The organism is Streptomyces sp. SLBN-31 (assembly GCF_006715395.1).
GTDB lineage: Bacteria > Actinomycetota > Actinomycetes > Streptomycetales > Streptomycetaceae > Streptomyces.
In genome coordinates, this window is sequence record NZ_VFNC01000001.1 from 3,006,944 (window position 1) to 3,063,182 (window position 56,239).

Sequence of the window (56,239 nt, forward strand, 5' to 3'; positions counted from 1 at the left end):
GGACCGCCTGGCCCGCGAACTGGCCGCCTCCGACCCCGCCCACCTCGGCCTGGTCGCCGACGCCCTGCTCGGCAACGCCCACCGCGGAGACGACGTCGCCCTGCTCCTGCTGCGCTACGACGGCATGGCCCTGCGCCCGCTGCGCGAGGGCTGGACGGTGTGGCGGGTCCCCGAGGCCGTCGGGCACGCCCGCCGCTTCACCCGGCGCACCCTGCGCTCCTGGGGCGTGCCCGCGGTCAACCGGGACCCCGCCCTGCTGATCGTCTCCGAACTGGTCACCAACGCCCTCGTGCACACCGACGGCCGCGTCCGCCTCGACCTCACCCTCCTCGACAACCGGCTGCGCGTCGCGGTGTCCGACGCCTCGCCCCGCACCCCGGCCAAGCCGACGAGCATCAGCTGGGAGGCGACCGGCGGCCGCGGCATCCTCCTGGTCGAGGCCATGTCGGACACCTGGGGGACCGTGCCGGTCAGCGGGGGCAAGCAGGTGTGGGCCGAGCTGGCGCTCAGCGCTCGCTGACGTTGGCCGTGATCAGCCGCAGCAACTGCTTGGCCAGGACGTCCTGTTCGGGCGTCAGCCCCATGGCGTCGCCGATGGCGAGCGGGACGGCCAGGGCCCGCTCGCGCAGCGCCGCGCCCGCCTCCGTGAGCCGGATCGCGACGGACCGCTCGTCCTCCGCCCGCCGTTCCCGGCGCAGCAGCCCGCTCGCCTCCAGACGCTTGAGCAGCGGAGACAGAGTGCTGGACTCCAGCTGGAGCGAGGCCCCGAGATCGCGCACGGAGATCGAGTCCTGCTCCCACAGGACGAGCATGACCAGGTACTGCGGGTAGGTCAGGCCGAGTTCGTCGAGCAGGGGGCGGTAGCGCGCGGTGACGGCGCGCGAGGCGGCGTAGAGCGCGAAGCAGAGCTGGTCGTCCAGGAGGAGCGATCCCTCGCTCGGCTCCACTGCGGCTGGACTCACGTTGCGGCTCCCGAGTGCGGTGCTGTCCACGGCGATCACCGAGTCTACCGTTCCAGTCCGTTCGATTGAATCGAGTACGAAGATGTCGGTGGCGATTAAGTTGTGTACGACTTAATCGAGCGCTACTCTTCTTCTCGTGCCGCACCGCCCGGTGCCCCCACCGGGGCGCGCCCGCGGCACCCGACCGGAGGAGGCCGTCATGACCGACAGCACCGCACCCCGCCCCGTCCTCGAACCCGCCGCCCAGGCCTTCGTCGAGGCAACCGCCAACCCGCCGTACCTGTTCGACCTGCCGCCCGCCGAGGGTCGCAAGGCGGTCGACGAGGTGCAGTCCGGCGAGATCGACAAGCCGGCCGTCGACGAGGAGTGGATCACCGTCTCCGGTGGCCCGACGGGCAGTGTCCGCGCCCGCATCGTCAAGCCCGCCGGCGCCACGGGAACGCTGCCGGTGATCCTCTACATCCACGGCGCCGGCTGGGTGTTCGGCAACGCCCACACCCACGACCGCCTGGTCCGCGAACTCGCCGTCGGCGCCAACGCCGCCGTGGTCTTCCCCGAGTACGACCTCTCGCCCGAGGCCCGCTACCCCGTCGCCATCGAGCAGAACTACACCGTCGCCCAGTGGATCGTGCGGGAGGGCGCCGACAAGAACCTGGACGCCGCACGGCTGGCCGTGGCGGGCGACTCCGTCGGCGGCAACATGAGCGCCGCGCTGACCCTGATGGCCAAGCAGCGCGGGGACGTCCCGCTGGTGCAGCAGGTGCTGTTCTACCCGGTCACCGACGCGAGCTTCGACACCGCCTCCTACCACCAGTTCGCCACCGGCTACTTCCTGCGCCGGGACGCCATGCAGTGGTTCTGGGACCAGTACACCACCGACGCGGCGGAACGGGCACAGATCACCGCCTCCCCGCTGCGCGCCTCCACCGAGCAACTGGCCGGACTGCCCCCGGCGCTGGTCATCACCGGCGAGGCCGACGTACTGCGCGACGAGGGCGAGGCCTACGCGAACAAGCTGCGCCAGGCCGGCGTCCCCGTCACCGCCGTGCGCTACCAGGGCATCATCCACGACTTCGTGATGCTCAACGCCCTGCGCGAGACACACGCCGCCGAAGCCGCCATCAACCAGGCCGTCGCCACCCTGCGCACGGCCCTGGGCACCGCCTGACCGGCACTGCCCCGGGTACCCGGAGCGGACGGCGGCGACCCGCGCCGCCGTCCGGCACCCAGGAGGGCACGTCATGCCCCAGCACGTCAGCGACATCATGACCGGCCACCCGACGACGGTCGGCCCGCAGACCTCGGTGACCGCCGTGGCCCGCATCATGCGCGACCAGGACCTCGGCGCCGTCCTCGTGACGGACGGCGACCGGCTGCGCGGCCTGGTCACCGACCGCGACCTGGTGGTGCGGTCCCTCGCCGAGGGCGGCGACCCCGAGGAGCGCACCGTCTCCGGCGCCTGCAGCGACGACCTGGTCACCGTCGCCCCGGACGACGACCTCGACCGCGCGATCAGTCTGATGCGCGAGCACGCCGTACGCCGGATCCCGGTCGTCGACCACGGCCGTCCCGTCGGCATCCTCTCCCTCGGCGACCTGGCCATGGAACGCGACCCGGAGTCCGCCCTGGGAGACATCAGCGTGGCCCGGCCCAACGACTGACCACCCGAACGAGGGGTTTTGCGCCTCCCCGGCACTCCCCGCCCGCCGCCACGTGGGATGGACAGCACGGCAACGCTGGGCAGGGAGGCGGTCGGGAGTGCGACGTTCGACGTCACGTACGGGTGAGCGGCTGGCCGAGGCCGCCGACGCCAGGCTGCCCCTCCTCGACGGCGGCGGCCCGCTGCTGCGCAAGGCCTTCCCCGACCACTGGTCGTTCCTCCTGGGCGAACTGGCCCTCTACAGCCTCCTCGTCCTGGTCCTGACCGGCGTCTGGCTGACGTTCTTCTTCCACCCGGAGATGCGCGAGACCGTCTACGACGGCTCCTACGTGCCGCTGCGGGGCATGCGCATGTCGGACGCCTTCGACTCCACCCTGCGCATCAGCTTCGACGTGCGCGGCGGCCTGCTGATGCGGCAGACGCATCACTGGGCGGCCCTCGTCTTCATCGCCGCGATCGGCCTCCACCTGCTGCGGATCTTCTTCACCGGCGCGTTCCGCAGACCCCGGGAGGTCAACTGGATCATCGGCGTCACGCTGTTCGTCCTGGCCCTGGCGGAGGGTTTCGCGGGCTACTCACTGCCCGACGACCTGCTGTCCGGCACCGGCCTGCGCATCGCCCAGGGCATCATGCTGTCGATCCCCGTGGTGGGCACGTACGTCGCGATGTTCGTCTTCGGCGGCCAGTACCCGGGCCACGACATCGTCCCCCGCCTCTACGGCCTGCACGTCCTGCTGCTGCCCGGGGCGCTGGTCGGCCTGGTGACCGTGCATCTGATCCTGGTGTTCCACCTCAAGCACACCCAGTGGCGCGGACCGGGACGCACGGCGGTCAACGTCGTCGGCAAACCCCTCTACCCGCAGTTCGCCGCCTCCTCGGGCGGCCTGTCCCTGACCGTCTTCGGGGTGCTCGCCCTGCTCGGCGGCGTCGCCCAGATCAACCCCGTGTGGACGTACGGCCCCTACCGCCCCGACCAGGCCTCCACCGGCTCCCAGCCCGACTGGTACGTCGGCTTCCTGGAGGGCGCGCTGCGGCTCGTACCGCCGTGGGAGACGAACCTCGCCGGCCACACCGTGATGTGGAACGTCCTGCTCCCGGCCGTCGTGCTGCCCGGCCTGCTCTTCCTCGTGCTGTACGCCTACCCCTTCGCCGAGCAGCGCCTGACCGGCGAGTGGCACCTGGAGCGGCACCTGTGCGACCGGCCCAGGGACCGCCCCGTCCGCACCGCCCTGGGCGCCGCCGGTGTCACCTTCTTCGGCGTCCTGCTGCTGGCCGGCGGCAACGACATCGTCGCGCAGACCTTCCGGGTCTCGGTGAACACGCTGACCTGGATCCTGCGCACCGCCCTCGTCCTCGCCCCGGTCGCGGCCTTCCTGCTCACCCGCCGGCTGTGCCACGCCCTGACCGGCGCCGAGCGGGAACGGCTCGTCGAGGGCGAGGAGACCGGCGAGGTGCGGCAGACCGTCGAGGGCGGCTACGAGACCGGTCACCGGCCCGTCACCGACTTCCGTCCCGGCGCCCCCAGGACCCCGCTCAGTCCCGCGGACCGGCCCCCCGACCCACGTACTGGAACACGAACCCCGCAACACCCCGGGCCAGCACCGCGCAGCCGATGAGGAACAGCCACAGCCCGTAGACCACTCCCAGCGCGGCCACCGCGAACCCGAGCGCCGTGACGACGGGCCACGGGCTGTCGGGCGGGAAGAACTCCACCGGCCCGGCGGCGTCGGCCACTTCGGCGTCGTTACGGTCCTGCGGGCGCCGCCCCTTGCGCCGGTACTGGATGGCCGTGAAGAAGGAGACCAGGGCGGCCATCAGGAACGCGACGGCGAGCACCGCCGACCCGGCCGGCTCCCGCGCCCACCAGCCGTACAGCACGGCGGTCCCGGCGAAGAACAGTGCCACGCCGGCGAAGAACAACGACTCGGCCTTCATCGCGCCTCCTCGCTCGCCGCCCGCACGACCGCCGGATGGCGCACGTCGAACGCCGGTGACTCGGACCGCACTTTGGGCAGGGCGACGAAGTTGTGCCGCGGCGGCGGGCACGCGGTCGCCCACTCCAGGCCGCGCCCGTAACCCCACGGATCGTCCTCGGCGACCCGGCGGCCGTGCCGGGCGGTGCGCCAGACGTTGTAGAGGAAGGGCAGCGTGGAGACGCCGAGCAGGAAGGCCCCGATCGAGGAGAGGGTGTTGAGGAGCGTGAACCCGTCCGCGGGCAGGTAGTCGGCGTACCGGCGCGGCATCCCCGCCTCGCCCAGCCAGTGCTGCACCAGGAAGGTCAGCTGGAAGGCGGGGAACAGCAGCCAGAAGTGCACCTTGCCGAGCCGCTCGTCGAGCATCCTCCCGGTGAACTTCGGCCACCAGAAGTAGAACCCGGCGAACATCGCGAACACCACCGTGCCGAACAGGACGTAGTGCAGGTGCGCCACGATGAAGTACGAGTCGGTGAGATGGAAGTCGAGCGGCGGGGACGCGATCAGCACCCCGCTCAGACCGCCCAGCAGGAACGACATCAGAAAGCCGAACGCCCACAGCATCGGTGTCTCGAACGACAGCGACCCGCCGCGCATGGTGCCGATCCACGCGAAGAACTTGATGCCGGTCGGCACCGCGATCAGGAACGACATGACGGAGAAGAACGGCAGCAGCACCGCGCCGGTGGCGAACATGTGGTGCGCCCACACCACCGCCGACAGCATCGTGATGGCGATGGTCGCCCCGATCATCGGCAGATAGCCGAACAGGGGCTTGCGGGCGAAGACCGGGATGATCTCCGAGATGATCCCGAAGAACGGCAGCGCCACGATGTAGACCTCCGGATGCCCGAAGAACCAGAACAGGTGCTGCCACAGCAACGCGCCGCCGTTCGCCGGATCGAAGACGTGCGCGCCGAACTTCCGGTCCGCCTCCAGCGCGAGCAGCGCGGCGGTCAGCACCGGGAACGCGGGCAGCACCAGCACCGACGTGAACAGCACGTTCCAGGTGAAGATCGGCATCCGGAACATCGTCATGCCCGGCGCCCGCAGGCACAGCACGGTGGTGATGAAGTTGACCGCGCCCAGCGTCGTCGACACACCCGTCACCACGAGACCCATCACCCACAGGTCCCCGCCCGCGCCGGGGGAGTGGTACGAGCTGTTGAGCGGCGCGTACGCGAACCAGCCGAACGCCGCGGCCCCGCCCGGCACCACGAAACCCGAGACCACCATCAGCCCGCCGAACAGGTACATCCAGTACGACAGGGCGTTCAGCCGCGGGAACGCCACGTCCGGGGCACCGATCTGCAGCGGCATCACCGCGTTCGCGAATCCCGCGAACATCGGTGTCGCGAACAGCAGCATCATGATCGTGCCGTGGATCGTGAAGAGCTGGTTGTAGGTGTGCTCGTTCATGAACTGCAGTCCCGGCCGGGCCAGTTCGGCCCTCATGGCCAGTGCCAGCAGCCCGGCGAACAGGAAGAAGCAGAACGCCGTCACCATGTACAGGCGTCCGATCACCTTGTGATCGGTCGTCGAGGCCCAGCGCAGCAGCGCCGCGCCCAGCGCGTTCTCAAAGGCGCTGTCCACGGGGACGGTCGGTTGCGACAGTTGCGACGGCTCGGTCATCGTCCTCCTCCACGAACCGCGGCGACGCTACCGCCGCGGTCGCGGCACCCCGTCGCGCCACGCCCTGGTGTCTGCCGTCAGGGGACGCGGGGCCGGTCGTGAACGGCGTTTGGCGAAGCCCCGGCGGGGGACCCGGACGAGGAGCATCGAGGCAGAAGGAAGATGAGCCGCCGTGACGTCGCCCACCAGTGAGAAGAGCTCCATCCCCAGGCCGGACACCGGCTCGCTCAAGGCGCAGCACATGCGCGGCAAGGGTGTCGTGCGGACCTGCCTGCCGGCCGTCCTGGACGAGAGGGCCACCCGATCGGCCCTGCCGGACGCCGAATGGAACATCGTGCGGGGCGAGGACTGACACTCCCCCGACAGCCCGCCCGCACCAGGGGATCCGCTGCGTCGCCGGATAGGCGGCGCAGCGTCTTTGCCACCCGCGGGCCCTGATCGAACGCCCTCTTTATGGCGATCGACGCTAGGGTGAACCAGATGAAGGCTCTCGTGCTGTCCGGCGGCGCCGGTACTCGATTGAGGCCGATCACGCACACGTCGGCCAAGCAGCTCGTGCCCGTGGCCAACAAGGCCGTGCTCTTCTACGGCCTGGAGTCCATCGCCGCTGCCGGCATCACCGAGGTCGGTGTCATCGTGGGAGACACCGCCGAGGAGATCCAGGAAGCGGTCGGCGACGGATCGAAGTTCGGCCTTGAGATCACCTACATCCCCCAGGAGCGGCCCCTCGGGCTGGCCCACGCGGTACTGATCGCGCGGGACTGGCTCGGCGACGACGACTTCGTCATGTACCTCGGCGACAACTTCATCGTCGGAGGCATCAGCGGCCTCGTCGACGAGTTCCGCAGAAACCGCCCCGACGCCCAGATCCTGCTCACCCAGGTGGCCGACCCCCGTTCCTTCGGCGTCGCCGAACTCGACGCCTCCGGGCAGGTCGTCGGCCTGGAGGAGAAGCCCGAACACCCCAAGAGCGACCTCGCCCTCGTCGGTGTCTACCTGTTCACGCCACTCATCCACGAGGCGGTCCGCGCCATCCGCCCCTCCTGGCGGGGCGAACTGGAGATCACCCACGCCATCCAGCACCTCATCGACGCCCGTGCCGACGTCCGCTGCACGGTCATCAAGGGCTACTGGAAGGACACCGGGAACGTCGTCGACATGCTCGAGGTCAACCGGACCGTCCTGGAGGGCCTCGACCGTCGTATCGACGGGGAGGTCGACGAGGAGTCCGAGACGATCGGGCGCGTCGTGATCGAGGAGGGCGCACGGGTGGAGCGCTCACGGATCGTGGGGCCCGTCGTGATCGGCGCCGGCACCGTCGTCGAGGACTCCTACGTCGGTCCCTTCACCTCCGTCGCGGAGAACTGCCGTATCACCGACAGCGAGCTGGAGTTCTCCATCGTCCTGCGCGATTCCTCCATCCTCGGCGTGGGGCGCATCGAGAACTCCCTCATCGGCCGGCACGTCGAGGTGACGCCGGCCCCCAGTGTCCCCAGCGCCCACCGACTCGTCCTCGGCGACCACAGCAAGGTGCAGATCCATACATGAATCTCCTCGTCACCGGCGCCGCCGGATTCATCGGCTCCGCCTACGTCCGCATGCTGCTGGCCCCCGGAGCGCCCGACGCGCCCCGGATCACCGTGCTGGACAAGCTCACCTACGCCGGCAACCTCGACAACCTCGAACTCGACCACCCACGGCTGGAGTTCGTGCAGGGCGACATCCGCGACGCCGAACTCGTCGACAAGCTCGTCGCCGAGGCGGACCAGGTGGTGCATTTCGCGGCCGAGTCCCACGTGGACCGCTCGATCACCGGCGCGACCGACTTCGTCCTCACCAACGTGGTCGGCACCCAGACCCTGCTGGACGCCGCGCTGCGCCACCGGGTGGGCCCCTTCGTGCACATCTCCACCGACGAGGTCTACGGCTCCATCGAGCAGGGCTCGTGGCCCGAGGACCACCCGCTGCGGCCCAACTCGCCCTACTCCGCCTCCAAGGCCTCCTCCGACCTGCTGGCCCTGGCCTACCACCGCACCCACGGCCTGGACGTCCGCGTCACCCGCTGCTCCAACAACTACGGCCCGCGCCAGTACCCCGAGAAGGTCATCCCGCTGTTCGTGACCAACCTCCTGGACGGCAGGAAGGTCCCGCTCTACGGCGAGGGCCTCAACGTCCGCGACTGGCTGCACGTCGAGGACCACTGCCTCGGTGTGGACCTGGTGCGCACCAAGGGCCGCCCCGGCGAGGTCTACAACATCGGCGGCGGCACGGAGCTGAGCAACAAGGAACTCACCGGGCTGCTGCTGGAGGCCTGCGGGGCCGACTGGGACATGGTGGAGCACGTCGAGGACCGCAAGGGCCACGACCTGCGCTACTCCGTCGACTGGAGCAAGGCCCGCGACGAGCTCGGCTACCGCCCCCGCCATGACTTCACCACCGGTCTCGCCGACACGATCGCCTGGTACCGGGACAACCGCGCCTGGTGGGAGCCCCTGAAGCGGCGGTCGGCATGAGGTGGCTGATCACGGGCGCCGGCGGCATGCTCGGCCGGGACACCGTCGAGGAACTGCTCCGGCGCGGCGAGGACGTCACGGGCCTCGACCGCGCCGCCCTGGACATCACCCGGCCGGAGGCGGTCCGCGCGGCGCTGGCCGAGCACCGCCCCGAGCTGGTCGTCAACTGCGCCGCGTACACGGCCGTCGACAACGCGGAGACCGACGAGGAACGGGCCCTCGCCGTCAACGGCGACGGGCCCCGCAACCTCGCCCGCGCCTGCTCGGCCCTGGGCGCCCGGCTGATCCACGTCTCCACCGACTACGTCTTCGCGGGCGACGCCCGCACGCCCTACCCGGAGGACCACCCCACGGGCCCGCGCACCGCCTACGGCCGCACCAAGCTGGCCGGGGAGCGGGCCGTGACCGAGGAACTCCCCACAGCGAGCGCGATCCTGCGAACCGCTTGGCTCTACGGGGTCCACGGGCGTAGTTTCGTCCGCACGATGATCGACCTGGAGTCCCGCCGCGACACCCTCGACGTCGTCGACGACCAGCGCGGGCAGCCGACCTGGAGCGCGGAGGTCGCCGCGCGCGTCGCCGACCTCGGCCCCCGCGTGGGCCGGGGCGCGAACGGTGTCCTGCACGCCACCAGCTCCGGCGAGACCACCTGGTTCGAGCTGGCCCGCGAGGTCTTCCGCGGCCTCGGCGCCGACCCCGAGCGAGTGCGGCCGGTCGGCAGCGAGGCCTACCCCAGCCCGGCGCCCCGGCCCGCCTACAGCGTTCTCGGCCACGACCGCTGGCGGCAGCTGGGCCTGCCGCCGCTGCGCGACTGGCGCACCGCCCTGCACGAGGCACTTCCACTGATCCGCAAGGAGTCCCCTTCGTGAAACGCCACGAGTTCCTGCGGGGCCTGCACAAGGCCACCGCCAACCGCAACTACCTGGAGATCGGAGTCAACGACGGCCGCAGCCTGAAGCTGTCGCGCGTGCCCAGCATCGCCGTCGACCCGGCCTTCAAGGTGGTCACGGAGATCAAGTGCGACGTCCACCTGGTGAAGGCCACCAGCGACGACTTCTTCGCCCGCGACAACCCCCTCGCGCACCTCAAGGGCGGCCGCCACCCGCTGCGCAACCTGCGCCGGGGCCGCAGTCCGCTGGGCCACTGGCGGCGCACGACGCTCGACCTGTCGTTCATCGACGGCATGCACCTGTTCGAGTACGCGCTGCGGGACTTCATCAACATCGAGAAGCACTCCGACTGGTCCAGCGTGATCGTCTTCGACGACATGCTGCCGCGCAGCATCGACGAGGCGGCCCGTGACCGGCACACCACCGCCTGGACGGGCGACGTCTACAAGATCATCGAGATCCTGGAGCGCTACCGTCCCGACCTGGTGACGGTGCTCGTGGACACCCAGCCCACCGGCCAGCTCATCGTCTTCGGCGCCGATCCCAAGAACACGGTGCTGAAGGACAAGTACGACGACATCATGGCCGAGTTCGAGGTGCCCGACCCGCAGAAGGTGCCCGAGTCGGTCCTGGAGCGGGTGAAGGCGGTCAAGCCGGAGACCCTGCTGGAGGCCGACTTCTGGCGCCCGCTGGTGCGCGCCCGCAACCGCGGCCTCAGCCGCTCCCGGGGCTGGGAGCCGCTGAGGACCGCGCTGCAGCCGCTCGCCGTCAGTCGCTGACCGAGCCGCCGCGCAGCTTCTCGTAGTAGGCGGTGCAGGCTTCGTACGACGGCAGCAGCCCGGTCTCCCGGGCTTCGGCCAGCGACGGAGCCTGCTCGTCCTTCGGGGAGAGCACCGGACGGATGCCCTCGGGCCAGGTGATGCCCAGGTCCGGGTCGAGGGCGTGCACGGCGTGCTCCCGCTCGGGCGCGTAGCCCTCCGACGCCAGGTACACCACGGTCGCGTCGTCGGTCAGGGCCATGAAGGCGTGGCCGAGCCCTTCCGCGATGAACACGGCGTGCCGGGTGTCGTCGTCGAGGCGTACCGCCTCCCACTGGGCGAACGTCGGCGAGCCGACGCGCAGGTCGACCACCACGTCCAGGACGGCCCCGCGCACACAGGTGATGTACTTGGCCTGCCCGGGCGGCGTGTCCGCGAAGTGCACGCCGCGGACCACGCCCCAGCGGGACACCGAGAGGTTGGCCTGCCGCAGCGACAGGTCGTAGCCGATGGCCTCGCGGAACTCGGCGCCGCGGTACCACTCGTGGAAGCTGCCCCGCTCGTCGTGGAAGATCTTCGGTTCGAGCGCCCAGGCGCCTTCAATACCCAGTGATCGCACGCTGTTACGCCTTTCGAGCCTTGGAAGCCGACGCCGTACGCCGCCCGAGGACCGCGGCGAGCGCACGCCGCGCCCTGCGGGCCAGCCGGCCCACGGCCGAGGGCCGTGGAGTGCGGACCACCTTGACCGAGCCGTTGGCCGTCCGCAGGGTGAGGGGCAGCGGCAGGGACCGCGCGTCCGCGTCGTCGGGCGCCGGGCACAGCGCGGCCCGCCAGGTCCCGCCGCCCAGTTCGCCGACGGGCAGGGACGCCTCCAGCACGGCCCCGTCACCGGCCGGGGCCAGCATGCCGGGTGTGTCCACCGACCGGCCCTGCGAGGTCAGCCGCAACAGCGCCGGGCTCTCGACGGGGACGTGCAGCGGCAGCGGCACGCGCACCCGGTCGCCGGAGACGGTGACCGTCTCCGGGGCGAGGCGGTCCAGGCCCAGGCGCTTGTTCGCGCGGTCGACGTCCAGGGAGAGGTTGTCGTGCGGGTCCGTCCAGTACGGCAGCACCACATGCCCCCCGACGACGGCGGCGGAGGCGGCGGCACGGGCCTTGCGCGGGCCCGGACCGATCCGGGCCTCCTTGCTCCAGCCGCCCATCCTGACCCGGGCGTAGGTGTCCCACAGCCCGGCGCGCAGCGGACCGCCGTCCACCGCGCCGGCCGGGTCGACGGTCGCCGTCGCCCGCAGCACCAGCCGCACGTTGCCGCTGTCCCCGACGGGCACGATCTCCCGGGTGACCTCGACCGGCTGGAAGTACTGGGCGGCGGTGGACCGTTCGCGCACCAGCAGGTCCAGGGCGGCCTTGCCGAACCGGGCGACGATGTCGGAGCCCACCCAGGCCACCGCCTCGGCGACGTTCGGGGGCGGTCCGTCCAGCGGGGCGCGGACCCCGCCGCCGGGGAACGTCAGCGGCGCGCCGCCCGCCGTGAACTCCGCGGCGATCTCCACGCGCAGCGCGCCGTCGCGCCACTCGATCTCGCCGGGCACGGCGCGCAGCGAGAGGCCGGCCTCCCACTCGGCGAAGGCCACGACGTCGTCGTACCGGTTCGCCGCGATCAGTGCGGCCACCACCTGCTGGGTCGGCTGCAGGCCCGCGGCCACACCGGGGCCGAAGCGCTCGGTGGCGACGTGGTGGATCTCCTCGAACAGCTTGCGCCGGTAGTCCTCCGCCAGCTTCAAGAAGCGCCTGCCGCGCAGCCGCTCCACCATCTCCACGCGCAGCCAGCGGCGGTGGAGGGAGTCACGGACCGGCCCCGGCTCGGTGTACCGCTCGACGACGTCGAGCGCCTCGCGCAGGTTCTTGAAGTAGCCGACGGGCTCGAACTGCTGGATGCCGGCGTTGGCCGCGTCGTCACGGCGGATGTGGTAGTAGCAGACGTAGTCGCCGATCACGGAGACGTTGGCGGCGCGCAGGTACGCCTCCACCACGAAGACGTGGTCCTCCAGACGCCGTCTGCCCTCCGGGAAGCGCAGGCCGGTCTCGTCGAGGAACGCCTTGCGGAACATCTTGTGCGGGGTGAGGCTGTCGATGAGCGGGGCGTCCTCGACGGACGCCCGCGGCCGGTTGCGGCGGAACAGCTCCACCGGCACCGAGCGGCCGCGGCCGGCCATCTTGCCGACGACGACGTCCGCCTCGTTGGCCTTGCCGTAGCCGTACATCCGCTCCAGGGCCTCGGTGCCGAGGCTGTCGTCGTTGTCGACGAACATGACGTACTCGCCGTGGGCGGCCGCGATGCCGACGTTGCGCGGCTTGCCGGACCAGCCGGAGTTCTCCTGGTGGATCACGCGGACCCGGGGCTCCTTTGCGGCGAGCTCGTCGAGCCGGGCCGGGGTGCCATCGGTGGAGCCGTCGTCGACGAAGATGGCCTCGTACTCGTCGGGCGGCAGGGACTGCTCGAGCAGCGAGGTGATGCAGTCCTCGATGTAAGGCCCCGGGTTGTAGACCGGGACGATGACGCTGACCTTGACCGGCATCGGGCTTCCGAGCCCCCTCGGTTCGCTTGCCGTATGTGTTCGGGCGGTGGCCAGATGCTAACCCGGCCAGGGACTTGGTCCCACTCCGCCCCGCCCGTGCGAGCGTCGCCGCGATTCGGCCAGTCGTGCCTCCTGGCGAGAAGTTCCAGGATCTCGGCGGTGGTGCCGGTCCGATGTCCTCGTCGTGACCGGCGAGTTCGCCGACGATCTTGTGCTCTCCGGGGGTGCGCCGCCGGGCCGGGGCGTCTCGGTCCGGCCCGGGACCGCGTCCGCGCCGTCGGCGGCGAAGGAGATCCGCACCAGGACCACGGGCAGGCCGTGCGCGCGGAAGACGTCGGCGAGTTGAGCCGATCGGGTGACCACGCCGACGATGTCCGCCCGGAGGCCGATCACGACGAGGGTGGTGCGCGGGTCAGGATGCGTGTGGAGACCTGCGACGGGGTGAGCTCGTCGTGCTCCGCGACCTCTACGATCCGCCGCAGCAGCCGACCGAAGAAGACCCGCAGGTTGTGGATCCGGTGGTCGTAGGCTGGCCGTGTGCGCCTGCTCCTGATGTCCGACACCCACCTGCCCAAGCGGGCCAGGGAACTGCCCGCGCCGCTCCTGGCCGAACTTCCGCGCGCCGACGTCGTCTTCCACGCCGGGGACTGGGTCGACACCGCCACCCTCGACCTCCTGGAGAGCCGGTGCCGCAGGCTCGTCGGCGTCCACGGCAACAACGACGGACCCGACCTGCGGGCCCGACTGCCCGAGGTGGCTCGCGCCGAGATCGGCGGGCTGCGCTTCGGCGTCGTGCACGAGACGGGAGCCGCCCAGGGCCGTGAGGCGCGCTGTGCCGCCCGGTTCCCGGACCTCGACGTGCTGGTCTTCGGGCACAGCCACATCCCTTGGGACACCACCGCCCCCGGCGGCCTGCGCCTGCTCAACCCCGGCTCGCCCACCGACCGCCGACGCCAGCCGCACTGCACGTACATGACCGCCGGTGTCGAGGACGGGCGGCTGAGGGACGTACTGCTGCACCGGCTGCCACCGCGCTAGCGCCCGGTTCCGTCGCCGTACCCGCACATCGCTCGGGCCGGCCTCGCTCGTGAACGACGCCGCAGGCATCCGGTCGGCGCTACTCGTGGGTCCGGGCCGCTGCAGATGCGGCAAGCGGCCCGGTGCTTCGAGTGTGCGCTTTCACGGACCTCCTTCCCACAGAGGCACTGTGTCGAGGCAGTCCTGCCTCGTTGTTGCCGCGTACCCCATTCGGGTGCTTTTCACAATTTTTTCTTCGAAGTCGCGAGACCGGGCCGAAACGGTGTCTCAGTGGCCCCTCCGGCGCCGCAGACCGGCGTACACCACCGCCACCACCAGGGCCGCGGCGACGCCCACCGCCGCCCGCTTGGCCACCGGCACCCCCGCCGTACGGAACAGGTCGAGCGGCTCGGTCTCCTCCGGCTCCTCCAGCGCCGGAGGCTGGGCCGGTTCCCCCAGCCGCTGGGACAGGCACTCGGCGAACTGGCCGATGATCCGGTCGCCCACCTCCGACATCACCCCGCGCCCGAACTGCGCCGGACGCCCGGTCACCGTCAGGTCGGTGCGCACCGACACGGCCGTGCCGCTGTCGCGCTCGGCCAGGGTGCTGGTGACCGTGGCCCGGGCGGTGCCCTGGCCGCGCGTCTCCCGGCCGCTGGCGATCAGCACCATGCGGTGCGCGGTGTCGTCCTGCTCCTCGAAGACGGCGGTGCCCTTGTAGGTCACGGTGATCGGACCCACCTTCACCTTCACCGAGCCCGTGACGGTCTTGCCGTCGTACTCCTCGACACTCGCCCCGGGCATGCACGGCGCGATCCGCTCGACGTCCAGCAGCGCCCGCCAGGCGTCGTCGACCGGGACCGGCACGGTGAACTCGTGGTGCAGTTCCATGACTTCCTCCAGTGGGCGTTACGTCGACGGGTGGATCGTGCCCCCGGTCACCGTCAGCGGGGCACCGCTGCCGCCCCAGCGCAGCGCGACGATCTCGGCGGCGACGGACACGGCGACCTCCTCGGGCGTGCGGGCGCCCAGGTCGAGGCCGACGGGGGAGCGCAGCCGGGACAGCTCGGACTCGGTGAGCCCGGACTCGACCAGGCGCTTCATACGGTCGTCGTGCGTGCGGCGACTGCCCATCGCCCCGATGTAGGCGGCCGGCCGGCGCAGCGCCTCCTCCAGCAGCGGCACGTCGAACTTGGGGTCGTGGGTGAGCACGCAGATCACCGTGCGCTCGTCGGTGTCGGTGCCGCGCAGATAGCGGTGCGGCCAGTCGACGACCACCTCGACCGCGTCCGGGAAGCGTTTCGGCGTGGCGAAGACGGGGCGGGCGTCGCACACCGTGACCCGGTAGCCGAGGAAGCCGCCGATGCGGGCGACCGCGGCCGCGTAGTCGATGGCGCCGAAGACGAGCATGCGCGGGGGAGGGGCGAAGGAGTGCAGGAAGACGGTGACCGCGTCCTCGCGGCGTTCGCCGTGCGGGCCGTAGTGGCGCAACCCCGTGGTGCCGAGGGCGAGTTCGCCGCGCGCGTCGGCGGTGACGGCCACGTCCAGGCCGGTGGAGCCGAGGGTGCCGGACACCTCGTCGGGCCAGACGGCGAGGCTGGCCCCGACGGGGGCGGGTCCATCCGTCACGGTCGCCACGGTCACCGGCCGGCCCGCCGCGACCGACTCGGCGACGGCCGCGAAGGCCGGGTCGGTCTCCCGGGTGACGGGGCGCACCAGCAGGGTGATCTCGCCGCCGCAGGTGAGCCCGACGGCGAACGCGTCCTCATCGCTGTAGCCGAAGGTCTCCAGCCGTGCCTGTCCGCTCTCCACGACCTCCTTGGCGAGCTCGAAGACCGCGCCCTCCACGCAGCCCCCGGACACGCTGCCCACGGCCTCGTCGCCGGGCCCCACCGCCATCGACGCCCCGGGGTCGCGCGGCGCGCTGCGGCTGACCGCGACGACCGTCGCGAGCCCGAACGGATGACCGGCCGAGTACCAGTCGCCGAGCGCCGGGAGGATGTCACGCACGATCCGCTCCTTCCACGAGGTCCGCCGCCGCGTCCCCGCGCACCACCGCGGCCAGCCGCTCCAGCGCCGCCAGGCTGTGCCCCTCGACGAACGCGTCCACGCTCGGCAGCGACGCCGCCATCCCTGCCGCCAGCGGCGCGTAACCGGGCCGCGCCTTGCGCGGGTTGGCCCAGACCACCCGGTGCGCCAGCCGGTGCAGGCGGCGCATCTGGACGCCGAGCAGCTCCGGATCGCCGCGCTCCCACCCGTCCGACAGGATCACCACGACCGCCCCGCGCGCCATGCCCCGCTGCCCCCACCGGTCGAGGAACTCGCGCAGCAGCTCCCCGAGCCGGGTACCGCCGCGCCAGTCGGGCACGGCCGCCGCGAGCGCCGCCATCGCCAGGTCCGGGTCCCGGTGGGAGAGTTCGCGGGTCACCCGGGTCAGCCGGGTGCCGATCGTGAAGACCTCCGTCGGGGCGCCGCGGGCCGCAGCGTGCGCGAAGCGCAGCAGCGCGTCCGCGTACGGCGTCATGGAACCGCTGACGTCCACGAGCAGGACGACCCTCCGGGGCCGCTCGGCGCGCGCGTGCCGCCGCAGCCGGGCCGGCTCCCCGCCGCGCCGCAGCAGCTCGCGCACCGTCCGGTGCGGATCGACCTGCCCGCGCCTGGCCGGTCGCCGGCGCGCGCTGCGCCGCGTCTCGCCGCGCAGCGTGAACGCGGCCAGCAGACGTCGCAGTTGCTCGCGCTCGGCGGTGCTGAGACCGCCGACGTCGCGATGGCGCAGAACCTCCGTGGAGCTGGCCAGGGTGGCCGCGGGCGGCCCTTGGTGCCGTTCCTGCCGGGCGCCCGGACGCGGTGCGGCGCCCTCCCGGGTGAGGAGCCGCAGCCGTGGCCGGGGGGCGGCGGCGACCGCACGCCCGGCGGGCTCGGCGGAGCCGAAGTAGGCGGCGAACACCCGCTCGTACCGCTCCAGGTCGTCACGCCCCCCGCACAACGTCAGCCGCCCCGCCCAGTACACGTCGGCCCGCATCCCCGGCCGCAACTGGTCCACCGCCCGCAGATAGGCATGCACACGCTCGGCACTGGCGTCCACCCCGGCGGCCCGCAGCGCCCGGGCGAACCCGAGAAGCCCGGCATCCCCGGCGGGCGGCCGTGACGGGCTGCCGCCCTCGGGCGGGGTGTCGCCGGAGCGGGACCGCGTTCGCCCGGCGCCGTCCGCGCGCCGGAGTGTGTTGGTGGTTGCGCCGTCCGTCTTGGGCGTGCCGTTCCCGTGTGGGAGTGTGTTGGTGGTTGCGCCGTCCGTCTCGGGCGCGCCGTTCCCGTGTGGGAGTGTGTTGGTGGTTGCGCCGTCCGTCTCGGGCGTGCCGTTCCCGTGTGGGAGTGTGTTGGTGGTTGCGCCGTCCGTCTTGGGCGTGCCGTTCCCGTGTGGGAGTGTGTTGGTGGTTGCGCCGTCCGTCTCGGGCGCGCCGTTCCCGTGTGGGAGTGTGTTGGTGGTTGCGCCGTCCGTCTCGGGCGCGCCGTCCCCGCGAAGGAGCGTGGCGGCGGTTCCGCCGTCCGTTCCGGGCGCGCCGTCCCCGCGCCGAGACACATCGGCTGTCCCGCTTTCCGTCCCGGGCGCGGGGGAGCCGACGGTTCGGCCGTCGCGCCCGTCCGCCTCCCGGCGCTCGCTTCCCGCTCCCTGCCCGTTGTCGGCCATCGTGTTCACGCCCCCCGCGCGGCGAGGACCGCCGCCAGGTCCAGGCCTCTCGCGCGGTCCGCGTCCTCGCGGTACTTCAGTACCGAACCCAGGGTCGCGACCGCCAGTTCCGCGTCGACCTCGTCGGCGCCGAGGGCGTCCAGGGCCTGGGCCCAGTCGAGGGTCTCGGCCACGCCCGGGGGTTTGAGGAGGTCCTCGGCCCGCAGTGCCTGCACCAGTGCCGTCACCTGTTCCGCCAGCCGGGCCGAGACACCGGGCAACCGCCGCCGGACGATGGTCAGTTCGCGGGCGAAGGTCGGGTGGTCGAACCAGTGGTACAGGCACCGCCGCTTGAGGGCGTCGTGCACCTCGCGGGTGCGGTTGGAGGTCAGCACGACCACCGGGGGCACCTCGGCGCGCAGCGTGCCCAGCTCCGGGATCGTGACCGAGAACTCCGAGAGCAGCTCCAGCAGGAAGGCCTCGAACTCGTCGTCGGCCCGGTCGATCTCGTCGACCAGCAGTACCGACGGCTGGGTCTCCAGGGCCTTCAGCAGCGGCCGGGCGACCAGGAAGCGCCGGTCGTACAGCTCGCCCTCCAGCCGCTCGGCGTCGTGCACGCCCGCGGCCTCGGCGGCGCGCAGGTGCAGCAGCTGACGCGGGAAGTCCCAGTCGTACAGGGCCTGCGAGGCGTCGATGCCCTCATGGCACTGCAGCCGGATCAGCGGGGCGCCGAGCGCCTCGGCGAGGGCGGAGGCGAGCGCGGTCTTGCCGACGCCCGCATCGCCCTCGCAGAAGATCGGCCGGTGCAGCCGGAGCGCCAGGAAACAGGCGATGGCCAGTCCGTCGTCGACGAGGTAGCCCGTCTCCTCCAGCCTGGCCCGCACCTGTTCCGGGCCGCTCATGCCGTGCGTGTGCGTGATTTGACCTCACCCCATTCCGGCCGCCGCGAGCACCGCGCGCCGGGTGAGCACCCGGGCCAGGTGCTCCCGGTACTCGGGCGTGGCCGACGCGTCCTGTGACGCGCGGGTGCCCTCCGCCGCCGACTCGGCGGCCCGCGCGACGGCCTCCGCGTCCCCGGCGCCGGTCAGCGCCCGCTCGGTCGCGGTGGCCCGCAGCGGGACGGAGCCCATGTTGGTCAGGCCGATCCGCGCCTCGGCGATGTGCCCGTCGTCGCGCCGCACCAGCGCGGCCACGCCGACCATCGCCCAGGACTGCGAGACCCGGTGGAACTTCTCGTAGTGGAAGCCCCAGCCGTCCGACTTCGGCAGCCGCACCTCCACCAGGAGTTCGTCCGGTTCGAGCGAGGACTGGAGGTAGTCGACGAAGAAGTCGCCCGCCGGGATCGTCCGCCGCCCGCGCGGCCCCTGCGCCACCAACTCGCCTTCCAGCGCCAGCACCACCGCGGGCAGGTCGCCGGCCGGGTCGGCGTGGGCGAGCGAGCCGGCGAGGGTGCCCCGGTGCCGTACCGCGGGATCCGCGACGGTCGCGGTGGCGGCCGCCAGCAGACCGGCGTGACGGCGCACCAGCGGGTCGTGGACGACGTCGTGGTGCGTGGTCATCGCGCCGATCACCAGCCTGTCGCCGTCCTCCCGCACACCGCGCAGCCCGGGGATGCGGCCGACGTCCACGACCAGCTCGGGGAAGGCCAGCCTGAGCCTGAGCAGCGGCAGCAGGCTCTGCCCGCCGGCCAGCACCTTGGCCTCCTCGCCGGCGTCGGCGAGCGCGCGCACCGCCTCGTCGACGCTGGTCGGCCGGACGTAGTCGAATGCCGGAGGGATCATGCTCAGGCCTCCTTCTGGGACCGGACCGCCCGCCACACCCGCTCGGGGGTGCAGGGCATCCGGATGTCGTTGACGCCGAAGGGCCGCAGCGCGTCCACGATCGCGTTGACCACGGCCGGGGTCGAGGCGATGGTGCCCGCCTCGCCGACGCCCTTGACCCCGAGGGGGTTCGTGGTGGACGGCGTCTCGGTCCGCTCGGTGGTGAACTCGGGCAGGTCCGGCGCCGACGGCACGAGGTAGTCGGCCATCGTGCCGGAGACCAGGTTGCCCTCGTCGTCGTAGACGGCCTCCTCGTACAGGGCCTGCGCGATGCCCTGCGCGAGCCCGCCGTGCACCTGTCCCTCGACGATGGTCGGGTTGACGACCTTGCCCACGTCGTCGACGCAGACGTACGACCTGATCCGGGTCTGCCCGGTCTCGGTGTCGACCTCGACGGCGCACAGGTGGGTGCCGTGCGGATAGGAGAAGTTCTCCGGGTCGAGCAGGTGTTCGGCGTTGATGCTGGGTTCCAGGCCGTCCGGGAGATCGTGCGAGGTGAACGTCTCGAAGGCGATCTCCTGGATGGTCTTGCGGGCGTCCGGGGAGCCCTTGACGGAGAACACCCCGCCGGAGAACTCCAGGTCCTGCTCGCTCGCCTCCAGCAGGTGCGCGGCGATCTTGCGGGCCTTGTCGACCACCTTCACCGCCGCGTGGTGCACGGCCGAGCCGCCCACCACGAGCGAACGCGAACCGTAGGTGTCCATGCCCTGCGGGGCCGCCTTGGTGTCGCCGTGCACCACTTCGACGTCCTCGAAGGGCACGCCCAGCACGTCGGCGGCGATCTGGCTCCAGCTGGTCACATGGCCCTGGCCGTGCGGGCTGGTGCCGGTGATCACCTCGACCTTGCCGGTGGGCAGCATGCGGATGCTGGCCGCCTCCCAGCCGCCGGCCGCGTACCTGAGGTCGCGCAGCACCCGGCTGGGCGCGAGCCCGCACATCTCGGTGTACGTCGACACGCCGATGCCGAGCCGTACGGTGTCGCCCCGGTTGTTGCGGTCGGCCTGCTCGGCGCGGAGCTTGTCGTAGTCGAACAGCGCCAGCGCCTTCTCGGTCGCCGCCTCGTAGTTGCCGGTGTCGTAGGTCAGTCCGGCGATCGAGGTGTACGGGAACTCCTCGTGCCCGATCCAGTTCCGGCGCCGCAACTCCACCGGGTCCAGGCCGAGTTCGTGAGCGAGCTCGTCCATGATCCGTTCGATGGCGAACGTCGCCTCCGGGCGCCCGGCGCCACGGTAGGCGTCGGTCGGCGTCCGGGTCGTGAAGACGCCGGTGCAGGTGAAGTCGTAGGAGTCCATCTTGTAGATCGCCGGGTACATGAAGGCGCCGAGGATCGGGATGCCCGGGGTGACGAGCATCAGGTAGGCGCCCATGTCGGTCAGCAGGTCGACCTTGAGGCCGAGCAGCCTGCCGTCCCGGTTCGCGGCGACCTCGATGTCCTGGATCATGCCGCGGCCGTGGTGGGTGGCCAGGTAGCCCTCGGAGCGGGACTCGGTCCACTTCACGGGGCGGCCGATCCTGCGGGCGACCGCGAGCGCGAGGGCCTCCTCGCCGTACACCTGGAGCTTGGAGCCGAAGCCGCCGCCGACGTCGGGGGCGATCACGCGGATCTTGTGCTCGGGGATGCCGGTGACCACGGCCATCATCACCCGCAGGATGTGCGGGATCTGGGTCGCCGAGTACAGCGTGTACTCCCCGGAGGCGGCGAGCGGGGTGACGACGACGGCGCGCGGCTCCATCGCGTTGGGGATGAGCCGCTGGTGGACGTAGCGGCGCTTGACGGTCACCTCGGCGCGCCGGCGTACGGAGTCGAAGTCCTCGCCGGTCTTCAGCGGCCAGACGTAGCAGCGGTTGGTGCCCTTGTCGGAGTGGACCAGCGGGGAGTCGTCCGCGAGTGCGGCCTCCAGGTCCAGGACCGGCGGCAGCGGGTCGTAGTCGACCTCGATGGCCTCCAGGGCGTCCGCGGCCGCGTACCGGTCGCGGGCCACGACGAGGGCCACCGGGTCGCCGGCGTGGCGCACCTCGTCGACGGCGATGGGCGGGTGGTCCGGCAGCACGATGTCCTCGGTCACCGGCCACGCGCACGGCAGCGAGCCCAGCCCCTCCGCGAGGTCGGCTCCGCTGAACGCGGCCACGACACCGGGGCGTTCGAGCGCGGGTGAGACGTCGACGCGGGTGATGCGGGCGTGGGCCATCGGGCTGCGCAGGATCGCCATGTGCAGCAGGCCGTTGACACTGATGTTGTCGGTCCAGTTGGTCTGGCCGGTGATCAGCCGGGCGTCCTCCTTGCGGGGCCGGGCGCGGCCGACCTCGCCCTGCACGGCCTGGTCGGTCATGCCGGGACCTCCTCTTCGGACACGGCCTGCACGGCCCGCACGATGTTCTGGTAGCCGGTGCACCGGCAGAGGTTGCCCTCCAGGGCGTGCCGGATCTCGTCCGCGGTGGGGTGCGGATGCTCGCGCAGCAGGTCGCGGGCGGCCATCAGCATCCCCGGGGTGCAGTAGCCGCACTGCAGGGCGTGCTTCTCGTGGAAGGCCCGCTGCAGGGCGGTCAGCTCGCCGTCGCGGGCCAGGCCCTCGACCGTCGTCACCTCGCTGCCGTCGGCCTGGACGGCGAGCACCGAGCAGCTCTTGACGCTGACGCCGTCCAGCTCGATCGTGCAGGCACCGCAGTTGGAGGTGTCGCAGCCGATCGGGGTGCCGGTCAGGCCGAGACGGTCGCGCAGGTAGTGGACGAGGAGGAGGCGGGGCTCCACGTCGTCCTCGTACGTCGTGCCGTCCACCTTCACCGAGATGTGGGTCATATGCCCTCCAGGGACTGAGCGGGCCGAGTGAGGGGATCAAGGGGAAAACAACGCCCGATCGTGATGTACGTCACTCTATGACCGCCCGCGTGACCCGGCGAGTGCTCCGGCGGGGTTCGTTGAGCGTTAATCCATTGCCGGTGCCGTCCCGGCTCTGCTGCACTCGTGGGGACCCGTCGTCCCACCGCGAGGAGCACTCATGCGCACTGCGTCCATGTCCACCCAGGAAGGAACCCCTCCCATGACGAAGGACATGACGCTCGGTGCATCTGCTCAACCTCGGAATCCTCGCGCACGTCGACGCCGGTAAGACCAGCCTCACCGAGAGGCTGCTGCACTCGGTCGGGGTGATCGACGAGATCGGCAGCGTCGATCACGGCAGCACCCGGACCGACACCCTCGCGCTGGAGCGGCAGCGCGGCATCACCATCAAGTCCGCCGTCGTCTCGTTCCCGGTCGACGGCGTCACGGTCAACCTCATCGACACCCCCGGCCACCCCGACTTCATCGCCGAGGTGGAGCGCGTGCTCGGCGTGCTCGACGGCGCCGTGCTGGTCGTCTCGGCCGTCGAGGGCGTCCAGGCGCAGACCCGCGTCCTGATGCGGACCCTGCAGCGGCTGCGCATCCCGACCCTGCTGTTCGTCAACAAGATCGACCGCCGCGGGGCCCGCTACGACGGCGTCCTGCGCGCGATCCGCGAGCGGCTGACGCCGGCGATCGTGCCGATGGGGGTGGCCCACGGGCTCGGTACGCCCGGGGCGCGCTTCGAGGCGGGGCTCGGGGCGGAGGCGGCGGAGGTGCTCGCCGACCACGACGAGAAGCTGCTGGAGGAGTACGTCGCGCACGGTGGTATGTCACATTCCACCGTTCGCGCGGCGCTCGCCGCCCAGTCCCGCTCCGCCCTCGTGCACCCCGTCTATTTCGGCTCCGCCGTCACCGGCGCGGGCGTCGACGCCCTGATCACCGGCGTCCGGGACCTGCTGCCGCCGGCCGGCGGCGACCCCGACGGGCCGGTCTCGGGCACCGTCTTCAAGGTCGAGCGGGGTCCGGCGGGGGAGAAGGTGGCGTACGCCCGCATGTTCTCCGGCACCCTGCGCACCCGCGACCGGGTGCCCTTCGGGGAGGACCGCGGGAACGGTGCGGACCGCAAGGGCGGCACGGGCCGCAAGGAGGGCCGGGTCACCGCGATCAGCGTCTTCGACCACGGCACCGACGTCCGCGACGACGCCGTCCCGGCCGGCCGCATCGCCCGGCTGTGGGGGCTGGCCGACGTCAGGATCGGCGACGCGCTCGGCGAACCCCGCAAGGCCCCCGACCACTTCTTCGCGCCTCCCACCCTGGAGACGGTCGTCGTGCCGGGGCCCGGTGTGGACCCGCGCCGGCTCCACACCGCCCTCACCCAGCTCGCCGAACAGGACCCGCTGATCGGCCTGCGCCACGACGAGGTGCGCCAGGAGCTGTCCGTGTCCCTCTACGGCGAGGTGCAGAAGGAGGTCGTCCAGGCCACCCTGGCCGACGAGTTCGGGCTCGAGGTCGACTTCCGCGCGACCACGGTCATCTGCGTCGAGCGGCCGGCCGGCACGGGCGCGGCGGTCGAGTTCAACAAGAAGGGCGCCAACCCCTTCCTCGCCACCGTCGGATTGCGCGTCGAGCCGGCCCCGACCGGCTCCGGCGTCGACTTCCGGCTGGAGGTGGAGCTCGGCTCCATGCCGTACGCCTTCTTCAAGGCCGTCGAGGACAGCGTCCGCGAGACCCTCGGGCAGGGTCTGCACGGCTGGCAGGTCGGCGACTGCACGGTCACCATGACGCACTGTGGCTACTCGCCCCGGCAGAGCCACGCCCACCAGGGCTTCGACAAGAGCATGTCGAGCACCGGCGCCGACTTCCGCGGGCTGACGCCGCTCGTCCTGATGGAGGCGCTGCGACGGGCCGGCACCCGTGTCCACGAGCCGATGCACCGCTTCCGTGTCGAGGCCCCGGCCGACACCCTGGGTGCCCTGCTGCCGGTGCTGGCCGCCCTGCGGGCCGTGCCCCGCACCACCGAGACGTGCGGGGCGACCTGTGTGCTGGAGGGCGACGTCCCGGCGGGGCAGGTGCACGCGCTCGGGCGCCGACTGCCCGGACTCACCCGCGGGGAGGGCGAGTTGGAGAGCGCCTTCGACCACTACGCACCGATCGCCTACGGAACCGTTCCGGAACGCCCGCGCACCGACCACAACCCCCTCAACCGCAGGGAGTACCTGTTGAACACTACGCGCCGAGTGGGCAGTTGAGGTGGCTGGGGAAGGGCGTGCGGAGAAAAACTGAAACTTACTCAGGAGTCAGAAGTATTGACGGTGTCCGGAAATGGCCAGACTGTAGTGGACATGCCGAATATCCGGACGCGTCTGCTCGTTGTCCTGGTTGTCCTCTTCGGATCTCTGGCGGTGACCGGCGCGCCGTCCGCCACCGCCGCCACCCTCCCCGACTCCCTGTGGTTCGACGAGTCCCCCCTCACCGTGCAGAACGGCCGCTTCGTCGACGGAAACGGTCGCGAGGTCGTGCTGCGCGGCTACAACGTCTCCGGCGAGACCAAGATGGAGGAGAACAGCGGCCTGCCCTTCGCCTCGGTCGCCGACGCCAGGAAGTCGGCCACCGCGCTGCGCGCCCTCGGCGGCGGCAACTCCGTCCGGTTCCTGCTGTCCTGGGCCTACGCCGAGCCCACCCGGGGTGCGGTCGACACCGCCTACCTCGCCGCCGCCACCGACCAGATGCGGGCCTTCCTCGACGCCGGAATCCGCGTCTACCCCGACTTCCACCAGGACCTCTACTCCCGTCACCTGTTCAACTCGGGCAGCTGGTACACGGGCGACGGCGCTCCCAAATGGGCGGTGCAGCTCGGGAGTTATCCGCAGGAATCGTGCGGCATCTGCCTGTTCTGGGGGCAGAACATCACGCAGAACCAGGCCGTGACGAAGGCGCAGTACGACTTCTGGCACAACGCCCACGGCCTGCAGGACTCCTTCCTGGACACCGCCCAGAAGACCATGGCCTACGTCCAACAGCACCTCAGCGCAGCGGAGTTCGCGGGTGTCGTCGGCTTCGACCCCTACAACGAGCCGTACGCCGGCAGCTACGACTCGGGCCAGACCAGCCGCACCTGGGAACAGAACCTGCTGTGGCCCTTCTACCAGAGGTTCCGCGCCCGGATGGACGCCGCCGGCTGGCAGGACAAGCCCGCCTTCGTCGAGCCGAACCTCTTCTGGAACGCCAACATCTCCTCCCAGAAGCAGGAGGGCGGCCTGCTCGACGCGGGCACCCTCGGCCCGCGGTACGTCTTCAACACCCACTTCTACGACCAGAAGGCCATCTCCGGCGTCCTGATGTGGGGCAACGCCTCCGACGGACAGTACGCGAGCGACTTCGGCACGGTCCGGGACCGCGCCTCGGCCGCGGGGACCGCCGCCGTGGTCAGCGAGTTCGGCCATCCGTTGGCGGGATCGACCGCCGGAAAGGCCCCGACCGTCGACAAGGCGATGTACCAGGCCCTCGACTCCCGCCTGCCGGGCTCCCGTTGGTGGAGCAGCCCGTCCGCGTCCGGTCCGGTGCTCTCCGGCAACCAGTGGCAGTGGGACATCTACAACGGCCGCCACCACGAGCTCATGAACGGCAACCCCGACAAGGTGCAGACCTCCGGCGACGCCTGGAACGACGAGGACCTCTCGGTCGTAAAACTCGACGACACGGGCACGGTGACGCTCCGTCAGGACGCCCGGCTCCTCGACCGCGTCTACCCCGGCGCCACCGCCGGCACGACACTCGCCTTCACCTACGAGGACCGCTCCCGCGACGGCTCGACGACCCTCACCTGGAACCCGGTGCCCGGCACACTGCCGAACACGGCCCAGCTGGTCGGCTCCGGCCAGTACGGACTGCTCGTGTGGAGGTCGGGCAGCGGATCGGCGCCCACCGAACTGCACCTGCCCGCCTCCTTCCCGACCGCCGGCACCACCGTCGTCTCCGACCTCGGCACGGTTCACGGGCCACCGGCGTACACGGCCTCGACCCCGGTCGCGGCGGCCCCCGAACCGGGCGGCACGGGCAGCAGGCGCCTGCTGCTCACCGACTCGGACTCCGGCGTCCTGCACTACGCGCTGGTCACCAACGGGGCGACGGCACCGTCGGCGACCCTGCTGGCCGCGGCCAGGTCCGAGCTGGCGTCCTGGGCGGCGGCGCGCTTCTGACCGGCGAGCCCGGGCGGGCGGCGGGCGGAGACCCTCAGCCGGGGACCCTCCCCGCCGCGTCCGCCCCGAGGCCGTCCCGGCGTCGCCACCGGCGGTACGCATCCCCCCCGGGGATGAGCGCGGGGTCGAAGGCCTGGACGACGGCCAGGACCGCCACCACGCCGAGCGCCCAGGCGGTGACCACGGCCGGATGGACACGGCCGGCGAGCCGGCCGCGGAGCGGTGTGGAAGGGGACCAGACGACCCCAGGGCGGCGCCCCGGCGGCCCGCCGGGAACCAGACGTTGACCAGGGGGACGCCGATGGCGAAGGTCGTACCGCCGATACCGAGGAGCGGGCGCCAGGGGGCCGACATCGGCTCGGTGCGCGTCCGATCCCCCGACCACGCCTCGCATGATCGACGGTCGCTGTTGCCCGCGCATCTCGTGACCGGTTCACCCCGTGCGACGGCGCCGGACCGCGTGATCCGGCGCCGTCGGTGAGCGGTCAGTTCGCGGACGGTCCCGTCCAGTCGGCCTGCACATGGCCCAGCCGCACGCGCTGCGGGTGGTCGCCGACGGCGACGGAGGTGGCCTTCTGGCCGGTGGCGAAGTCGATCGCCGTGACCTGGTCGGCGCCGCTCTCGGAGATGACGCAGTCCTTGCCGTCACCGCTGACGGTCGCCCAGTACGGGGTCGACGCCGTGACGAGCGGGCCTTCCTGGAGGGTGGCCCGGTCCACGACGGTGGCGTAGTTGTCCATCGTCCCGGCGACGCACAGCTTGGTGCCGTCGGGGCTCATCGAGATGCCGTGGTGGCGCGAGTCCAGCAGCCAGGTGGTGCGATCGGTGCTGGTCGCCGGGTTCGCGGGCAGCGTCTTTACCCGGGTGATCTTGTCGGAGGCGATGTCGTACTCCAGGAAGCCGTTGAAGAACGACACCTGGAAGTACAGCTTCGACCAGTCGGGGGTGAACGCGGCCGGGCGGACCGCGTCGGAGAAGTTCTTCAGACCGATCGCGTCCAGCCGGTCGCGCATGTCGATGGTCTTGACGGTCTTGTACGTGGTCGCGTCGACGACGGTGATGTGCCGGTCGCCCTTGGTCCAGTCCGCCGACGGGTCGTCGAGGGAGGTGGTGACCTCGCCTATGGACATGTTCCAGATGTACCTGCCGCCGTTGGTGAAGACGTTCTCGTGCGGCTTGTCCCCGGTGCCGAACTCGCCCAGTTCCTTGCCGGTGTCGATGTCCAGCACCTGCACCTTGTTGGCGGTGGACGCGGAGACCGCGACCCTGGTGCCGTCGGGGGAGACCGCCATGTGGTCGGCGCGGTAACCGGCCACCGGGAAACGCCAGTTGATCTTGTCTGTGGCCAGGTCGATGGAGACGACGTCGGCGAAGCTGGGGCGGGAGACGACGACCGACCTGCCGTCCGGCGTGGAGTACATGTCGTCGACGTACTGGTCGTGCCCCTGTCCGACCTGGTTGCGGATGCCCGTGTAGTAGATCCACTTGATGGGGTCGGCGTTGATCTCGGCGATGCGCTGCGCCTTGTCGGGGACGACGTTGATCTCCCCGACCTTGGCGAAGTCGCCGGAGGACTTCAGGACGGTGGCGGTGCCGTCCCAGTTGTTGCCCACGAACAGCACCTCGCGCAGCGCCGCGGACGAGTCCGCGGTGGCGGCGGTCGCGGGCACGGAGACGGTCAGGGCGAGGGCGGCGGCTACGGAGCAAAGGTGCCTGGATCTGGGGGCAGGCATGGCTGCTCCCTCCTCTGGAAGACGTGGCGACAGGGGCATGCCAAACGGCAACGGCTCGGGGAATCTGAAAACGATGGCGTTCAGACTCTTACTTACTGGAAAGTAAGGAAGGGGTGGCCTTCTCCACAAGACTGCGTACACGACAAAATCGAGGGATCACGCGAAAGGGAGGTCCCGTGACGGGGAGGCTCAAGGCGCCGACCGGGCGGTACGGCGGCAAGACCGCCGCTCAGCGGCAGGCCGAGCGGCGCGGCAGATTCCTGGACGCCGCGCTCGAACTGTTCGGCGCCGACCCCGGCTACCGGGCCACGACGGTGTCGGCGCTCAGCGAGGCCGCCGGACTGTCCACCCGCCAGTTCTATGAGGAGTTCCGCACCCTGGAGGATGTGCTCGCCGCCCTCCACCTGCAGGTCAACGGCTGGGCCGAGGAGGCCGTGGTGGCCGCGCTGGCCGAGGCCCGGGACCGGACGATCGACGAGCGCGTGACCGCGATCTTCCGCGCCTACGCCGCGAACATCACCAGCGACCCCCGCCGCATCCGGATCGCCTTCGTCGAGATCATCGGCGTCAGCCCGCGCATGGAGGAGCAGCGCCTGGCCCGCCGCGCCCACTGGGTCGACCTCATCTGCGCCGAGGCCGAGACGCTGGCCGCACGCGGCGAGGCGGCCCCGCGCGACTACCGCCTCGCCGCCACGGCCTTCATCGGCAGCGTCAACGGCCTGCTGCACGACTGGAGCGCGGGCTGGGTGGACGCGACGCTGGACGAGGTCGTGGACGAGCTGGTCCGCCAATTGCTGGGGATCCTGCGGCCGCCGGGCTGGGGGCCCGCCATTGGGTGAGGTGCGATCCCGGCGCGGCACGGGTCCCTGTCCGCCCGCCCGGCCCATCGCCTCCAGTACCGGCGCCACCCCGTCCTCCGCCCGGATTCGAGCGCCCAGCGCCGCCGCCCGGCGAGCGAGAGCCGGATCGCGCGTGACGCACGTCAGGGCCGCGGCCAGGGAGTCGGCGGTCAGTCCGCGCAGCGGCAGAGCACGGGGAGCCACGCCCAGGCGCACCACCCGCGCCGCCCAGAAACCCTCGTCGAACTGGACCGGCACCGGCACGACCGGCACCCCGGTGCGCAGCCCCGCCGCGGTGGTGCCCGCCCCTGCGTGATGGACGACGGCGGCCATGCGGGGGAAGAGCGCGGAGTGCGGCACCTCGTCGATCGTCAGCACATCGTCGCCCGAGGCCTCGAGCCCGGCCCAGCCGCGCTGGACGACGCCCCGCAGCCCGGCCCGCCGCAGGGCTCGTACGACGGCGGCACTGAGCCGCCTGGCGTCGGGCACGGTCGCGCTGCCCAGGCCGACGTACACCGGGGGCGGCCCCGCGTCGAGGAAGTCCCGGAGCATTGAGGGGAGTTGGGTGTCGCCGTCGTACGGCCACCAGTAGCCGGTCACCTCCGCGCCGGCCGGCCAGTCGCCCGGCCGCGGTACCACCAGGGGGCTGAAACCGTGCAGCACCGGTCGCCGCTGCCGTTCCCGCCGTGCGGTCGTCATGCGGGTGCCGGGCAGGCCGAGGCGTTGCCGGGCCGCCGGCTGCGCGCCCGCGAAGACGTACTCCAGTGCCCGCTCCAGCCCGTGCCCCGCGATCCGGTTGCCCAGCGGTCCCAGGGAGCGGCCGCCCAGCATCGGCGGACCGAACTCGCGCGTGGGGAGCAGTGGTTGGAGCGGCACGTCCAGGAAGGGCATGGAGAGGCCTTCGGCGACGGCGCGCCCGAGCGGTCCCACCGAGCCGGACAGCAGCAGCATGTCGCTCGACCGGGCGGCCGCCACGAGGCCGTCCGTCATCCGCCCCGCCAGTGCCCGTGCCATCGCGGCCACCCGCACCAGCTTGCCCACTCCGGTCGTGCTGCGGTGCAGTCCGCGCCCAGGGGAGGACTCCAGCTCCGCCCGCGGATCGACCGGCAGAGGGTGGAAGCGTACGCCCGACCCCGCGACCAGTGGTTCGAACCGGGCATGCGTGACCAGGGTGACCTCGTGCCCGGCACCGTCAAGGGCGTGCCCGAGTCCGGTGTAGGGGGCCACGTCGCCCCGGGAGCCCGCCGTCATGATCGCTACACGCACGACGGCCAGTATGGCGCCCGCAGGCGGGAGTCGAGCCGAACAGCCGCGCCACGGCCGCCACTTCACGCCTGTCACGGCCGTTGACTTCCCCGCACCCGGAGCCCTACGTTCAGCCGCAGCCTGTTCGAATAACCGATCCGTATTCGAAATCTCGAACAAAATCCTCTCGGAGCCCGTCCCGCTGAAGGAGCCGCATGTATCCCCCACCGCGCACGCCGGTGCGGCGTCTCAGAGCCGCCGCCGCACGCCTCCTCGCACTCGCCCTGACGGCGACCGCCGCCCTGCTGTTCGCCGTGCCCGCCCCCGCACAGGCGGCGACGAACCGTCAGATACCGGTGCCATCCGCCCCCATGGGCTGGGCCTCCTGGAACAGCTTCGCCGCCAAGATCGACTACAACGTCATCAAGCAGCAGGTGGACGCCTTCGTCGCCGCAGGCCTGCCCGCGGCCGGGTACAAGTACGTCAACATCGACGAGGGCTGGTGGCAGGGCACCCGCGACAGCTCCGGCAACATCACCGTCGACACCGGTGAATGGCCCGGCGGCATGAGCGCCATCGCCGACTACATCCACAGCAAGGGCCTCAAGGCCGGCATCTACACCGACGCCGGCAGGAACGGCTGCGGCTACTACTACCCGACCGGCCGTCCGGCCGCGCCGAACACCGGCAGCGAGGGCCACTACGACCAGGACATGCTGCAGTTCACCAAGTGGGGCTTCGACTTCGTCAAGGTCGACTGGTGCGGCGGCGACGCCGAAGGACTCGACGCGGCGACGACGTACAAGGCGATCAGCGACGCGGTGGCGAAGGCGTCGGCGGCCACCGGACGCCCGCTGACCCTCTCCATCTGCAACTGGGGCAAGCAGAACCCCTGGAACTGGGCGCCGGGCCAGGCACCGATGTGGCGCACCAGCACGGACATCATCTACTACGGCAACTCGCCCTCGATGACGAACCTCCTGTCCAACTTCGACCAGACCCTGCACCCGCTCGCCCAGCACACGGGCTCCTACAACGACCCGGACATGCTGATGGTCGGCATGGACGGCTTCACCGCCGCACAGAACCGCACCCACATGAACCTGTGGGCGATCTCCGGCGCGCCCCTCCTCGCCGGCAACAACCTCGCCACGATGACGTCGGAGACCGCCGCCATCCTCAAGAACCCCGAGGTCATCGCCGTGGACCAGGACCCGCGCGGCCTCCAGGGCGTCAAGGTCGCCGAGGACACCAGCGGACTGCAGGTCTACGGCAAGGTCCTCGCCGGCACCGGCAACCGCGCCGTCGTCCTGCTCAACCGCACCTCCGCCGCGCAGAACATCACCGTCCGCTGGGCCGACCTGGGCCTGACCGACGCGTCCGCGAAGGTGCGGGACCTGTGGGCGCGGGCGGACGTCGGCACGTACGCCACGGGCTACACCGCCAGTGTCCCGGCGGGCGGCTCGGTGATGCTCGGCGTCACCGGCGGTACGGAGGCGACGAGCAGCACGTACACCGGCACCGCGAGCTTCTCCGGCGTGGTCGCCGGCAGCACCGGCGTGAAGGTCGTCGACATCGCCTACACCAACGACGCGACCACGGCCCGCACCGCCACCCTCAAGGTCGACGGACAGGGCGCGACGACGGTCTCCTTCCCGCCCACCGGCTCCTCGCAGGGCAGTGTTTCCGTCATGGTCGGCCTGTCGAAGGGCTCCTCGAACACCCTCGCCTTCTCCGGCGCACCGACGCTGTCCGACATCACGGTCCGCCCGCTGCCGGGGGCGAACGGCAACCAGGTCGTCGGCAAGCAGTCCGGCCGCTGCCTCGACATCTACGACAACACGATCGCCAACGGCACGCAGGCGGAGGTGTGGGACTGCAACGGCGGCCAGAACCAGGCCTGGACGTACACCTCCCGCAAGGAACTCGTCCTCTACGGCGACAAGTGCCTGGACGCCTACAACCTCGGCACGGCCAACGGCACCAAGGTCGTCATCTGGGACTGCAACGGCCAGAACAACCAGAAGTGGAACGTCAACGGCGACGGCACGATCACCAACGTCAACGCCGGGCTGTGCCTGGACGGGTACGACAACGGCACCGCGAACGGCACGTCACTGGTCCTGTGGAACTGCAACGGCGGCGACAACCAGAAGTGGACGCTGAACTAGGGCCGGCTACACGAGCGGCGCCACCAGCGCGGTGACGGCCATGGCCGCGGCGCACGCCAGTAGCCAGCCGGCCAGCAGGCGGCGCCGCAGACCGCGGTAGGCCTCCTCGTACTCGCCCCGCACCTCCCGGGCGCGCTCGGCCGTGTGCTCCCACGAGGCACGGGCGAGTTCGAGGTACTCCGCCTCGAAACGCCGCTCGACCTCCTCCCGCTGGGCCCGGGTCAGCCAGTCCAAGGGGGCGCTGAAGCGCGCGGCGGCCGCGCGGCCGTCCCGGTGGACGGCGGCGATCAGCAGGTGCCCCTCGGTCTCGTTGACCAGGACCCGCGCGTCCTCACCGCTCATGACGTCGTCAACTCCTTCTCCACCGAGGTGACCTGGCCGTGGTGCAGGTCGAAGGCCGGGGACTCGCTGCGGATGCGGGGGAGTTGAACGAAGTTGTGGCGCGGGGGCGGGCAGGAGGTGGCCCACTCCAGCGAACGGCCGTAGCCCCACGGGTCGTCCACCTCGACCCTCTCGCCGTACTTCGCGGTCTTCCAGACGTTGTAGAAGAAGGGCAGGAACGACATGCCCAGCAGGAACGAGAAGACCGACGACACCGTGTTCAGCGTGCTGAATCCCTCGACCGCGAGATAGTCGGGAATACGGCGCTGCATGCCCTCGACGCCCAGCCAGTGCTGCACCAGGAACGTGCCGTGGAACCCGGTGAACAGCGTCCAGAACGTGATTTTGCCGAGCCGTTCGTCGAGCATCTTGCCCGTGAACTTCGGCCACCAGAAATGGAATCCCGCGAACATGGCGAAGACGACGGTGCCGAAGACGACGTAGTGGAAGTGGGCGACCACGAAATAGCTGTCCGAGATGTGGAAGTCGATCGGCGGAGAAGCGAGCATCACGCCGGTCAGTCCGCCGAAGGTGAAGGTGATGAGGAAGCCGGTCGCCCACAGCATCGGGGTCTCGAAACTCAGCGACCCCTTCCACATCGTGCCGATCCAGTTGAAGAACTTCACACCGGTCGGAACCGCGATGAGGAACGTCATGAAGGAGAAGAACGGCAGCAGCACACCGCCGGTGACGTACATGTGGTGCGCCCACACCGTCACGGACAGACCCGCGATCGCGATGGTCGCGCCGATCAGGCCCATGTAGCCGAACATCGGCTTGCGGGAGAAGACCGGGATGACCTCGGAGATGATGCCGAAGAACGGCAGCGCGATGATGTACACCTCTGGATGGCCGAAGAACCAGAAGAGGTGCTGCCAGAGCAATGCTCCGCCGTTGGCCGAGTCGAAGACGTGTGCCCCGAATTTCCGATCCGCCTCCAGCGCGAACAGCGCGGCGGCAAGGACGGGGAAGGCGAGCAGGACCAGCACCGCGGTCAGCAGCACGTTCCACACGAAGATCGGCATACGGAACATCGTCATGCCCGGCGCGCGCATGCAGATGATCGTGGTGATGAAGTTGACCGCGCCGAGGATGGTGCCGAAGCCGGAGAAGGCCAGACCCATGATCCACATGTCGGCGCCGACACCCGGGGAGCGGACCGCGTCCGACAGCGGGGAGTAGGCGAACCAGCCGAAGTCGGCCGCGCCCTGCGGGGTCAGGAAGCCGCCCACCGCGATCGTCGAGCCGAACAGGTACAGCCAGTAGGCGAACATGTTCAGCCGGGGGAAGGCCACGTCCGGGGCGCCGATCTGCAGCGGCATGATCCAGTTCGTGAAACCGGCGAACAGCGGCGTCGCGAACATCAGCAGCATGATCGTGCCGTGCATCGTGAACGCCTGGTTGAACTGCTCGTTCGTCATGATCTGCAGACCGGGACGGGCGAGCTCGGCGCGCATCAGCAGCGCCATCACACCGCCGATCAGGAAGAACGCGAACGACGTGACCAGGTACAGCGTGCCGATCGTCTTGTGGTCAGTGGTCGTCAGCCACTTGATGCTCTTGAGGTTGCTCACGCCCCGCCTGTGTCCGCGCCGGGCCGGACGGTCACACTCCTCGGACGCGACGAGAATCACGGAAAAGGGTGTGACGATCCCGAAGGTGCCGGACACGAACCGAACATGAGCAACGACGAGATCTTCGCCGCTGCCTATCGCGAGCACTACTGGGCGGTCAGCCGTTACGTCGCGCGCCGACTGAGCGGGCGGGCCGGCGAGGTGGAGGAAGTGGTGGCGGAGGTGTTCACGGTGGCCTGGCGGCGCCGCGCCGACCTGCCGGTGTCCCCGCTGCCGTGGCTGTACGGCGTGGCGCGCAACTGTCTGGCCAACGCGGTGCGCGGGTACGGGCGGCGGCGCCGGCTGCTGGACCGGATCGGCAACGACGAGACCGCGCACGGTCGGCAGATCGTGGACAGCCCCGACACGGAGGCGCCCGGCGCCTGGGTGCACGACGCGCTGGGCCGGCTCTCCGAGGCCGACCAGGAGGTGCTGCGCCTGACGGCATGGGAGGAACTGGGTGTCGACGATCTCGCCGTCGCTCTCGGCTGCGGCACGCGGGCGGCGGCGATGCGGCTGCACCGCGCCCGGCATCGGCTGAGAGCCGAGATCGACCGTATGCGCCCCGCACTCGCCGACGGAGGGACCGCCCCGAAGGAGCACCACCATGGCTGACGAACTCGACCTCCTGCGCCAGGCGAACCCGGTCCCGGCAGCCGGCCCCCCACTCGGCGACGGCCCCCTCGAACACCAAGCGGAACGACGACTGACGGAACTGCTGGCCGAGGGGCGCGGCGAGGGCGGGCGGCAGGCGCGTCCTCCCGTGCGGGGCCGACGGGGCAGGTGCGCCACGGGCACGGTGGCCGACGGCGAACGCCGCAGCGAAGGCGGGCGGCGGACGCGTCTTCCCGTCCGGGACCGTCTGGGGCAGCTAGCCCGGGTTCCTGTCGCCGTCGTGGAACGCCGGTGGTGGGCGCGAGTTGCCGTCCCGGGCCGTCGGGGGCAGCTCGGACGCGGGCCTGTTGGCATCGGGGAAGGCCGGTGGTGGGCGCGAGTTGCCGTCCGGGACCGTCGGGGGCGGCTCGGCCGGGGGCCTGTTGCCGTTGGGGAAGGCCGGTGGTGGGCGCGAGTTGCCGTACCGGGCTCTCGGGGGCACCTCGGCCGTGGGCCTGTCGCCGTCGGGGAACGCCGACCGTCGGCGCTCATTGCCGTCCCGGGACGGTCGGCCAGGCTCGCCTGGGGGCTCGTGGCCGTCCTGGTCGTGGCCTGTGTGACGCTCGCCCTTGTCCTCACCGGGCCCGGTGCGCCGCCCGCCGTCGCCGCGCCCCGGCCGCTCGTCGTGCAGGCCGACTCCACGCCCGTACCTCTGGCGGTGCTGGCCGACCGGGCACAGGGGGCGGCCGGCGACGGGGCGCCGAGTCTGCGCAAGGGCACCCACGTGCAGTCGTGGAGCATGGGGATGAGCGAGGACGCGCCCCCGATCACCCTGCCCGAGGAACGCGTCGTGCGCTGGCGGGCGGACGGCAGCCACACCGAGCTCGTCGTCGCGACCGACCCGCGCCACCCGGGCCGGCCCGTCCTCACCGACGCGGGCGGCGCCCCACGCCCGGTGGCGGACGGCCATGTGATCACCCGGCAGACCTACCCGCCGAGCTGGAGCGACGCCCCGCCCGAGTCGCCCCCGCCGCACGACGCCGCCCGGCTGCGCGCCTACCTGCGGGAGGCGGCGCACCTGCGTGCCGCACCCTCCACACCCGAACTCCTCGACGCCGTGGAGCTGTTGCTCGATCACTGGACCCTCGGCGCCCGCGAGAGCGCGGCACTCGCCCGGCTGCTGGCGGACACCGAGGGACTGCGCCCGGCCGGGCAGGTGACCGACCGGCTCGGGCGGCGGGGCCAGGCGTACGTGTACGAGGGCCACGGTCTGCGCCGGATGCTGGTCATGGACCCGGTCACCGGCGCCGTACTCGGCCTGGAGAGCGTGTTCGCCCGGGCCGAGCCCGCGTACGGGGTCAAGGCCGGTGACGTGATGTCGTACAGCGCCTGGATGCGCTGATCACACCCCGAGCTGCCGGGCGGCGGCGTCGACGGTCTGCTCCGGCAGCGTGGCGATCGTCATCGGGCCGACGCCGCCCGGCACCGGCGTGATGAGCGAGGCGCGCTCGGCCGCGGAGTCGAAGTCGACGTCGCCGACGTCGCCCGCGCGGCGCCGGTGCGCCCGGCGAGGTCGGCGGCGCGCTCGGCGGTGTCCTCGACGATGCGACGGGCGAGCGCCGTGCCGTCGCCGGCCCGGACCCGCCGGGGGCCGGGGTCGCCCGCGGCGGGCCCCGGCCCCTCGCCGTCTCTCCTCCTACTCGTCCCAGGCCTGGATCAGGATCTCCTCGGCGATCTTCCCGTCACGCAGCGTGATCATCGACTCGGTGAGGACCCGGGTGCCGTCCGAGTACCGGCAGGACTGGCTGTACGCGGCGTGGTCGCCCTGGATGATGCACTGGTCGACCTTGTGCGTCATGTCCCGGCTGTAGATGTCCTGGAACAGCGCGCCGATCTCGTCGCGCCCGCGCAGGACCCTGGGTTGGCTCGGCTGACTGTTGCGGTCCACGATGCGCACTTGCGCGTCGTCCGCGTAGAGCGACAGAAGATCCGCCGCCGTGTGTCCTTCGACCCCCTTGCGCAGTGTCTCGGCGTTGAAGGTGGAGCTTGCCGCGGTGCCCATGGTGACCTCCTCCGAGGGCCGCGACCCTGTGCGGAGCGGGCCGCGCAGCCCCTCACCTTCGAGCCTCCTCCGCCCCGGCAGGCTCGGCAAGCGCAGCGCTCCGATGCGCCTGACGGGTGAGCGGGGCGGTCCGCCCGTGTCCGGCGGGCGTCCGCGGCCGTTGCCCAGAGCATGATCTCAACACGACGTATCGTCGCCGCCGTTGGTCTCGCCGCGGGCATCACGGGCCTCGCCGCGCCGATGGCGAGCGCGGCCCCCGCGGCCGCGCAGAACGCGGGCCGGATCAGCCCGATGGCCACGCTCGACTCGCTCGCGGTGAGTGACGTGTCCCAGGAGCACGTGGGCGAGATGCCCAGGCCGTCCGCCCAGCTGCAGCGGCTGAACGACCTCAACCAGCTGCACCAGGTCACCGACCTGGCGGCCCCCCTGCTCCCGCTCCTCGGGGCCGTCCACTGAGCCGCTCCACGACCGAGGGCCGCCCGATCCGGGCGGCCCCGCTGTTTGTGGGGGCGTGCGCTCACCCCGCCGTCGCCAGGAACTGCGTGGCGGCGAGCTCCGCGTAGAGGGGGTCCGCGGCGACGAGTTCGCGATGGGTGCCCACGGCACGTACCCGGCCCGCGTCCATGACGACGATCCGGTCGGCCATCGTCACCGTCGACAGCCGGTGGGCGACGACCAGCACCGTCGTCGTACGGGCGACGTCCGCGACGGTGTCGCGCAGCGCCGCCTCGTTGACCGCGTCCAGCTGCGAGGTGGCCTCGTCGAGCAGCAGCAGCCGGGGGCGGCGCAGCAGGGCGCGGGCGATGGCGACCCGCTGGCGCTCACCGCCGGAGAGCTTGGTGCCGCGGTGCCCCACCAGCGTCTCCAACCCCTGCGGAAGGCGCGCGACCAGCCCGTCGAGGCGGGTCGTCTTCACCACGCGGGCCAGCGCGTCGTCGTCCGCGTCCGGGTTGCCCAGCAGCAGGTTGTCCCGCAGCGAACCGGACAGGACCGGCGCGTCCTGCTCCACATAGCCGATCGCCGACCGCAGCCGCGGCAGCTCCCACTCGGCGAGCGGAACACCGTCCAGGATGATCGTCCCCGACTCCGGATCGTAGAACCGCTCGATGAGCGAGAAGACCGTCGTCTTGCCCGCGCCGGACGGGCCGACGAACGCCGTCATGCCGCGCGAGGGCACGGCGAACGACACTCCGTGATGCACGTACGGCAGATCGTCGGCGTAGCGGAAGCGGACGTCGTCGAAGGCGAGGGCGGCCGGCTCCGCGCCGGGCGTCGGCAACGGGGCGGGCCGGGCCGCGGGTTCGGAGGGCAGGCTCAGCGCCTCCTGGATGCGGGCCAGCGCGGCGGCGCCCGTCTGGTACTGCGTGATCGCGCCGACCACCTGCTGGATCGGGGACATCAGATAGAAGACGTACAGCAGGAACGCCACCAGCGTGCCCACCTCGATCGCCCCGGTCGCGACCCGCGCCCCGCCCACCGCCATGACGGTGATGAAGGCGATCTGCATCGCGAGACCAGCCGTGTTGCCCGCGGCCGCCGACCACTTGGCGGCGCTCACGCTCTGCCGCCACGACTCCTCGGCGGCCTCGTGCAGCGTCCGTTCCTCGCGGTGCTCGGCCCCGGAGGCCTTCACCGTGCGCAGCGCGCCGAGGATGCGCTCCAGCGAGGCCCCCATCACCCCGACCGCTTCCTGCGCCCGCCGGCTGGCCCGGTTGATACGGGGCACGATCACCCCGAGGACCGTGCCCGCGCCCGCGATCACGGCCAGCGTGACCCCGAGCAGCACGGGATCGACGAGCCCCATCATCACCACGGTCGCGACGAGCGTCAGCCCGCCCGTGCCCAGGCCGACCAGGGAGTCGGTGGTCACCTCGCGCAGCAGGGTGGTGTCCGAGGTGACGCGTGCCATCAGGTCGCCCGGCTCGCTGCGGTCCACGGCCGTGATCCGCAGCCGCAGCAGATACGACGAGAGCGCGCGCCGCGCGCCGAGCACCACCGACTCCGCGGTGCGTCGCAGCACGTACGAACCGAGCCCGCCCAGCGCCGCGTTGGCGATGACGAGCGCGGACATGGCGAGCAACGCGCCGGTGATGGCCCGGTCGTGGGACAGGTCGTCGATGAGTCCCTTCGCCACCAGCGGCAGCAGCAGCCCGGTGGCTCCCGTGAGCAGCGAGAGCAACGCGCCCGTCAGCAGGGCCCACCGATGAGGCCGGACGTAACCGATGAGCAGCCGCCAGGCGGCCGGTCGGGTCTCGGTGGCTGCGATGCTCACGGCGCTCCTCGCGGGAAGTGGTGAGCACTCAGGCTACGTCGGCTCCTCCGCCGGGCGCGGGGCGCCGCCGCCGTTACCGATCAGTCACGTCTAGGGTCGGGAACACGGACACCGGCATACGGAAGGGTTCAGCACCATGGCGCAGCAAGTGCGGGGCGTGATCGCACCGGGCAAGGACGAGCCGGTGCGGGTGGAGACGATCGTCGTGCCCGATCCCGGCCCCGGCGAGGCGGTCGTCCAGGTGCAGGCGTGCGGGGTGTGCCACACCGACCTGCACTACCGCGAGGGCGGCATCAGCGACGACTTTCCCTTCCTGCTGGGGCATGAGGCGGCAGGTGTGGTGGAGTCGGTGGGGGAGGGCGTCACCGATGTGGCGCCGGGTGACTTCGTGATCCTCAACTGGCGTGCTGTGTGCGGTCAGTGCCGGGCCTGTCTGCGTGGGCGCCCCTGGTACTGCTTCAACACCCACAACGCCCGGCAGAAGATGACGCTGACCGACGGCACCGAGCTGTCCCCGGCGCTCGGGATCGGGGCGTTCGCGGAGAAGACGCTGGTCGCCGCCGGGCAGTGCACCAAGGTCGACCCGTCGGTCTCCGCACAGGTGGCGGGTCTGCTGGGCTGTGGCGTGATGGCGGGCATCGGGGCCGCCATCAACACCGGAGGCGTGGGGCGGGGCGACTCGGTCGCGGTGATCGGCTGCGGTGGTGTGGGCGACGCGGCGATCGTCGGTTCCCGGCTGGCGGGCGCGGCGAAGATCGTCGCCGTGGACATCGACGACCGGAAGCTGGAGACCGCGAAGAGGCTGGGCGCCACCCACACGGTCAACTCCAGGGAGAACGACGCCGTCGAGGCGATCCGTGAGCTGACCGGCGGCTTCGGCGCCGACGTCGTCATCGAGGCGGTCGGCCGCCCGGAGACGTACAAGCAGGCCTTCTACGCCCGTGACCTCGCCGGCACGGTCGTGCTGGTGGGCGTGCCCACCCCGGAGATGAAGCTGGAGCTGCCGCTCCTCGATGTCTTCGGCCGGGGCGGGTCGCTGAAGTCCTCCTGGTACGGCGACTGCCTGCCCTCCCGCGACTTCCCCATGCTCATCGACCTGCACCTGCAAGGGCGGCTGCCGCTGGACGAGTTCGTGACGGAGACGATCCGACTTGACGAGGTGGAGAAGGCGTTCGAGCGCATGCACCACGGCGACGTCCTGCGCTCGGTGGTGGTGCTGTGATGGCCGCCCGCATCGAACTCATCGTCACCTCCGGGCAGTTCAGCCTCGACGGCGGCACCTGGGACGTGGACAACAACGTGTGGCTCGTCGGTGACGACCACGAGGTCGTCGTCATCGACGCCGCCCACGACGCCGACGCCATCCTCGCCGCCGTGGGCGAACGGCGGCTGACGGGAATCGTGTGCACCCACGCCCACAACGACCACATCGACGCCGCGCCCGAACTCGCCGACCGCACCGGCGCCACCATCTGGCTGCACCCCGACGACCTGCCGCTGTGGAAGCAGACCCACCCCCATCGCGACCCCGACGCGCATCTGGTCGACGGCCAGGTCATCGAGGCCGCCGGAGCCGACCTCACCGTGCTGTACACCCCGGGTCACGCGCCGGGCGCCGTCTGCCTGCACGATCCCGGCCTGGGTGTCGTCTTCACCGGAGACACGCTCTTCGCCGGCGGCCCCGGCGCCACCGGCCGCTCCTACTCCCACTTCCCGACGATCATCGACTCCATCCGCGATCGCCTGCTCACGCTGCCGCCCGAGACCAGGGTCCTCACCGGCCACGGCGAGTCGACCACCATCGGCGCCGAGGCCCCGCACTTGCGGGAGTGGATCGCCCGGGGCCACTGAGCGTGTGCGCCGTCGCCCGCCCGGAGCGAGGGTGAATCCTCGTCCGCGCCGGGTCGCCCGCGTGTGCGGCTCCGAACGAGTGGACTCGCCGGTATGCCCTGCGCAGGGCGCCTTCGCCCACCGGCCGCCGATGGTGATGTTGCCGTCCCGGCCCGTGACTGGAAGGCGCCCCCGCATGCGACGTACCTTCCACCGCCGACTGCTCGCCGCGACACTGTTCGTGGCGTCACTGCTGGTCCCGACGGCGGTGACGCCCGCGACCGCCGTCCCGGCCGCGGCTGCCGATCCGTCCGGTCGGCACCACTGTCCGCCGGGCGGCCTCGGCCCCGGCGTGACCGCACGGCTGGACAGGACGATCGAGGACGTCCGTCGGCAGGCGGGCATCCCGGGTGCCGTCGTCGGACTGTGGATCCCGGGCAAGGGGTGCTACGTCCGCGCGAGCGGTGTCGCGGACAAGGCGACCGGCAGACCGATGACGCCCGATGTCCACGAACGGATCGGCAGCGAGACCAAGACCTTCACAGCGACCGCGCTGCTGGAGCTCGTGGACGAGCACCGCGTCCGGCTGGACGACCCGATCTCCCGTTACGTCCACGGCGTGCCGGACGGCGGCCGGATCACCCTGCGGCACCTCGCCGAGATGCGCAGCGGCCTGTTCCCGTACAGCTCCGACCCGGACTTCGTCCATGACCTGCTGAGCGACCCGGAGCGCTCCTTCACCCCCCGGCAGTTGCTCGCCTACGCCTTCCGGCACGAGAACACCTTCGCGCCGGGCACGCAGTTCCAGTACTCCAACACCAACTTCATCCTGCTGGGGATGGTGGTCGAGAAGGTCACCGGTCAGCGGCTCGCGGACTTCATCGACGCGAGGATCCTGCGGCCGGCCCGGCTGCGTCACACGCTGCTGCCCCAGGGGACGGAATTCCCCCGGCCGCATCCGCACGGCTACACCAACCAGACACTGAGCGGCGCGGTCGCCGACGCCACCTCCTGGAATCCCAGTTGGGCGTGGGCGGCCGGGGCGATGATCTCCGACCTGCACGATCTGCGCCGCTGGGCGGAGATCGTCGCCACCGGACGACTCCTCAGCCCCGGCACCCAGGCGCAGCGGCTCAGGATGCTGCCGACCGGTGTCCCCGGGCTCGGCTACGGCCTCGGCCTCTTCGACGCCAACGGGTGGATCGGCCACAACGGCTCCATCCCCGGCTACGAGACGGTGACCGTGTACCTGCCCTCGATGCGGGCCACCCTGGTCATCATGATCAACACGGACATCACCGTCCAGGCCCAGGAACCCTCCACCCTCCTCGCGCGGGCGATCACGGGAATCGTCACCCCGGACCACGTCTACGACGGCGCGGCCGCGGCACGCTGAGGACCGCGGGTCGGCGGGAAAAGGCGACAGAAGATGTCCGGCTTCCCCGGCACCCTCGAACCGTGACGACATCCGAGGGATACGGGAGGCCGGACATGTCCGCAGCACTCGAGGGAAAGGTCGCGCTGGTCGCCGGGGCGACACGCGGAGCGGGACGCGGGATCGCGGTGGAGCTCGGCGCCGCCGGCGCCACCGTCTACGTCACGGGACGCAGCACCCGCGCCCGCCGCTCCGAGTACGACCGTCCCGAGACCGTCGAGGACACCGCCGACCTGGTCACCGAGGCCGGCGGCCACGGCATCGCCGTACCCACCGACCACCTCGACCCCGCCCAGGTCCGCGCCCTCGTCGACCGGATCGCCGGGGAGCAGGACCGGCTCGACGTCCTCGTCAACGACATCTGGGGCGGCGAGACCCTCTTCGAGTGGGACGCCCCGGTCTGGGAGCACGACCTCGACAAGGGTCTGCGGCTGCTCCGGCTCGCGGTCGAGACGCACGCGATCACCAGCCACCACGCCCTGCCCCTGCTGCTGCGCCGGCCCGGCGGGCTGGTGGTGGAGGTCACCGACGGCACCGCCGAGTACAACCGCGACACCTACCGGGTCTCCTTCTTCTACGACCTCGCCAAGGCGTCAGTCCTGCGCATGGCCTTCGCCCTCGGCCACGAGCTCGGACCGCGCGGCGCCACCGCCGTCGCGCTGACGCCCGGCTGGATGCGGTCGGAGATCATGCTCGACCACTTCGGTGTCCGCGAGGACAACTGGCGCGACGCCCTCACCGACGTCCCCCACTTCGCGATCTCGGAGACCCCGCGCTTTGTGGGCCGTGCCGTCGCCGCGCTGGCCGCCGACCCGGACGTCTCCCGCTGGAACGGTGAGTCGCTCTCCAGCGGCGGACTCGCGCAGGTCTACGGATTCACCGACCTCGACGGCAGCCGCCCGGACGCGTGGCGCTACCTGGTCGATGTGCAGGACGCGGGCAAGCCGGCGGACACGACGGGCTACCGCTGAGAGATCAGGTCTGCGGCACGGGCGGCAGCGGCCAGCGCGCGGAGTGACCGGGCGGCAGCGCCAGATCCCGCCGTACCGCCGCGTAGTAGGCCTGCCGCCCGGCCCGCTGCCGTTCCAGCAGTGCCTGCCAGGCCGCCGGATCGCGGGTCTCCTCGCGCAGGAACAGCTCCATCCGTATCACACAGGTGACCCAGGCGCGCGCCTCCTCCACCACCTCCGGGCTGCCGAGCAGGAGCAGCGACTCCCCGGCCGGGTCACGGGACGTCGTGGCCTCGGCGATCAGCGGCGCCGCCTCCTCGGGCGACAGGGGGTGGGGGTGGGGGTCGTTGCCGAGGCGGGACGCCACCCGGTAGGAGAGCGTGACCGCGGTCTTCAGCACCCGCGCGTAGCCGGCGTACACCGCCAGCCGCCGCTCCTCCCAACGGGCCTCCCTCCCGCCGGAACCGGGCCTGATCACCCCGCACCACGGCCAGGTACGAACCGAGCGCGCCGATAACCACACCGATCAGCGCGGGGAGTTGCTGTATGAACGCGGACATGCGCGCACGCTGTCTGCCCCCGGAGATCGTTCCGGGAGTAGGTTCGGTCCATGGCTGACTCAAAGCGCTTCGCCGGACACGGAGTTCTCGTCACCGGCGCGGCCCGTGGCATCGGGGCCGCCATCGCCCTGCGGCTGGCCGAGGAGGGCGCGCGCGTCCTGCTGACCGACACGGACGGCTCCGAGGCCGCGAGGACCGCGACGGCACTGCGCGAACAGGGCCTGCTCACCGACGCGTTGGCGTGCGACGTGACCGACCGGGTGGCCGTGGAGGCGGCCGTCGCCCACGCCGTGGACGCCTTCGGCGCGCTGGACGTCCTGGTGAACTGCGCGGCGCACTGCACCCCGGACACGCCGCTGTTCGAGGACGGTACCGAGGAAGGGTGGGCGCGCGACCTCGACACCACACTGACCGGGGCCTACCGGTGCAGCCGCGCCGCCCTCCCGCACCTGGCCGCCTCCGGCCGCGGCGCGGTCGTCAACATCGGCTCCGTCAACGCGGTGCAGGACTTCGGCAACCACGCCTACAGCGCGGCCAAGGCGGGCCTGATCTCCCTCACCCGCACCATGGCCGCGCACGTCGCCGGCCGCGGCGTGCGCGTCAACCTCGTGATGCCGGGAACGGTGCGCACCTCCGCCTGGGAGGGCCGGGACGAGGAACTGGACGCGATGCGCACGCTGTATCCGCTGGGGCGGGTCGGTGAGCCGGACGACATCGCCGCCGCAGTCGCCTTCCTCGCCTCGCGCGAGGCGTCATGGATCACCGGCACCGCGCTCACGGTCGACGGTGGCCTCACCGCCGTCAACACAGGGTTCCTCCGGGCGACAGGACAGCACCGGGATGTCTGAGAACTCACGCTGTGACCTCGGGCACTGCGAATGTCACCGTTTCGTCGCATCGTGGGCGATCCCTGCAACCGATCGCTGGGCACGCCGGTCTAGCTTGCAGACACCGCGAATCAGAAGACCACACCACACGAGAGGCAAGGCCGGCCATGGGGGACATACGCAGACGGGGAGCCGTCGTACTCGGGATCACCGGACTGGTGGCACCGCTCACACTCGTTCTGGGCAGCGGATCGGCCCAGGCGTCCACGAGCTGCACCACCTCGACCGGCCCGTACCAGAAGCAGGTGGAGAAGTTCGTCGGCCTGCCGGTCGACGGCAAGCAGTCCACCAGTGACTGCAAGGCCATCAAGGCCTTCCAGACCAAGCACGGCATCACGCCGAACATCGGCTACGCGGGCTCCGTCACCTGGGGCGTGATGGATCTCATGAACAAGCAGAAGGCCGTCGGGAACAACCCGAACAAGGACGGCAAGTGCCCGACGAACAAGGGCCGCATCGCCTGCGTGAACCTCACCCTCCAGCTCAGCTGGATCCAGGACGGCAGCAGGCTCGTCTACGGCCCCGTCCCGGTGCGCACCGGCCGCGACGGCTACGAGACCCGCACCGGACTCAAGAAGATCTACTGGCGGGACATCGACCACGTCTCGAACATCTACAACGTGCCGATGCCCTACAGCCAGTTCTTCGACGGAGGCCAGGCCTTCCACTCGGTGAACCTGAGCATGTGGAACCCGCCGGGCTCGCACGGCTGCGTCAACATGACCCCGACCACCGCCAAGAAGTACTGGTCGCTGCTGAAGACGGGCGACGACGTCTTCGTCTACGGCCGCAAGCCGGGCACCTGAGCAGGCACCCGGCCACGGCGTCCCGTCACTGCGGGGCGTCCCCGAAGTCCGGGATCTCCAGCCGTACGCCGCCCTGCCGCGCGGACTCGTGCGCGACGATGCCAGGCAGGGTGTAGCGGGCCGCCACCCACGCGTTCACCGACGGCAGCGACCGGGTGTTGACGGCCGTGACGAAGTCGTCGACGAGGAAATGGTGGCTGCCTTCATGACCGTTGTGCAGGTTGTCGAACACCCGCGGCAGCCGCGCCCGGTCGTGCACCGGCGCCGAACCCGAGGTGAAGGCCGCCCGCAGCTCGGGCGCGATGTGCCGCAGTGACGGGTCGTCGGAGGACATGGTGGGCTTGGGCTCCAGCAGTTCGCTGATGTCCTTCACGCCCTTCTTGTCCTGCCACAGAGCCACCGTCGCGAGCTGCTCCATGCTCGCCTCCGTGCCGAAGAACCGGAAACGCGACTCCCGGATGTGGGAGGGATAGCCGACCCGCCGGAACTCGTTCGTACGGAACGAACCCCCGCCCGCCACCTCGAACAGCGCGGTGGCGTTGGAGAAGTCGTTGCCGAACTGGCTGACGTCCTTGTCGAAGATGCCGTCGCCGCGCTCGTCGACCACACCGATCGCCGACACGCTCGTGGCGTACGTCTGCCAGGCGCCGAGCACCCCGCCCACCGAGTGCGTCGGGTACAGCAGCGGGGGATAGCTGGCGGTCTGCTTCCAGTTCTCGCCGCCGCTGTACTGGTACGCCTCGTAGAACCCGAGATCCATGTCGTGGACGTAGTCGCCCTCGGCGTAGAAGATCCGCCCGAAGGCACCCTCGGCGATCTGGTTCCGCGCATGCACGGTCGCCGGGTTGTACTGGCTGGTCTCGCCCATCATGTACGTCAGCCCGGTCGCCCGGACCGTGTCGATGATGGCGGCGATCTCCTCGGTGCTGATCGCCATGGGAACCGCCGAGTACACGTGCTTGCCCGCGTTGAGGCCCTGAAGGACCAGCGGGCCGTGCGTCCAGCGCTGGGTGAAGACGGCGACGGCGTCGACCGCCTCCGACTCCAGCATCGCCTGGTACGAGGGGAAGGTGCCCGCCAGCCCCTGCGCGGCGGCGAGTCGTTCGGCCCGGTCGGGCAGAAGGTCGGTGACGTAGACGTCGCTGACGCCGGGATGGGCCTGGAACAGCGTGGCGAACTGGCCGGAGAACTGGCCGGCGCCGACGATGCCGAGCGAGAACGTCATGGAGGCACTGCCCTTCACTGGTCGAGAGTCCACTTACTTTCGCCACGGAAGAATTCACGCGTCAAGAGGAGGGCGAAGAACTTTTCCAGGCGGTCCCGCCGCTCTAGAGTGGCCCCATTGGTTCCATGGCGAAAAAAATGCATGTGGGAGTGTGACCTCCATGACCACAGTTGCCGCGAGCTGGCTTCCGCTGAGCCCCGGGGAGCGCTCGGTCGCGATCGAGGTGCTCGTCAACGGCCCGCTGTCGCGCACCGAACTCGCCCGTCGCCTGGACCTGTCCGCGGGCAGCCTCACCCGGCTGACCAAGCCACTGATCGAGTCCGGGCTGCTGATCGAGGTCGTCGAGGCGGGCGCGCCCCCGGAGGTGCGCCAGGGACGCCCCTCGCAGCCGCTCGACGTCGTCGCCGAGTCCCGCTCCTTCATCGGTTTCAAGATCACCGAGGACAGGGTCTACGGCGTCGTCACCACCCTGCGCAGCGACATCGTCGCCCGCCACGACCGGCCGCTGACCACTCACGAACCCGCCGAAGTCGCCGACCTCCTCGCCGAGATGGCCGGCGAGCTCGCCGTCGGCCACTCGCGCCTGGCCGGCATCGGCATCGGAGTGGGCGGGTTGGTCGAGGGCCGCGCGGTGGTGGGCGAGTCGCCTTTCCTGGGCTGGAGGGACGTCCCGCTCGCCGGGCTCGTCGAGGAGCGCGCGGGACTGCCGGTCGTCGTCGAGAACGACGTCGCCGCGCTGGTGGAGGCCGAGACCTGGTTCGGTGCCGGCCGCGGGCTCGACCGCTTCGTCGTCCTGACCATCGGCGCCGGCATCGGCTACGGGCTCGTCCTGGGCGGCAAGCGGGTGCCGAACGCGCCGGAGGACCGTGGCTTCGGCCGCCACTGGATCATCGACCCCCACGGCCCGCTCACCCCCACCGGCGAGCGCGGCAGCGCCGTCTCCCTGCTGACCATCCCCAACATCCGCTACCAGGTCGCCGCCGCCACCGGCCGCGATGCGGCCTACGAGGAGATCCTCGCCCGGGCCGCCGCGGGCGAGCCCATGCCGGCCCGGGTCGTCGACGAGGCGGCCCGCGCCCTCGGCGTCCTGATAGCCCAGATCTCCAACTTCGTGATGCCCCAGAAGATCCTCCTGGCCGGGGAGGGCGTCGGGCTGATGGATGTGGCGGGGAACACGGTACGGCGGACGATCGGCTCCCAGCGCCACCCGCACGCCGCCCCTGTCGACCTGGAGACGAAGGTGTCCGATTTTCACGACTGGGCCCGTGGCGCCGCGGTTCTGGCGATCCAGGTACTGGTGCTCGGGGCGGTGGAGATCTGAACTCCCCGGCGGGTTCGGGCAGATGGACGTGATCAGCGACACGGTCCGATATGCCCGTTTCCTTCCTGATTACTCACGGCGCCTTCACGTCCGGGGCCTTATGCTTCACAGCATGTCCACCACTGTTGAACCGGTTTCCGATCGCTCGGCGGCCGAGGTCAACGAGGAGATCCGAGCCCTGTGGCTCCGGTCCGGCGGGACACTGACGGGCGAGCAGCGCGAGGAGTACCAGCGCCTCGTGCTGGAGTGGGCCGCCGCGGCCACGCAGCCGGCCTAGCCGCACCCGACCGCAGTCCGCCGGGAATCCCGGCGCCCGACCGGGGCACCCCGGTCCGATGGGCCCTCTCCTCGCACTGGCCTCGGCCGTGCTCTACGGCATCGTGGATTTCACCGGCGGGATCCTGTCCCGCCGGTTTCCGCATGCCACCGGTCACCTACCTCGGCCAGCTCGGCGGGCTCCTGCTCGCCCTCTGTGCCGCCCTCCTCGCACCTCCCGACGCCGTCCATCTCTCCGACCTGCTGTGGGGCGCCCTGTCCGGCGTCGGCAGCGGCATCGCCATGACCTTCCTCAACCGAGGTCTGAGCCGCGGCGCCATGAGCGTGGTCGTGCCGGTCAGCGCGGTCACCGGCGTCGCCCTGTCTGTGCTGTGCGGAGTGCTCGTCCTCGGCGACCGCCCCGACGCCGTCGCCTGGATCGGGATCGTCGTGACGGTGCCGGCGCTCTGGCTGGTCTCCGGGGGCGCGGCGGGCGCGACCCGGGGAGCCGGTGACGGCCTGCTCGCCAGCGCCGGGGTCGCCGTGCAGTACGTCGCGCTCGGACTGGCCCATCCCGGGGCCGGGCTGTGGCCCGTGGCCGCCGGCCGCGTCGCCGCCGTACTCCTGCTGACGCCGACCGCCGTCCGGCACGGACCGCCGCGGCTGCCTGCGCGGGCGACCGCCCAGGGGCTCCTCGTCGGAGCCGGTGCCGCCCTCGGCCTGACCCTCTATCTCCTCGCCGCCCAACGGCAGTTGCTCGCCGTCGCCGTGGTCCTCGCCTCCCTCTACCCCGCCCTCCCCGTCGTGCTCGGCCTGACCTTCCTGCACGAGAAGGTCACCGGGCGCCAGACCACCGGCCTCCTCGGCGCGGCCACGGCCACCGTCCTGCTCACCCTCGGCTGAGCGGCGGTCCTAGCTCCAAGTCGCCGAGTAATAGCGCCGGTAGGCCTTGCGGTCCTGTTCCTCGCGGAAGTAGCGGGTCGCCACCAGGGCGATCAGGCTGCCGCCGATGACGAGCATGCCGGGACCGATGTTCTGTGGGTCGGTGAGTCGCGCCAGCAGGGTCTCGCCGGCGACGCCCGTGGCGGGGGCCGAGGAACCGGGGGAGGCGGCGCCCGGTGCGATCGAGCTGTGCATGGAGGAGGCCGACGGCGCGGGTGTGGGCGAGCCGCTCTGTCCGGCGGCCGCCTGCTTGGACACGATCAGCTGGACCCCGAGCGCCTGCATCGCCTTGGTCAGCGGCTGGAAGAACGTCGTGCCGCCCGTCGTGCAGTCGCCGCTGCCGCCCGAGGTCACGCCCAGCGCGATGCCGTCGGAGAACAACGGGCCGCCGCTGTCGCCGGGTTCGGCGCACACGTTCGTCTCGATCAGCCCGGTCACCGTGCCCTCCGGGTAGTTGACCGTCGCGTCCAGCCCCTTGACCTCGCCGTCGTGCAGCCCACTGGTGCTGCCGCTGCGGAACACCCGCTGCCCGACCGCCGCGTCGGCCACGCCCGTGATGCGCACGCCGTTGCCGTTGCCGATGGCGACGATGTCGGCGCCCTGGCCCGCCGAACCGCTCGCGTACTGGACCAGCGAGAAGTCGTTGCCGGGGAAGTTGGACTGAACCGTCGTCCCCAGCTGCTGGTTGCCCTGGTTGTCCGCGAACCACGTGGACCCCTTGGGCCCGCAGTGCCCGGCGGTGAGGATGAAGTCGCTCTGCCCGTTGGTCACGTTGAAGCCCGCCGAGCAGCGCCCGCCGGTCGACAGGATCGGCTGCGCCCCGTTGAGCCGGGTGGTGAACGTGCCCTGCGTGCGCTCCATTTGCACGAACCCACCGATCCCGGAGGCCACCTTCGTCATGCTCGACCAGTCGGAGGCGGAGACGGTGCTGTCGGCCTGCACCACGATCCGGTTCGTCCGGTAGTCCATGACCCAGGCCGTCCCGGCCACGCGCGGCGCCGCGCGCAGCGTCCCGGTGGCCGCCCTCAGTTCGTTCATGCTGTGGCCGACCATCTTCGCCCGGGCGCCGGCCCGCTCCACCTGGGCGGCGGCCTTCTCGTCGGTCACCGCGACGACCGTGCGCCCCGACGAGTCGATCCACGTACCCGCCGTGCGCGCGGTGCCCAGCCGTGAGATCAGCGAGGCGCCGGTGCCGGACGCGGAGTCCGTGGCGGCGAACGGCACCGCCGAGGTGCCCGACGGTTCGCTCGCCATGGCGGCCTGCGTCACCATGGCGCCCCCCAGAAGGAGTCCGCCGACGGCCGCCAGCCGCGTCACTCGCCGGACGATCCGTCGTCGTGCGTGCCTCATGCATGGCTCCCGAACCCGAACGCGCGGCGTCAACACCGCGGGGCCCTCCGGTCGTCGAGCGCCCTCTTCCCATACGTGGCGGGAGCCGCGCGCGTTCAGCGCGCCGACGATCTTCTAGCGTTTGCGGCCCACCCCGCCGTAGATCCCCACCTCGTCCGGTGTGTCCCCGTCCCCGTCGTCCGGACGCCAGCGCGAGCACGTCACCACGCCCGGCTCCAGCAGCTCCAGCCCGTCGAAGAAGCGGACCACGGACTCGGTGGTGCGCTGGGTCAGCTTCGGGGTGCCGTGCTCGTTCCAGAACCTGACCGCCTCGTCCACCTCCGGCAGCGCCGGGCTCGTGACGGTGTGGGACAGCACGAGGTGGCTGCCGGCCGGCAGCGCGTCCATGAACCTGCGCACGATGCCGTACGGGTCCTCGTCGTCGCCGACGAAGATGACCACGCCGAGCAGCAGCAGGGCGACGGGACGGCTGAGGTCCAGAGTGCGGGCGGCGCGCTCCAGGACCGACTCGACGTTGCGCAGGTCCTCGTCCAGGTGGTCGGTGCGGCCCTCGGGGGTGCTGGTGAGCAGGGCGCGGGCGTGGGCCAGGACGAGCGGGTCGTTGTCGACGTACACGACCCGGGCGTCCGGGGCGAGCCGCTGGGCGACCTCGTGCGTGTTGTCGGCGGTGGGCAGCCCGGTGCCGATGTCGAGGAACTGCCTGATCCCGGCGTCGGTGACGAGATGACGCACGGCGCGGCCGAGGAAGAGCCGGTCGGCGCGGGCGTACTCGCCGATGCCCGGGTGGAGTTCGCGGATGCGGTCACCGGCCACCCGGTCGACCTCGTAGTAGTCCCCGCCGCCCAGCCAGTAGTTCCAGATCCGGGCCGTGTGCGGGCGCAGCGTGTCGATGCGTCTGCGCAGGGCCGCGGCCGGATCTTCGGTGGCTGCCGGGTTCTCCGTCACGGGCTCAGCTCCTGGAGGGCCTGGTGGTGCGGTGGGCGCGCTGTCAAGAGGCAATCTAGACGGCGGAGTTGATGTCTGCCGAGGGTTCGGAGCAGGTCGGTCCTGCGGTCCCGAGCAGCGCCCGCGCGATGTCGTCGCCCCATACGGACGCCGCGTCCACGTACGGGCGCAGCAGCGTGGTGAGCGCCGGGTCCGCGCGCCCGTTGAGCTCGTCGGAGGCGATCTTGCGGGCGATCCCCGCGAGGAAGTCGGCCAGTTGCACCCGCGGGTCCTCACGCGCGACCACGAGCCGCACCCCGGCGAGGCGGATGCCGGAACGCCGGGCGGTCTTCTCGATCCAGGCGATGCGCTCCGGCGTGAGCATGTTCTGCCGGTCGTGCACCAGGCGGACGCGCCGCCCGCCCGCGCTCCAGTAGGCGGCCGTGGCGACGATCGCGGGCAGCAGCGGGTTGAGCACCGGAACCAGCGTCGGCCCGGCGTCGATCCGGGCGCGATAGGCGTCCGCGCGCGAACGGGCCGCCGCCAGCCGTTCCAGCACCGCCGCGACCTCCGTACCCGCGTGCGCGCGCCGCAGCGCGTCGACGGTACGGAAGAACACCTCGGCGGGTTCGGAGGGTTCCCCGTCGTTGCGCACCCGCAACAGCCGGTTGGCGGCCTGGAGGAACTCCCGCCAGCGCTCGTCGCCGAGCGTCCGCCGCCCCTCCCGGAACAGCGGCAGGGCCTCGGCGCCGTCGCCGAGCAGCAGGTCGGCGGCCCGGTCGACGACGAAGAACGCCTTCTCCGTCAGGTGCACATGGGCCCTCCCGTGCAGCGGCCCCCCGGGAGCGAGCAGCCACTCCAGCACCGCCCGGTGCTTCTCCCGCAGCAGATGGTTGGCCTTGTACTCCTCCGCGGGCGAGCGGATCCGGTCCCGGACCTCCCGCAGGTACCCGGCCGCGGTGCCGACCTCCAGCAGCACACTGGCGTGCGCGAACACGTCGGTGTTGCCGCCGGTGAGGTTCTCGCCGTCCGATCCCGACTCGTCGCACCCGACTTCCAGGTCGTTCCAGGTCACACCACAGCCCCCTATCTTGTGCCCCATGAACAGGATCGCGCACGACACACCCGGTGAATCAAATCCTTTGCGCGCCCTCACCCTCGACGTCCTGCGGCGGCGCACCAGCATGAAGTGGCGCACCTACCCGCCCGACGTGCTGCCGCTGTGGGTGGCCGAGATGGACGTACCGCTCGCCGAACCCGTCGTCCGCGCGGTCGGCGACGCCCTGGCCCTCGGTGACACCGGCTATCCCTTCGGCACCGCCTACGCCGAGGCGCTCGCCGCCTTCGCCGAGAAGCGATGGGGCTGGGACGGCCTCGCCGTGGAGCGCACGGCGATCGTGCCGGACGTGATGCTGGGCGTCGTCGAGATGCTCAGGCTGGTCGGCGGCCCGGGGGACCCGGTGGTCGTGAACACGCCCGTGTACCCGCCCTTCTTCCAGTTCGTCGAGCACATGGACCGGCCGGTCCTGCAGGCGCCGCTCGGCGCGGACCACCGCATCGACCTCGACGTCCTGGAGGAGACCTTCCGGCAGGCGGTCGCCGGCGGCCGCCGGGCGGCCTATCTGCTGTGCAGCCCGCAGAACCCGACGGGCACCGTGCACACCGCGGCCGAACTGGCCGCCGTCGCCGCCCTCGCCGACCGGTACGGCGTGCGGGTGGTCGCCGACGAGATCCACGCCCCGCTGACCGCCGCGGGCGTGGACTTCGTGCCCTATCTCAGCGTTCCCGGCGGGGAGCACGGCCTGTCGCTGATGTCGGCCTCCAAGGCGTGGAACCTCGCGGGTCTGAAGGCCGCGCTCGCGATCGCGGGCCCCGCGGCCGCGGCCGACCTCGCCCGCATGCCGGAGGAGGCCGGCCACGGTGCGAGCCACATCGGCGTCATCGCCCACACGGCCGCCCTGCGTGATGCGACCGGCTGGCTGGACGCCCTGATCGCCGGTCTCGACGACAACCGGCGCCTGCTCGCCGACCTGCTCGCCGCCCAGCTGCCCGGCCTCGCCCACCGGCCCGGCCAGGCCACCTACCTCGCCTGGATCGACTGCCGAGGGCTCGGCCTCGACGGGGATCCGGCGGAGGTCTTCCTGGAGCGGGGCCGGGTGGCACTGAACTCAGGGATTCCGTTCGGCGAGGGCGGCGCGGGCCACGTACGCCTGAACCTGGCGGCCTCGCCCGAGGTGATCGAGGAGGCGGTACGGAGGATGGCGGCGGCCGTGCACCCGTGACGGTCCGACCGCGGCCGCTCTCCCCATCTGCTGCGCGCGCCCGGAGTTGCCTAGACTTCTGTCATGGACGACACGGCGCTGGAACGGCTCGGCGAGGGCAAGTATCTGCTGGTCACCAGCTACCGCAAGAACGGCACCCCCGTCGCCACCCCGGTCTGGGTGGTGCGCGACGGGGACAGCCTCGGCGTGTGGACCACCGCGGACTCCTGGAAGGTCAAGCGCATCCGGGCCCGCGGCGACGTTCTCGTGGGCCCCTGTGACCTGCGCGGTCACCCCACCGGCGCGCAGATCCCGGCGACCGCGGAGATCACCGACGGGACGACCGTGGCCCGCTACCGCGAGCTCATCGCCCGCAAGTACGGCATCGTGGGCCGCCTCACGCTCCTCGGCAGCCGACTGCGCCGGGGCGCGGACGGCACCGTCGGCATCCGGGTGACCCTCAAGCCCTGACATGCGTAAGGCCGCGCGTCCCCTTGGAACAGGGGCCGCGCGGCCGTCACGCCGACGGATCCGGGTCTACGACGCGTCGAGCACCGTGCCCGCGAGCACCGGACCGCCGGGCCGCGGGTCGCCGTTGTCGTCGGCGAGCTGGAAGCGCACCGACTCGGCGGGCTCCGCCACCCGGTCCTTGACCGTGGGCAGCTCCAGCTGCGCGGTCAGCTGTCCGGCGGGGACGCCGGCCGCCAGGGCCAGGTACCTGATCGAGGACAGCGGGCGCTCGGGATCGGGCTCCTCACCGGAGACGTCCCCCAGCCAGTGCGGGTCGACGTCCTTGGTGGACAGCTCCGGGCCGTCGGTCACGGGCGTGACGACGAAGAACTCCGCGAGGTCCACGTCCGCCGCCGCCGACAGGGACACCTTCCACTTCAGCGCGGCGCCCTCGGTGACCCGGTCCGCGACCGGGGTCACGGAGAGCGTGGGCATCGGGTCGTCGTTCTGCGCGGTGACCCCGCCCCGGTACGAGCCGACGACGGCACCGTGCACGGCCTTGACCAGCACGTCGTTCTGCACGTCGTAGCCGTAGCGCTTGTTGCCCTTCACCTGGACGGGCACGTCGATGTCGTGGCCGCCGGGGTGCACCGTCACCAGGTGCTGCTTCGCCCTGCCGGTGACCGGGTCGAGGACGTACACCCGCACCTGGCCGCTGCCCTGCCCGGCCACCCGTACCGGCACCCGGTAGGTGCGCACGCCCGAGTCGCCCTCCTTGACCGTCGTCCGGCCGACGTCGACGCGCGGCAGGGCGGCCTCCCGCACCTCGGGGGTGCCCGGGCGCCAGCCCCAGGCGTCCATCAGCCAGGCCTTGCCCCTGGTCGAACGGGGCGTCAGATCCAGGGACTTGACGTGCCCCAGGTCCACACCCGCGCGAGTCGCTGCGGTCAGCGGCACGCGGACCTCGCGCGCCCAGTAGGACGCGGTCTGTTCGGTGCCCGGCAGCCCGTCGACGCGGACGCGGCCCAGCACGGCCCGCCTGCCGTGGGTGTCGTTTACGGACACGTCCAGGCTCGTGCCGGTGGAGTTCGGCGGCACGATCAGCCGCAGCGCGAGGTCCTTGGCACCTTTGAGCCCGGCCGGCGTGCCGGGTCGCACCCGTACCGCCGATCCGGGCGCCGACCAGTTCAGCGCGACCGCGCGGCGGCCGACCTCGCGGTCCGCCTCCCACTGCGCGAAGTGCGGCGAGACGCCCTTCGCGCCGCTGCCGAGGCAGGCCACGTGCGTGTCCGGGTCCACGGCCGAGCACAGCCGTCCGCCGGTCACCGACATCTTGCCGTCCGGCAGGAAGCCGCCGGCGCGGTCGGCGCCGACCGCGTGGGTGAGCACCCGCGCCGGGTCGGCCGACGGCGCCCGCCGGCCCGTGCCGTCGAGCAGCGGCCGCACCCGGTCGTCACCGGCGACGAACAGCCGGGCCGCCGCGGCGATGTACACGCTGCCGGCCTTGTGCTGCCGGTCGGCGGTCAGCCGGGTCGCGGTCCCCGGAGCGCACACCCGGTCCGGGTGCTGGGGGTCGGTGTAGAAGTCGTCCTCCGAGGGGGCCTCGGACTGCCCCGGAGTCCACTCGGAGTTGAAGAAGTTG

The 56,239-nt window shown here is 71.6% G+C and carries 51 protein-coding genes and 4 pseudogenes (2 of these 55 cut by a window edge); 28 read left to right on the forward strand and 27 right to left on the reverse strand.

Annotated elements, in window-relative coordinates; all coding sequences use genetic code 11:
• Positions 1-520, forward strand: partial view of a SpoIIE family protein phosphatase gene (locus tag FBY22_RS13860; protein ID WP_142145535.1) — the end only. 1,940 nt of this gene lie to the left of the window's left edge; 520 of the gene's 2,460 nt are visible here — the last part of the coding sequence; the start codon falls outside the window, past its left edge; its stop codon occupies positions 518-520.
• Here the strand turns inward: FBY22_RS13860 and FBY22_RS13865 are convergent.
• Positions 507-962: a MarR family winged helix-turn-helix transcriptional regulator gene (locus FBY22_RS13865; protein WP_142145537.1), complete on the reverse strand. Its 456-nt coding sequence runs from the start codon at positions 960-962 to the stop codon at positions 507-509. The two genes, FBY22_RS13860 and FBY22_RS13865, sit on opposite strands and share 14 nt — an antisense overlap.
• A 199-nt stretch (positions 963-1,161) precedes the next feature.
• Here FBY22_RS13865 and FBY22_RS13870 point away from each other — a divergent pair, with 199 nt between their 5' ends.
• From FBY22_RS13870 to FBY22_RS13880, 3 genes are all read left to right on the forward strand, one after another.
• The gene (locus FBY22_RS13870; RefSeq protein WP_142145539.1) at positions 1,162-2,130 is read left to right on the forward strand and encodes an alpha/beta hydrolase; all 969 of its coding nucleotides are present in this window, start codon (positions 1,162-1,164) and stop codon (positions 2,128-2,130) included.
• A 73-nt stretch (positions 2,131-2,203) separates the two neighbouring features.
• Positions 2,204-2,623: a CBS domain-containing protein gene (locus FBY22_RS13875; RefSeq protein ID WP_142145541.1), complete on the forward strand. Its 420-nt coding sequence runs from the start codon at positions 2,204-2,206 to the stop codon at positions 2,621-2,623.
• Between the two features lie 97 nt (positions 2,624-2,720).
• Complete coding sequence (locus FBY22_RS13880) at positions 2,721-4,238, forward strand: ubiquinol-cytochrome c reductase cytochrome b subunit (protein ID WP_142145543.1); 1,518 nt, start codon at positions 2,721-2,723, stop codon at positions 4,236-4,238.
• Here FBY22_RS13880 and FBY22_RS13885 read toward each other — a convergent pair.
• Together FBY22_RS13885 and ctaD (FBY22_RS13890) are read right to left on the reverse strand one after the other, a co-directional pair.
• Entirely contained in the window at positions 4,156-4,557 is a 402-nt protein-coding gene (locus FBY22_RS13885) for a cytochrome c oxidase subunit 4 (protein WP_142145545.1), read from the reverse strand. The genes FBY22_RS13880 and FBY22_RS13885 overlap by 83 nt on opposite strands.
• Positions 4,554-6,227: a cytochrome c oxidase subunit I gene (ctaD, locus tag FBY22_RS13890; RefSeq protein ID WP_142145547.1), complete on the reverse strand. Its 1,674-nt coding sequence runs from the start codon at positions 6,225-6,227 to the stop codon at positions 4,554-4,556. The genes FBY22_RS13885 and ctaD (FBY22_RS13890) overlap by 4 nt, the downstream gene beginning before the upstream one ends.
• 172 nt (positions 6,228-6,399) lie before the next feature.
• On the opposite strand from ctaD (FBY22_RS13890), the gene FBY22_RS13895 reads away from it, so the two are divergent.
• The 5 genes from FBY22_RS13895 to FBY22_RS13915 all read left to right on the forward strand — a co-directional run bounded on the left by FBY22_RS13895 (position 6,400) and on the right by FBY22_RS13915 (position 10,409).
• Positions 6,400-6,579 carry a hypothetical protein gene (locus tag FBY22_RS13895; RefSeq protein WP_142145549.1) on the forward strand — a complete coding sequence of 60 codons (180 nt, stop codon included), beginning with the start codon at positions 6,400-6,402 and terminating at the stop codon, positions 6,577-6,579.
• Between the two features lie 128 nt (positions 6,580-6,707).
• A complete protein-coding gene (locus FBY22_RS13900) occupies positions 6,708-7,775 on the forward strand; it encodes a glucose-1-phosphate thymidylyltransferase (RefSeq protein WP_142145551.1) in 1,068 nt (355 codons plus the stop codon).
• Entirely contained in the window at positions 7,772-8,740 is a 969-nt protein-coding gene (gene rfbB, locus FBY22_RS13905; RefSeq protein WP_142145553.1) for a dTDP-glucose 4,6-dehydratase, read from the forward strand. Before FBY22_RS13900 ends, rfbB begins: the two co-directional genes overlap by 4 nt.
• The gene (gene rfbD, locus FBY22_RS13910) at positions 8,737-9,609 is read left to right on the forward strand and encodes a dTDP-4-dehydrorhamnose reductase (protein ID WP_142145555.1); all 873 of its coding nucleotides are present in this window, start codon (positions 8,737-8,739) and stop codon (positions 9,607-9,609) included. Before rfbB ends, rfbD begins: the two co-directional genes overlap by 4 nt.
• Positions 9,606-10,409 (forward strand): class I SAM-dependent methyltransferase, encoded by an 804-nt coding sequence (locus FBY22_RS13915; RefSeq protein WP_142145557.1) that lies wholly within the window; start codon positions 9,606-9,608, stop codon positions 10,407-10,409. Before rfbD ends, FBY22_RS13915 begins: the two co-directional genes overlap by 4 nt.
• Here FBY22_RS13915 and rfbC read toward each other — a convergent pair.
• The 3 genes and pseudogenes from rfbC to FBY22_RS44845 all read right to left on the reverse strand — a co-directional run.
• Complete coding sequence (rfbC, locus tag FBY22_RS13920; RefSeq protein ID WP_142145559.1) at positions 10,399-11,007, reverse strand: dTDP-4-dehydrorhamnose 3,5-epimerase; 609 nt, start codon at positions 11,005-11,007, stop codon at positions 10,399-10,401. The genes FBY22_RS13915 and rfbC overlap by 11 nt on opposite strands.
• Before the next feature lie 4 nt (positions 11,008-11,011).
• The gene (locus tag FBY22_RS13925) at positions 11,012-12,967 is read right to left on the reverse strand and encodes a glycosyltransferase family 2 protein (protein WP_142145561.1); all 1,956 of its coding nucleotides are present in this window, start codon (positions 12,965-12,967) and stop codon (positions 11,012-11,014) included.
• A gap of 172 nt (positions 12,968-13,139) precedes the next feature.
• A pseudogene (locus FBY22_RS44845) lies at positions 13,140-13,360 on the reverse strand (hydrolase); the annotation flags it as partial.
• Between the two features lie 144 nt (positions 13,361-13,504).
• On the opposite strand from FBY22_RS44845, the gene FBY22_RS13940 reads away from it, so the two are divergent.
• The gene (locus FBY22_RS13940; protein ID WP_142145563.1) at positions 13,505-14,005 is read left to right on the forward strand and encodes a metallophosphoesterase; all 501 of its coding nucleotides are present in this window, start codon (positions 13,505-13,507) and stop codon (positions 14,003-14,005) included.
• Between the two features lie 267 nt (positions 14,006-14,272).
• Here FBY22_RS13940 and FBY22_RS13945 read toward each other — a convergent pair whose 3' ends face one another.
• The 7 genes from FBY22_RS13945 to FBY22_RS13975 all read right to left on the reverse strand — a co-directional run bounded on the left by FBY22_RS13945 (position 14,273) and on the right by FBY22_RS13975 (position 22,268).
• Positions 14,273-14,875, reverse strand: a complete 603-nt coding sequence (locus FBY22_RS13945) for an SRPBCC family protein (RefSeq protein ID WP_142145565.1) — start codon at positions 14,873-14,875, stop codon at positions 14,273-14,275.
• Positions 14,876-14,893: 18 nt separating this feature from the next.
• Positions 14,894-15,994, reverse strand: a complete 1,101-nt coding sequence (locus FBY22_RS13950) for an XdhC/CoxI family protein (RefSeq protein ID WP_142145567.1) — start codon at positions 15,992-15,994, stop codon at positions 14,894-14,896.
• On the reverse strand, positions 15,987-17,069 hold the full coding sequence (locus FBY22_RS13955) for a VWA domain-containing protein (protein WP_260844828.1): 1,083 nt from the start codon (positions 17,067-17,069) through the stop codon (positions 15,987-15,989). Before FBY22_RS13955 ends, FBY22_RS13950 begins: the two co-directional genes overlap by 8 nt.
• A gap of 608 nt (positions 17,070-17,677) precedes the next feature.
• Entirely contained in the window at positions 17,678-18,553 is an 876-nt protein-coding gene (locus tag FBY22_RS13960; RefSeq protein WP_174267140.1) for a MoxR family ATPase, read from the reverse strand.
• Between the two features lie 24 nt (positions 18,554-18,577).
• Entirely contained in the window at positions 18,578-19,432 is an 855-nt protein-coding gene (locus FBY22_RS13965) for a xanthine dehydrogenase family protein subunit M (protein WP_142145569.1), read from the reverse strand.
• A gap of 2 nt (positions 19,433-19,434) precedes the next feature.
• Positions 19,435-21,801, reverse strand: coding sequence for a xanthine dehydrogenase family protein molybdopterin-binding subunit (locus tag FBY22_RS13970; protein WP_142145571.1), 2,367 nt, complete (start codon positions 21,799-21,801; stop codon positions 19,435-19,437).
• Complete coding sequence (locus FBY22_RS13975) at positions 21,798-22,268, reverse strand: (2Fe-2S)-binding protein (protein ID WP_142145572.1); 471 nt, start codon at positions 22,266-22,268, stop codon at positions 21,798-21,800. The genes FBY22_RS13970 and FBY22_RS13975 overlap by 4 nt, the downstream gene beginning before the upstream one ends.
• 263 nt (positions 22,269-22,531) lie before the next feature.
• On the opposite strand from FBY22_RS13975, the gene FBY22_RS13980 reads away from it, so the two are divergent.
• Both FBY22_RS13980 and FBY22_RS13985 read left to right on the forward strand, forming a co-directional pair.
• Positions 22,532-24,541, forward strand: a complete 2,010-nt coding sequence (locus tag FBY22_RS13980) for a translation factor GTPase family protein (RefSeq protein ID WP_142145574.1) — start codon at positions 22,532-22,534, stop codon at positions 24,539-24,541.
• A gap of 93 nt (positions 24,542-24,634) precedes the next feature.
• Positions 24,635-26,491 (forward strand): cellulase family glycosylhydrolase, encoded by a 1,857-nt coding sequence (locus tag FBY22_RS13985; RefSeq protein WP_142145576.1) that lies wholly within the window; start codon positions 24,635-24,637, stop codon positions 26,489-26,491.
• A gap of 34 nt (positions 26,492-26,525) precedes the next feature.
• Here FBY22_RS13985 and FBY22_RS45920 read toward each other — a convergent pair whose 3' ends face one another.
• Positions 26,526-26,675 carry a hypothetical protein gene (locus tag FBY22_RS45920; protein ID WP_186363011.1) on the reverse strand — a complete coding sequence of 50 codons (150 nt, stop codon included), beginning with the start codon at positions 26,673-26,675 and terminating at the stop codon, positions 26,526-26,528.
• A gap of 301 nt (positions 26,676-26,976) precedes the next feature.
• On the reverse strand, positions 26,977-28,224 hold the full coding sequence (locus tag FBY22_RS13995) for a YncE family protein (protein WP_142145578.1): 1,248 nt from the start codon (positions 28,222-28,224) through the stop codon (positions 26,977-26,979).
• 176 nt (positions 28,225-28,400) lie between these two features.
• Between FBY22_RS13995 and FBY22_RS14000 the strand changes: the two genes are divergently transcribed.
• A complete protein-coding gene (locus tag FBY22_RS14000; protein ID WP_142145580.1) occupies positions 28,401-29,063 on the forward strand; it encodes a TetR/AcrR family transcriptional regulator in 663 nt (220 codons plus the stop codon).
• Between the two features lie 33 nt (positions 29,064-29,096).
• On the opposite strand, the pseudogene FBY22_RS14005 reads toward FBY22_RS14000, so the two are convergent.
• Positions 29,097-30,314, reverse strand: a pseudogene (locus FBY22_RS14005) (glycosyltransferase); the annotation flags it as partial.
• Positions 30,315-30,523: 209 nt separating this feature from the next.
• Here FBY22_RS14005 and FBY22_RS14010 point away from each other — a divergent pair.
• The gene (locus FBY22_RS14010) at positions 30,524-32,479 is read left to right on the forward strand and encodes an RICIN domain-containing protein (protein ID WP_142145582.1); all 1,956 of its coding nucleotides are present in this window, start codon (positions 30,524-30,526) and stop codon (positions 32,477-32,479) included.
• A 6-nt stretch (positions 32,480-32,485) separates the two neighbouring features.
• Here the strand turns inward: FBY22_RS14010 and FBY22_RS14015 are convergent, their stop codons facing one another.
• On the reverse strand, positions 32,486-32,821 hold the full coding sequence (locus FBY22_RS14015; RefSeq protein ID WP_142145584.1) for a hypothetical protein: 336 nt from the start codon (positions 32,819-32,821) through the stop codon (positions 32,486-32,488).
• Positions 32,818-34,434, reverse strand: coding sequence for a cytochrome c oxidase subunit I (ctaD, locus tag FBY22_RS14020; protein WP_142145586.1), 1,617 nt, complete (start codon positions 34,432-34,434; stop codon positions 32,818-32,820). Before ctaD (FBY22_RS14020) ends, FBY22_RS14015 begins: the two co-directional genes overlap by 4 nt.
• A 105-nt stretch (positions 34,435-34,539) precedes the next feature.
• On the opposite strand from ctaD (FBY22_RS14020), the gene FBY22_RS14025 reads away from it, so the two are divergent.
• Both FBY22_RS14025 and FBY22_RS14030 read left to right on the forward strand, forming a co-directional pair.
• A complete protein-coding gene (locus FBY22_RS14025; RefSeq protein WP_142145589.1) occupies positions 34,540-35,088 on the forward strand; it encodes an RNA polymerase sigma factor in 549 nt (182 codons plus the stop codon).
• Positions 35,081-36,469, forward strand: a complete 1,389-nt coding sequence (locus FBY22_RS14030; protein WP_313905393.1) for a CU044_5270 family protein — start codon at positions 35,081-35,083, stop codon at positions 36,467-36,469. Before FBY22_RS14025 ends, FBY22_RS14030 begins: the two co-directional genes overlap by 8 nt.
• Here the strand turns inward: FBY22_RS14030 and FBY22_RS14035 are convergent.
• Together FBY22_RS14035 and FBY22_RS14040 are read right to left on the reverse strand one after the other, a co-directional pair.
• A pseudogene (locus FBY22_RS14035) lies at positions 36,470-36,613 on the reverse strand (bifunctional 5,10-methylene-tetrahydrofolate dehydrogenase/5,10-methylene-tetrahydrofolate cyclohydrolase); the annotation flags it as partial.
• A gap of 150 nt (positions 36,614-36,763) precedes the next feature.
• A complete protein-coding gene (locus FBY22_RS14040) occupies positions 36,764-37,129 on the reverse strand; it encodes a nuclear transport factor 2 family protein (RefSeq protein ID WP_142145591.1) in 366 nt (121 codons plus the stop codon).
• A gap of 171 nt (positions 37,130-37,300) precedes the next feature.
• On the opposite strand from FBY22_RS14040, the gene FBY22_RS14045 reads away from it, so the two are divergent.
• Positions 37,301-37,585: a hypothetical protein gene (locus tag FBY22_RS14045; protein ID WP_142145593.1), complete on the forward strand. Its 285-nt coding sequence runs from the start codon at positions 37,301-37,303 to the stop codon at positions 37,583-37,585.
• A 61-nt stretch (positions 37,586-37,646) separates the two neighbouring features.
• Here FBY22_RS14045 and FBY22_RS14050 read toward each other — a convergent pair whose 3' ends face one another.
• Positions 37,647-39,401, reverse strand: coding sequence for an ABC transporter ATP-binding protein (locus FBY22_RS14050; RefSeq protein WP_142145595.1), 1,755 nt, complete (start codon positions 39,399-39,401; stop codon positions 37,647-37,649).
• 136 nt (positions 39,402-39,537) lie between these two features.
• Between FBY22_RS14050 and FBY22_RS14055 the strand changes: the two genes are divergently transcribed.
• The 4 genes from FBY22_RS14055 to FBY22_RS14070 all read left to right on the forward strand — a co-directional run bounded on the left by FBY22_RS14055 (position 39,538) and on the right by FBY22_RS14070 (position 43,637).
• Positions 39,538-40,623: an S-(hydroxymethyl)mycothiol dehydrogenase gene (locus tag FBY22_RS14055; RefSeq protein WP_142145597.1), complete on the forward strand. Its 1,086-nt coding sequence runs from the start codon at positions 39,538-39,540 to the stop codon at positions 40,621-40,623.
• Positions 40,623-41,252 carry an MBL fold metallo-hydrolase gene (locus FBY22_RS14060; protein WP_142145599.1) on the forward strand — a complete coding sequence of 210 codons (630 nt, stop codon included), beginning with the start codon at positions 40,623-40,625 and terminating at the stop codon, positions 41,250-41,252. Before FBY22_RS14055 ends, FBY22_RS14060 begins: the two co-directional genes overlap by 1 nt.
• Before the next feature lie 175 nt (positions 41,253-41,427).
• Positions 41,428-42,627, forward strand: a complete 1,200-nt coding sequence (locus FBY22_RS14065; protein ID WP_142145601.1) for a serine hydrolase — start codon at positions 41,428-41,430, stop codon at positions 42,625-42,627.
• A gap of 95 nt (positions 42,628-42,722) precedes the next feature.
• On the forward strand, positions 42,723-43,637 hold the full coding sequence (locus FBY22_RS14070) for an SDR family oxidoreductase (protein ID WP_142145603.1): 915 nt from the start codon (positions 42,723-42,725) through the stop codon (positions 43,635-43,637).
• Between the two features lie 4 nt (positions 43,638-43,641).
• Here FBY22_RS14070 and FBY22_RS14075 read toward each other — a convergent pair.
• Positions 43,642-44,176, reverse strand: a pseudogene (locus FBY22_RS14075) (hypothetical protein).
• 50 nt (positions 44,177-44,226) lie between these two features.
• On the opposite strand from FBY22_RS14075, the gene FBY22_RS14080 reads away from it, so the two are divergent.
• Positions 44,227-45,024, forward strand: coding sequence for an SDR family NAD(P)-dependent oxidoreductase (locus FBY22_RS14080; protein ID WP_142145605.1), 798 nt, complete (start codon positions 44,227-44,229; stop codon positions 45,022-45,024).
• 146 nt (positions 45,025-45,170) lie between these two features.
• Positions 45,171-45,869: a L,D-transpeptidase gene (locus tag FBY22_RS14085; RefSeq protein ID WP_142145607.1), complete on the forward strand. Its 699-nt coding sequence runs from the start codon at positions 45,171-45,173 to the stop codon at positions 45,867-45,869.
• Positions 45,870-45,894: 25 nt separating this feature from the next.
• Here the strand turns inward: FBY22_RS14085 and FBY22_RS14090 are convergent, their stop codons facing one another.
• The gene (locus tag FBY22_RS14090; protein ID WP_142145609.1) at positions 45,895-47,094 is read right to left on the reverse strand and encodes a Gfo/Idh/MocA family protein; all 1,200 of its coding nucleotides are present in this window, start codon (positions 47,092-47,094) and stop codon (positions 45,895-45,897) included.
• Between the two features lie 160 nt (positions 47,095-47,254).
• On the opposite strand from FBY22_RS14090, the gene FBY22_RS14095 reads away from it, so the two are divergent.
• The 3 genes from FBY22_RS14095 (at position 47,255) to FBY22_RS14100 (ending at position 49,573) form a co-directional block, all read left to right on the forward strand.
• The gene (locus FBY22_RS14095; protein ID WP_142145611.1) at positions 47,255-48,415 is read left to right on the forward strand and encodes an ROK family transcriptional regulator; all 1,161 of its coding nucleotides are present in this window, start codon (positions 47,255-47,257) and stop codon (positions 48,413-48,415) included.
• Positions 48,416-48,527: 112 nt separating this feature from the next.
• Complete coding sequence (locus tag FBY22_RS44145) at positions 48,528-48,692, forward strand: hypothetical protein (protein ID WP_174267050.1); 165 nt, start codon at positions 48,528-48,530, stop codon at positions 48,690-48,692.
• Between the two features lie 143 nt (positions 48,693-48,835).
• Complete coding sequence (locus FBY22_RS14100) at positions 48,836-49,573, forward strand: EamA family transporter (RefSeq protein ID WP_260844830.1); 738 nt, start codon at positions 48,836-48,838, stop codon at positions 49,571-49,573.
• Between the two features lie 9 nt (positions 49,574-49,582).
• On the opposite strand, the gene FBY22_RS14105 is transcribed toward FBY22_RS14100, so the two are convergent.
• From FBY22_RS14105 to FBY22_RS14115, 3 genes are all read right to left on the reverse strand, one after another.
• Complete coding sequence (locus FBY22_RS14105) at positions 49,583-50,962, reverse strand: S1 family peptidase (protein WP_142145613.1); 1,380 nt, start codon at positions 50,960-50,962, stop codon at positions 49,583-49,585.
• 114 nt (positions 50,963-51,076) lie between these two features.
• Positions 51,077-51,907 (reverse strand): SAM-dependent methyltransferase, encoded by an 831-nt coding sequence (locus tag FBY22_RS14110; protein ID WP_142145615.1) that lies wholly within the window; start codon positions 51,905-51,907, stop codon positions 51,077-51,079.
• Between the two features lie 55 nt (positions 51,908-51,962).
• Positions 51,963-52,961 (reverse strand): hypothetical protein, encoded by a 999-nt coding sequence (locus tag FBY22_RS14115; RefSeq protein WP_260844831.1) that lies wholly within the window; start codon positions 52,959-52,961, stop codon positions 51,963-51,965.
• A 25-nt stretch (positions 52,962-52,986) separates the two neighbouring features.
• Between FBY22_RS14115 and FBY22_RS14120 the strand changes: the two genes are divergently transcribed.
• Positions 52,987-54,168 carry a MalY/PatB family protein gene (locus FBY22_RS14120; RefSeq protein WP_142145619.1) on the forward strand — a complete coding sequence of 394 codons (1,182 nt, stop codon included), beginning with the start codon at positions 52,987-52,989 and terminating at the stop codon, positions 54,166-54,168.
• Positions 54,169-54,231: 63 nt separating this feature from the next.
• On the forward strand, positions 54,232-54,618 hold the full coding sequence (locus tag FBY22_RS14125) for a PPOX class F420-dependent oxidoreductase (protein ID WP_142145621.1): 387 nt from the start codon (positions 54,232-54,234) through the stop codon (positions 54,616-54,618).
• A 66-nt stretch (positions 54,619-54,684) separates the two neighbouring features.
• Here FBY22_RS14125 and FBY22_RS14130 read toward each other — a convergent pair whose 3' ends face one another.
• Positions 54,685-56,239, reverse strand: the 3' portion of a protein-coding gene (locus FBY22_RS14130) for a hypothetical protein (RefSeq protein WP_142145622.1). 1,223 nt of this gene lie beyond the right edge of the window; 1,555 of the gene's 2,778 nt are visible here — the last part of the coding sequence; its start codon lies off the right edge, out of view; it ends in the stop codon at positions 54,685-54,687.

Excerpts from the sequence above, each read along its gene's own strand:
- FBY22_RS13870 (WP_142145539.1), top strand. The coding sequence starts at position 1,162 with ATGACCGACAGCACCGCACCCCGCCCCGTCCTCGAACCCGCCGCCCAG.
- FBY22_RS13875 (WP_142145541.1), top strand. The coding sequence starts at position 2,204 with ATGCCCCAGCACGTCAGCGACATCATGACCGGCCACCCGACGACGGTC.
- FBY22_RS13885 (WP_142145545.1), bottom strand. The coding sequence starts at position 4,557 with ATGAAGGCCGAGTCGTTGTTCTTCGCCGGCGTGGCACTGTTCTTCGCC.
- ctaD (WP_142145547.1), bottom strand. The coding sequence starts at position 6,227 with ATGACCGAGCCGTCGCAACTGTCGCAACCGACCGTCCCCGTGGACAGC.
- FBY22_RS13900 (WP_142145551.1), top strand. The coding sequence starts at position 6,708 with ATGAAGGCTCTCGTGCTGTCCGGCGGCGCCGGTACTCGATTGAGGCCG.
- rfbB (WP_142145553.1), top strand. The coding sequence starts at position 7,772 with ATGAATCTCCTCGTCACCGGCGCCGCCGGATTCATCGGCTCCGCCTAC.
- rfbD (WP_142145555.1), top strand. The coding sequence starts at position 8,737 with ATGAGGTGGCTGATCACGGGCGCCGGCGGCATGCTCGGCCGGGACACC.
- FBY22_RS13925 (WP_142145561.1), bottom strand. The coding sequence starts at position 12,967 with ATGCCGGTCAAGGTCAGCGTCATCGTCCCGGTCTACAACCCGGGGCCT.
- FBY22_RS13945 (WP_142145565.1), bottom strand. The coding sequence starts at position 14,875 with ATGGAACTGCACCACGAGTTCACCGTGCCGGTCCCGGTCGACGACGCC.
- FBY22_RS13960 (WP_174267140.1), bottom strand. The coding sequence starts at position 18,553 with ATGAGCGGCCCGGAACAGGTGCGGGCCAGGCTGGAGGAGACGGGCTAC.
- FBY22_RS13965 (WP_142145569.1), bottom strand. The coding sequence starts at position 19,432 with ATGATCCCTCCGGCATTCGACTACGTCCGGCCGACCAGCGTCGACGAG.
- FBY22_RS13970 (WP_142145571.1), bottom strand. The coding sequence starts at position 21,801 with ATGACCGACCAGGCCGTGCAGGGCGAGGTCGGCCGCGCCCGGCCCCGC.
- FBY22_RS13975 (WP_142145572.1), bottom strand. The coding sequence starts at position 22,268 with ATGACCCACATCTCGGTGAAGGTGGACGGCACGACGTACGAGGACGAC.
- FBY22_RS13985 (WP_142145576.1), top strand. The coding sequence starts at position 24,635 with ATGCCGAATATCCGGACGCGTCTGCTCGTTGTCCTGGTTGTCCTCTTC.
- FBY22_RS13995 (WP_142145578.1), bottom strand. The coding sequence starts at position 28,224 with ATGCCTGCCCCCAGATCCAGGCACCTTTGCTCCGTAGCCGCCGCCCTC.
- FBY22_RS14010 (WP_142145582.1), top strand. The coding sequence starts at position 30,524 with ATGTATCCCCCACCGCGCACGCCGGTGCGGCGTCTCAGAGCCGCCGCC.
- FBY22_RS14015 (WP_142145584.1), bottom strand. The coding sequence starts at position 32,821 with ATGAGCGGTGAGGACGCGCGGGTCCTGGTCAACGAGACCGAGGGGCAC.
- FBY22_RS14025 (WP_142145589.1), top strand. The coding sequence starts at position 34,540 with ATGAGCAACGACGAGATCTTCGCCGCTGCCTATCGCGAGCACTACTGG.
- FBY22_RS14030 (WP_313905393.1), top strand. The coding sequence starts at position 35,081 with ATGGCTGACGAACTCGACCTCCTGCGCCAGGCGAACCCGGTCCCGGCA.
- FBY22_RS14040 (WP_142145591.1), bottom strand. The coding sequence starts at position 37,129 with ATGGGCACCGCGGCAAGCTCCACCTTCAACGCCGAGACACTGCGCAAG.
- FBY22_RS14045 (WP_142145593.1), top strand. The coding sequence starts at position 37,301 with ATGATCTCAACACGACGTATCGTCGCCGCCGTTGGTCTCGCCGCGGGC.
- FBY22_RS14055 (WP_142145597.1), top strand. The coding sequence starts at position 39,538 with ATGGCGCAGCAAGTGCGGGGCGTGATCGCACCGGGCAAGGACGAGCCG.
- FBY22_RS14060 (WP_142145599.1), top strand. The coding sequence starts at position 40,623 with ATGGCCGCCCGCATCGAACTCATCGTCACCTCCGGGCAGTTCAGCCTC.
- FBY22_RS14065 (WP_142145601.1), top strand. The coding sequence starts at position 41,428 with ATGCGACGTACCTTCCACCGCCGACTGCTCGCCGCGACACTGTTCGTG.
- FBY22_RS14070 (WP_142145603.1), top strand. The coding sequence starts at position 42,723 with ATGTCCGCAGCACTCGAGGGAAAGGTCGCGCTGGTCGCCGGGGCGACA.
- FBY22_RS14080 (WP_142145605.1), top strand. The coding sequence starts at position 44,227 with ATGGCTGACTCAAAGCGCTTCGCCGGACACGGAGTTCTCGTCACCGGC.
- FBY22_RS14085 (WP_142145607.1), top strand. The coding sequence starts at position 45,171 with ATGGGGGACATACGCAGACGGGGAGCCGTCGTACTCGGGATCACCGGA.
- FBY22_RS14090 (WP_142145609.1), bottom strand. The coding sequence starts at position 47,094 with ATGACGTTCTCGCTCGGCATCGTCGGCGCCGGCCAGTTCTCCGGCCAG.
- FBY22_RS14095 (WP_142145611.1), top strand. The coding sequence starts at position 47,255 with ATGACCACAGTTGCCGCGAGCTGGCTTCCGCTGAGCCCCGGGGAGCGC.
- FBY22_RS44145 (WP_174267050.1), top strand. The coding sequence starts at position 48,528 with ATGTCCACCACTGTTGAACCGGTTTCCGATCGCTCGGCGGCCGAGGTC.
- FBY22_RS14100 (WP_260844830.1), top strand. The coding sequence starts at position 48,836 with ATGCCACCGGTCACCTACCTCGGCCAGCTCGGCGGGCTCCTGCTCGCC.
- FBY22_RS14105 (WP_142145613.1), bottom strand. The coding sequence starts at position 50,962 with ATGAGGCACGCACGACGACGGATCGTCCGGCGAGTGACGCGGCTGGCG.
- FBY22_RS14120 (WP_142145619.1), top strand. The coding sequence starts at position 52,987 with ATGAACAGGATCGCGCACGACACACCCGGTGAATCAAATCCTTTGCGC.
- FBY22_RS14125 (WP_142145621.1), top strand. The coding sequence starts at position 54,232 with ATGGACGACACGGCGCTGGAACGGCTCGGCGAGGGCAAGTATCTGCTG.